Genomic DNA, 56,658 nt, shown 5'->3' on the forward strand with positions numbered 1-56,658 from the left:
CTCGCCTACCTCGACTTCTTCGGCTTCTGCAAGGAGGTGTTCCCGGGCATCCCCGACCAGGCCATCGCGAAGATGGTGCAGGGCGTCGACATGGAACTGTTCCGGCCCGACGACGAGTTGAAGAAGCTCGCCGTCAAGGCCGTGGAGATGAGGCTCCAGGCGGCGTTCGCCGACCCCGACGACGTCGAGGGCACCCTGCGGGCGGTCCGCAACGCGGGGGGCGAGGAGTGGGGCGAGGAGTGGCTCGCGGCGTACCGGGCCGCGCAGGACCCCTGGTTCAACTTCACCGTCGGTAACGGCTTCTACGGCCACGACAAGTACTGGAGGGAGCACCAGGAGATCCCGCTCGGCTACATCAAGGACTACATCCGACGCGTCGACGAGGGGCAGGACATCATGCGGCCCGTCGACGAGCTGATCGCCGAGAAGGAGCGGATCGTCGGGGAGTACCGCGACCTGCTCCAGGACGACGTACGGGAGCAGTTCGACGCCAAGCGCGGCCTCGCCGCCACCGCCTACCCCTACGTCGAGAACCACAACTTCTACATCGAGCACTGGACCATGGGCGTCTTCTGGCGCAAGGTCCGCGAACTCGCCCGGGTGTTCACCGACGCCGGCTTCTGGGACGACCCCGCCGACATGCTCTACCTCAACCGCAACGAGGTGCGCGACGCGATCTTCGACCTCGTCACCGGCTGGGCGGTCGGCGCCGAGCCGACCGGACCGCACTACTGGCCGGCCGAGATCGAGCGGCGCCGCGGCATCATCGACGCGCTCTCGGCCCGCCGTCCGCAGCCGGCGCTCAACACCCCGCCCGCCCAGATCACCGAGCCCTTCACGATGATGCTCTACGGCATCACCACCGACCAGGTCCAGCAGTGGCTGGCCGGGGACGAGGGCGGCGACGACGGTGCCATCACCGGCATGGCCGCCTCGCCGGGCGTGGTCGAGGGCGTGGCCCGCCTGATCACCTCCGCCGACCAGCTCGGCGAGGTCCAGGACGGCGAGATCCTCGTGGCCACGATCACCGCTCCGTCCTGGGGCCCGATCTTCGGCAAGATCAAGGCGACCGTCACCGACATCGGCGGCATGATGAGCCACGCAGCCATCGTCTGCCGCGAGTACGGCCTGCCCGCCGTGACCGGCACGGGCTCGGCCTCGAGCACCATCCGCACCGGCCAGCGCATCCGCGTCGACGGCACCGCCGGCCGTGTCGAGATCCTGGAGAGCTGAGCCACCATGTCGCTCCCCACCCCTCAGGCGCTCGCCCGCACCGTCCTCGTGACCGGTGCCGCGGGCGGCCTGGGCCGGGCCTTCGCCCTCGGCTTCGCCGGCCGTGGCTACCGCGTCGCCGTCGCCGACCTCGACACCGACGGCGTCAAGGAGACGGCCCGCCAGATCCAGAACGCCGGGGCCGACGCCTGGCACGGGCGCGTCGACGTCACGGACACCGACTCCACCGAGGAACTCGCCGCGCGGGTCGCGGACTTCGGAGGCGGCCGGATCGACGTCCTCGTCAACAACGCGGCCGTGTACGGCACCGTCACCCGCTCGCCACTCGAGGACATCGACCCCGCGGAATGGGACCTCGTGATGGCGGTCAACCTCAAGGGGCCGTGGCTGATGACCCGCGCCGTCAGCCCGTACCTGCCCGAAGGCGGCCGGGTCGTCAACCTCTCCTCGGCCACCGTCTACAGCGGCTCGGAGAACTGGGCGCACTACGTCGCCTCCAAGGGCGGCGTCATCGCGCTCACCCGTGTGATGGCCAAGGAACTCGGCCGCCGCTCGATCACCGTCAACGCGATCGCGCCGGGTTTCACGCTCACCGAGGCGAGCCGCGGCCTGCTCGAGGACGCCGAGTCCTACGGCGTCGACCGCGGCTCCCTGCGACGGGCCTGGCCCGAGGACATCGTCGGCGCCGCGCTCTACCTCACCGGCCCCGACAGCGACTTCGTCACCGGCCAGACCCTGGTCGTCGACGGCGGCCGTCAGTTCATCTGACCTCGATCCAGGAGGAAAGTCATGCCCCAGGTCACCTATACCGACCACACCGGCGCGTCCCGCACGGTGGCGGCCAACGTCGGCGACTCGGTCATGGAGACCGCGGTCCGCAACGGCGTCCCCGGCATCGTCGCCGAGTGCGGCGGCTCCCTGTCCTGTGCCACCTGCCACGTGTACGTCGACCAGGACGGCCTCGCCTCGCTCCCGCCGATGGAGGAGATGGAGGACGAGATGCTCTGGGGCGCCGCCGAGGACCGGCAGGACAACTCCCGTCTCTCCTGCCAGCTCAAGGTCACCGAGGGCTGCGACCTGCACGTGACCACCCCGACCACCCAGGTGTGAACGATCATGGCTGACGGACTGCTGATCATCGGCTCCTCACAGGCCGGTGTCTCGCTCGCCACCTCCCTGCGCGCGCTCGGGTACGAGGACCCGATCACCCTGCTCGGCGACGAGAACCACCGCCCCTACCAGCGGCCCGCCCTGTCGAAGGAATGGCTGCAGGGCGAGATCACCAACGAGTCGCTGATGTTCCGCACCCAGGAGTACTGGGCCGAACACCGCATCGACGTGGTGAAGAACGAGCGGATCATCCGCATCGACAAGAACGACGACGGCTCGGGGGTCGCCCACTCCATGTCGGGCGCCGACTTCCCCTTCGACCGGCTGGCGCTGGCCGTCGGCGCGCGGGCCCGGCGGCTGCTGCTCGACGGCGTCGACCTGCCCGGCGTCCTCTACCTCCGAAACGCCGACGACGCCCTCGAACTCAAGGCCCGGGTGCCCGACGTGCGTGACGCGGTCGTGATCGGCGGCGGCTTCATCGGCATCGAGGCGGCCGCGTCCCTGACCAGGATGGGCCGCTCGGTCACCCTGATCGAGGCGGCGCCCCGGCTGGTCCCGCGGGCCGTCGGCGAGGAGACCTCGGCCTACCTCCTCGACCACCACCGGGCCGCTGGCATGGACATCGTGCTCGGCGCCTCGGTCCGACGCATCGTGCCCCGCGGCGACCGGGTCGGCGGCGTCGAACTCGCCGACGGCCGGACGGTGCCCGCCGACCTGGTGCTGGTCGGCGTCGGCGTCATCCCCCACACCGAACTGGCCGAATCGATCGGCCTGGTGTGCGACAACGGTGTTCGGGTCGACGAGTCCGCCCTCGCCTCCGACGGGGTCACCGTCGCCGTCGGCGACTGCGCGAACCTGCCCAACCCCGTCCCCGGCGCCCCCGTCGGCGACCGGGTGCGCTTCGAGAGCGTCAACAACGCCATCGAGCAGGCCAAGGTGGCGGCCTACGCCATCACCGGCCGCCGCGAGGAGTACGCGGGCATCCCGTGGTTCTGGTCCAACCAGGGCGACATCAAGCTCCAGATCGCGGGGCTGTCCACCGGCCACGACCGCACGCTGGTCCGCGCCGACCCGGAGCGGGGAAGGCACTCGGTCCTCTACTACCGCGGTGATCGCATCCTGGCCGCCGACTGCGTCAACCACCCGCTGGACTTCATGGCGGTCCGGAGCGCGCTGGCCAAGGGCCTGTCCATCCCCCACGACGCCGCCACAGACCCGTCCGTCCCGCTCAAGTCCGTGACCGTCGACCCGGCCGCCCTGGTCGCGGCCGACTGAGAAGGGGAACACCATGCCCACCGCGCTGCCCACCGAGCGCCCCGTACCGGCGCCCGGGCCGGTCGACACCTCACCCATCTCGTTGACCCCGGCCCCCGGTGACGATCTCGACCCCATATGGAAGGCGGTCGTCCCCGAGACCCGCACGCGCGCCAACGACATCCACCTGCCGATCTCGCTGGCCTACGCGGAGCGGCTGTGCGATTCCTTCCCCCACGTCGACCGGCTGCTGGTCCGCGTGGCGATCCAGCTGCACGACACCGGGTGGGGGAGGGTCGACGAGGAGCGCATCCTCTCCGAGGGCTTCTCCGGTGACTGGCGCAGGGCCGAGATCCGGTTCGAGCACGAGAGGCAGGGCTGCGCGATCGCCCGTGAGGTGCTGCCCCCTCTCGGCTACGACGACACGTTCGTCCAGCAGGTCTGCGACATCATCGACGGGCACGACACCCGGAAGGAGGCGTACTCGCTGGAGGACGCGCTGGTCCGCGACGCCGACCGGCTGTGGCGCTTCGACCACGCCGGGATCGCGCTGGCGTCCGGCTGGTTCCGCATGGACCCCGCGGTCTACAGCGACCGGCTCGAAACGGAGATCATTCCCGAACTGCTCACCGCCCCGGCCGTCGCCATGGCCACCGCCACCCTCAGCCGCTCGCGTGCCCTGCTCAAGACGGCTGTGATCCGGTGAGTGCCACCTATGCCCGGCCGGCGACCGGACGGACGGCGTCCACCCGGCCGGAGCCCCGCTGGACCCATGTGGACGATCTCTACGCCGACGGCGCCTGGACCCGCTCGACCGCTGCCGCCCGGCTGCCGCTGGTCGATCCGGCCACCGGCCAGGAGTGGGGATCGGTCCCGGACTGCTCGGCCGACGACGTCGACGCCGCGCTGTCCGCCGCCGACCGGGCCTTTCGCAGCGGCCCGTGGCCGCGGACCACGCCGTCGCAGCGGGCCGCACTGCTGCTGCGGATCGCCGACGAGGTCGAGGCCCGCGCCGCCGAGACGGCGCTGACCAACACCCTCGAGAACGGCTCACCGATCAGCGAGACCCGCGGCGCCGCCGCGAACGCGGCGGGTATCCTGCGGCACGTCGCCGGGCTGGCGTCCTGGCTCGAGGACGAGGACGTACGGCCGTTCCCGGCGGGGGGCGCCGAGACCGTCGTACGCAGGGACCCGGTGGGCCCGTGCGTGCTGATCGCGCCCTGGAACTTCCCGATCAACCTCATGGTGGTCAAGCTGGCGCCGGCCCTGCTCGCCGGCTGCACGGTCGTCATGAAACCCGCACCCGGCACATCGCTGTCGATCCGGTTCGTGGTCGAGGCGTGCGAGGCCGCCGGCGTCCCGCCCGGGGTGGTCAACCTGGTCACCGGTGGCGGTGAGGTCGGCGACCGGCTGGTGCGCCACCCGCTCACGGCCAAGGTCGCCTTCACCGGGTCGACCCCGGTCGGCCGCCGGATCGCGGCCGCGTGCGGCGAACTGCTGCGACCGGTCACCCTCGAGCTCGGCGGGAAGTCCTCGGCGATCGTGCTCCCCGACGCGGACCTCGAGCAGATGTCCGCGGCGCTGATCCGCACCTGCCTGCGCAACACCGGGCAGACCTGTTACATCTCCACCCGCATCCTGGCCCCCTCGGAGCGTTACGAGGAGGTGGTCGACATGGTCACCCGCACGGTCGAGGCCGCCCCGCAGGGCGACCCCTTCGACGAGGGCACCGTGTTCGGGCCCATGGCCTCGCGGGCGCAGTACGAGGTGGTGCGCGACTACCTCGACTCGGCCCGCGAGGAAGGGGCGCGAGCGACCGTCGGCGGACGCCCCGCGGACACGGAACGGGGCTGGTTCATCGAGCCGACGGTCCTCGCCGACGTCACCCCGGACATGCGGATCGCGCGCGAGGAGATCTTCGGGCCGGTGGTGAGCGTCCTGCGCTACGACGACATCGACGAGGCGGTCGCCCTCGCCAACGACACGTCGTTCGGGCTGGGCGGCGTGGTGTTCTCCGCCGACCGCGAGGCCGCGCAGGCGGTCGCCGAACGCATGGACACCGGATCCGTCGGCGTGAACTTCTTCGGCTCCAACCACAACGCGCCCTTCGGCGGGCGGCACGACTCGGGGCTGGGCGTCGAGTACGGAATCGAGGGCCTGTCCCAGTACGTCACCTTCAAGTCGATCCACCGTCGTACCGGCTGACACATTCGCCGACACGGCCCGCGACGATCGGCAGCCGCGACGACCTCCCGCTGGAGAAGGAGGCGGTAAAGGGGCGACTGAGGCAACTGATGTTCTCCACACGCTGGTTCAGCGTTGTTTCAGTGCGGTCACAGGGGTGCTGATCAACGCTGGAACGCGGTGGAATGGAATGCCGGGAGGGGGCGCCTTGTGGAGCAGGCCTGTGGAGCAAGCGGGAGCCGGTGCGCAGCACTTCCGCCTGCCGTGCGAGCCGTGTCCCGGTCCGTACGGCGATCACCACCTGGGGGACCTCGGTGACCATTCCACCACTGCCCACTGCCCACTGCCCACCGCCCACCGGACCGGACGACGACCCGTCCACGCCACCGAAGCCGACCGAACCGCCTGCGCCGTCGATCCCGACCCGGCCGCCCGTACCCCCGCACAGCCCGCAGGATCTGCCGGACCCGCACGCCCACGATCCGCCGTTCCCGTGACCGTCGTTCCAGAATCCGGTGTGGCACGACCCGCCGGCGGTCGCCCTCGGCGACGCGTCCCTCCTGGGAGTGGGTTATCTGCTGAGGCGCCGCCACGGACTGTTCCGGACCGTCGCGGTGATCACTTTCGCGCGGGTCCGGACGGCGTTCGCGACCGCCGAGACCTGGAGCGAGATGCTCCTGCTGCTGTGGTGGGCGGCGGTCGTGGCGCACGGATGGCTGCTCGCCCGACGTCGGCAGGGCAAGCCCGCGGACGGCGCAGCGCCTGGTCACGCTCGGCCTCACCGCCGCGGTGCTGCTGAGCGTGGGGCTGCTGCGGTTCGACGCCCGGGGCATCGAGGACGACATCACCCAGGCACGCGCGGACGGTGACTGCGGGGCGGTGACGGAGGCTCAGGAACAGGTGTGGGCGGGGCACAGGGTCGCCGCGGCCCCAGTGGCCGCACGCGGTGACGCCGCGGTCGACACCTGTGAACGACTGGAGACGGCGGAAGCCCGGCTGGCCGCCGGACTGGACGGCGGTCGGGACGACCTGACCTCGGGTTTCCTCCTGTCCGCCCCGGTCCTGGAGGAGGACTCCCGCAACGACGCCACGGTCGGGGCGCCCCTGACCCGCTTCCTGACGGACTGCCCACCGCCGACGCCTGCGAGACCGCGTGGATCACGGACTGGCGGACCACCGACTCGGCTGGGGCGGCACTGGTGGTGTGGGGGTCAACAGGGCTTCGGGAGCGCCGTCCGCACCTGCCCCTACCGGAGCGGGACCAGCGTGCAGATCGCCCACGTCACGTTCCGCAAGGTATCGCTCCCGGTGAAGGTGTACGCCCTGTGGACCGGCAAGCACGTGGCCGACCGCACGGCCCAGACCAGCGGCTCCACCTGCTCGTCGCTCTTCTCCACCTCTGGCGTCATTCCCCCGGACAAGTACGTCACACCCTCGAAGTCCGACATCCGCAACGCGTTCTCCTCCGGCCTCGGACGATGACACGCGGGCGCCCTTGATGCCGGCCATCGTGCGACACCCGGCTGTCAGTGCCCGGTGCGAGACTGCGGAACATGACGAAACCGAACCCGCAGGCGGACCTGACCCGATATCTGCAGGACGCCAGGGAAGCCCTGGTGTGGAAGCTCGAAGGGCTCTCGGAGTACGACGTCCGCCGCCCGCTGACTCCCACCGGCACCAACCTGCTGGGGCTGGTCAAGCACGCCGCCGGAGTGGAACTGGGATATTTCGGCGACGTGTTCGGCCGGCCGTTCTTCCGGCAGGATCCGCCGCCCTGGTGGTACACGCAGGACGCCGAACCCAACGCGGACATGTGGGCCACCGCGGACGAGTCGCGCGAGGAGATCGTCGGGCTCTACCACCGGGCGTGGGAGCACGCGGACAGTACGTTCGCCGCACTCGCGCTCGACACCGTCGGCCATGTGCCGTGGTGGCCGGAGGAGCGGAGGGAGACCACGCTGCACCACCTCCTGGTGCGCGTGATCGCCGACACCCACCGGCACACCGGCCATGCGGACATCGTGCGGGAGCTCATCGACGGGGCCGTCGGCTGGAGGAAGGGGGCGAGAGATCTGCCGCCCGGTGACGGGGCTTGGTGGGAGGCCCACCGACGCCGGCTGGAGCACGCGGCGAGGGAGGCTGACAGCCGCTGACCGGCCGGAGCGTGAGGTCCGGTCGGCGGTGCATCGCCGGACATCGGCCTCCGTCGGTTTCCTCCGAGTTGATCCGCCGGGCAGGCCTTACCGGAGAACTCGGCCACCCGCATTCGGGACTACGAACCCCACGTCGTCCCGGGACTCCTCCAGGCCGAGGACCACGCGCGCGACGTCCTGCGGTTGAACCGCCCCCACCCGACGCCGGAGAAACCGGCTCGGCACGTGGCACTGCGGAGGGGCGTCAGGCGCTGCTCACCCGGCGGGATCCGGCGGCGCCCCGGCTGTGGGCGAACGAGGACAAGGTTGCGGTGGTGTGGGTGGGCCAAGAACGGTGTTCCTCCCTCAAGGCGTCGGACGCGTTGACGGGGAGCGCGGCGTCGGCTGAGCGGCGGGAGGCGTTGTATGTGCGGGTTTCGGGCACCGGCGGGCAGGAGTCGTCGCTGGCTGCGCAGGAGGCGAGTTGCGGGCCCCGGCTTCGGGCGTGGTGCTCCGGGACCGGCCCTCGGGGCTGCGGGAGTCGCGTCCGGGTCTTGACCGGTTGCTGAAGCGGGCCGCGGCGGGGAGTTCACCTATGTACGGGTCACTCATCGTGACTCTCTGGCCCGGTGCGGTGCGGCTTGGCTGATCGAGGTGCTGGCTCATCGCGGGGTGGCGGCGGCAGCCGTGGGAAGCCGCTTGAGGATCAGGACGGCAGGGTCCCGCCGCCGACCTCGCGCCAGAAGGCGTCGACCCGTGCGTTGAACACGTCCGGGGACTCCTGGAACGGCTGGTGGGCCTCCCCCGCCATGACCTCGAAGCGGGCGCCGGGGATGGCGTCGGCCACCACCCGCCCGAGGCGCGGCGGCGTGGCGATGTCCTGTTCGCCGGCCAGGACGAGGGTCGGTGCGGTGATGCCGGGGAGCCGGTCGAGCGTGTCGTGCCGCATGAACGGCTCCAGTTGACGCTGGAAGGCCTCGGCGGACTGCGGGTACGGGAAGGCGAGTGTTTCGTCGATGATTCGCTGCACCGTGCCGTCGGCATGGGCGCGCGGTGTGTAGATCCACAGGAGGAACGCCTCGAGCATGGCGTGCTCGTCGGGCGCATTCGTCACCAGCCAGTGCCAGAAGCGGGTCATGGCGGTGAAGTAGGCGTCCGCCCGTGCCCACGTACTCATGAGGACGAGGCTGCGAACGGCCTCCGGGTGACGGAGTGCCAGCTCCTGCGCGATCGCGCTGCCGCCCGAGAAACCGGCGACATGCGCCCTCTCGACCCCGAGCAGCCGGAGCAGGTCCGCGGCGTCGTCGGCCATCATGGCCACGGACATGGGCCCGTCGGGCAGCGGCGTCCGCCCCGCCCCTCGGTTGTCGAAGGCGATGACCCGGTACCGGTCCGACAGCCCGTCGAGCTGCGCCTGCCACGCCTCGGCGGGGTCGCTCAGCCCCGCGATCAGCAGGACATCGGGCCCTTGGCCACGGCTCTCGGCCCAGATCGTGGTTCCGTCGGCTTCGACGTGCTCACCCATGAAGACACCTCCCGCCTCATCGTCTCCTCTGCCGGTCCGTGATCGCACACCGCCCCGCCGCACGCACTCGTGAAAGACCTCGGCCCTCCGCCCCCACCTGATGGACTGCCTGGCCGGCGCGGCACCGGTGGTCTGTTTGCGGGGCCGTCGACGCTCGGAGCGGGAGGGCGGCAGTGACCGCCGCTGGAAGCCGCTTGAGGAACGAAATCCCCTCCCCATCCGTTCGCCACGCCCACCAGGCTCGTCGGATCGCACTGACGATCGCGACCTCTCTGCCAGGCCGATCACGAACAACACCGAGGGAGACTCCACTGGGTCGTCGGATGCCTGGGCGGGGTGCTGTCGTTTCTCGTGAACATCGAACACGCCGGAACTCGGGCGCCTCCCCGAGAGCTGAACAACCGCTGTCGCCACGCAACTCATACACAAAGCCAGTCGGCTCACGTGACCCGGCGACAGAGCCCTGGGCGGACGCACCGGGGGATGCGGACCCGAACCGGTTCTGGCTCAACTTCTGTGGTGCGGAGAAGGAGTGCCTCCTCCAAGAACCCGCTCCACCTGCCTGACCTGCGAGAAGCCGGGCACGGCATGGCCCTGAACCCGGCGTGATCGGAGACAGCGCTGAGTAGGCCCGGAGCGCGGTGCCGGGATTGCTCCCGGTCCGTTTCTCCGGACCTCTCGCCGAACCCGCCGTGCGCCTCTCAACGCAACGGGCTCTCCACGGTCTCTGCCGTCAGACGGGGTTCGCAGGCTGCCATGGGTTGGGGATCGCGCCGGCCCGGTATCGGTAACGGCTGACCGTAACCGACGCGATCCGGAACAGCTCGATCCCGTCCGCCGCGATGGGTCGCCACCGCCCGCTGGGGGTGGTGAACCGGCGGCGGACGTCGCCCCAACTCCACCGGTGACGCTCCCGCAGCATGCGGATCAAGCGCCACCACACGAAGGCGTCGAGCCTGTCGAAGACATGCTTGGCGACCGCGTGCTTGAAGTAGTTGGCCCAACCGCGCATGATCTGAGTGAGTCTGATCAGCACGGCGGCGAGATCCTGCTGCGATGTCCTGCCTGTCAGGGCACGAATCTTCGCCTTCAGCGACCGGATGGGCCGGTCGGCGATGAAGGTGTAGACGTGCCACTTGGTCGTGCCTCCCTTGCGTTTCCACTGGATGCGGAAGCCCAGGAAGTCGAAACCGTCGCTCATGTGCGTGATCCGGGTCTTGGCCTGCGACAGACGCAGGCCGAGGGGTTCGAGCACGTCGGCGACTTCTTCGCGCAGTGCCGCGGTGTCGGCCTCGGTGCCGTGCACCAGGACGACGAAGTCGTCCGCGTAGCGGACGACTCGCCACGTGGGTTGACCTTTGCGGCGCCGGTAGGCGCGTTTGCCCTCGGTGGCCATCGTCCCGCCTGACTCCCATGGCCCGTGCAGGTGCTCGTCGAGCGCCGACAGGGCGATGTTCGCCAGCAGCGGGGACAGGATGCCGCCCTGCGGGGTGCCGGTCAGTGTCTCCTTGTTCTCGCCGAGTTCCGTGAGGACTCCGGCCTTGAGGAAGGCTTTGACCAGCGCCAGGACACGCTTGTCCTTCACCCGGCGACGCACTCGGTCCATCAGGGCCGCGTGGTCGATCGAGTCGAAGCACGCCTCGATGTCCGCATCCAGCACCCAGCGATAACCCCGGGTGCCGAAATAGTGGATCTCGGCGATCGCGTCCTGGGCCCGCCGTCGGGGCCGAAACCCGTAGGAGACCGGCGTGAAGCCGGCCTCGAAGATCGGTTCCAGCACCAGCTTCAGCGCCGCCTGAACGACCCGGTCCCTGATCGTCGGAATCCCGAGCTTGCGGACCTTCCCCGAGCCCCCCGGCTTGGGAATGCTGCGTTCCCGCACCGGCAGCGGACGGAACGAACCGTCTTTGAGGGCGGCCCGCAGGTCGTTCAGGAACCCGGGAACACCGATCGACTCCTCGACATCGATGGCGGTCAGGCCGTCGACGCCGGGAGTCCGGGCTCCCCGGTTGCCCGCGACCCGGTCGAACGCCGCCAACAGCGTCGCCGGGTCGTGCACGAAGTTGAACAGGTCATCGAACCGGCGGCCGGGATCGGCCACCGTCCAACGGTGAAGCTTGGTCTGCATCCCCAGTACCCGGGCCCGAGGGCCCGGAGCTCCGCCATTCGGCGGGGCATCTTCCGGCATTGCAGCGTCCTTCCCTTCTCGATACCGCTGCCGCCCTTCCCCATGCGGCCGGCTCTCCCGGCCTCGGAGTACTACGGCGGCTCCGCCCCGTCCCCAACCGATCAGCGGTCGATGCGCTCAGCCCCGCCAGCCTGCTGGAGGCAGGTGGCAGGGCGAGGTTCGGGACGGTTCCCGTGTTCACTGTGGTTCGCTCGATGAAGGAGGAGCCCGGCTGTATCCCTGCGGCCTCGCCACGAGTACGCCGCAGGCTTTCCTCGTGGCCTCCCGGCCGGCTTTCGTAGACCGACCCAAGAGTTGTCAGACCACCCGAAAGAGTGACCTGCATACGCACCGCTACCGGCCCTTATCCGCCAGGTTTGAGCCGGAGGCACTTTAAGAGACGTAAACGCCGGTTCCTCGCGTACTCCTCTCCATCACGCTTGCCGGACCCGCCCCATCTGGCAGTACTGGTCACGTCCCGGCGTTGTCAGAGGGCGTTAAGTCCCATCTCTCTGGGTTCGCGATCGCTCGTTCGTGTGACTGGTTGCCGTTCGGGGCAGCGGTTGGGCATGTGCATGCTCGGATATCGGCATGGAGCGTGAGCCGTATCCGAGCGACTTATCGGACGAGCAGTGGGCGTTGATCGAGCCGATGATCACGTCCTGGAAGCAGGACCGGGTGGCGCGGTCGGCGACCAAGGATCCCGGGACCTGTGATCTCCGGGAGGTCGTGAACGCGATCTTCTACCAGAACCGGACGGGCTGCCAGTGGCGCTACCTGCCCCATGACCTGCCCGCCTGGTCGGCGGTGTTCTACTACTTCACGCTGTGGCGCAAGGACGGGCTCGACCAGCGGATCCAGGAACTCCTGCGCTGCCAGGTGCGGGAGAAGGCCCGCCGATTAGAGGACCCGTCCCTCGTGGTCATCGACACCCAGTCCGTGCGCGCGGCCGCGGGAGTCCCGAAGACCACGACGGGGCTGGACGCCAGCAAGCGGACGCCGGGGCGCAAGCGGGGCCTGGCCGTCGACGTGCTGGGACTGATCATCGGGGTCGTCGTGCTCGCCGCGTCGGCGCACGACAACGCCGCCGGGGTGGCCCTGCTCGACCAGGTGGCCGAGCGGTGCGGGATGCGCCTGGAGAAGGCCCTGGTGGACCAGGGATTCAAGGACGAGGTCATCATCCACGGCGCCCTGCTGGACATCACCGTCGAGACCGTCCGCCGCAACCCGGACGAGAAGGGCAAGGGCTTTGTCCCACAGCCGAAACGGTGGGTGGTCGAGCAGGTCAACGGCACGTTGATGCTGCACCGGCGCCTGGCCCGCGAGTACGACCACCGTCCCGACAACGCCGCCTCGCGCGTCTACTGGGCCGCCACCGCGAACATGGCCCGCCGCCTCACCACACCCACACCGGCCTGGCGCGACACCGTCCGGGCGGCCGCGTGAACATCACCGAGTTCCTGACGGATCTCCAGGCCCAGCAGGACGAGGCCACCGCCCGGGCCGGTGAACTCCGCGGCCAGATCGAGCACCTGACCGCCGTGCTCGCCGAGACCGAAGCGCGTCTCATGGACCTGGCCACCACCCGGAAGGTCATCGTCGAACTCACGCCGACCAGAGACGGAGACGAGGCCGGTCCGTCCGAGTCGACCACCGCCTACCAGGCCATCGTGAACGCCTTCAACCAGCACCCCGACCAGGCATTCCGGGTCCGCGAACTGCACGAACTCCTCGGCATGCCCACCGACGACCCATGCATGAACGTCACCCGCAGCCGCCTCGGGCGCCTCACCCGCCAAGGCTTCCTCACCCAGCCCGGACGGGGCCGCTACCAGAAACGGACTTAACGCCCTCTCAGGGCCGCTCTCGCCCTCCCCGGCATCACCCGGATCAGGCTGCCCTCAGCTTCAACCCGACTGCTGCGACAGCGAGTTGGTGCAGGCCTTCCACCTCCACTCGAACCGACAGCGCCTCACGGCGCAAGCAAAAGTTGAGCCAGAACCCCCGAAACCGCACGCACCGGCCGACCCCGCGCCCCCCGCCCGGACACGGGCCGCCGCTCCGAGCTCAGGCGCCTGCCCCGGAAGGGGTGAGGTGCAGGGGGCAGATCACCGGGGTGCCGTGGGCCGGGTCGGTGAGGATGGCGCTCTCGACGCCGTAGAGCTCTCGGACGAGGTCGGGGGAGACGATGGCGGACGGGGCGCCCTGGGCGACGACCGCGCCGTCCTTGAGGGCGATCATGTGGTCGGCGTAGCGGCACGCGGTGGTCAGGTCGTGGAGGACCAGGACCGGGGTGCGGCCCTGTGCGGCCAGGGAGCGGACCAGTTCGAGCACTTCGAGGGCGTGGCCCATGTCGAGGGCCGAGGTGGGTTCGTCGAGGAGGAGGATCTCGGTCTCCTGGGCGACGGCCATGGCGATCCAGGCACGCTGGCGCTGGCCGCCGGAGAGCGTCTCGAGCGGGCGGTCGGCGAGGCTGTGCAGGTCGGCGGCGGTGAGTGCCTCCTCAACCGCGTGGGCGTCGGCGGCGGACCACTGGCGCAGCAGGCTCTGGTGGGGCTGGCGGCCGTAGCGGACGAGGTCGCGGACGGTGAGGCCGTCGGGGGCGATCGCGGACTGGGGGAGCATGCCGATGGTGCGGGCGATCTCCCGGGTGGGGATCCTGGTGAGCTCCCTCCCGTCGAGGAGGACGGCGCCGCCACGCGGGCGCAGTGTGCGGGCCAGCCCGCTGAGGAGGGTGGACTTGCCGCACCCGTTGGGGCCGACGATGACGGTGACCCGGCGTTCCGGCAGGGCGAGGTCCAGGCCGTCGATGACGAGGTCGGAGCCGTGCCCCAGAGACAGGGCCCGGGTGCGCAGGCGGCTGTCGGCGTCGGCCGGGTTCACAGGGACCTCCTGGTACGAGTGGTGAGCAGCAGCCAGATCAGGTACGGGCCGCCGACGACGGCGGTGACGAGGCCGACGGGGACCTCCAGCGGAGCGAGCACGGTGCGGCCCACCAGGTCGGCGAGGAGGGTGAAGAGCGCGCCGGTGAGGGCGGAGAGCAGGACGGGGACGGCGCGGGGTCCGGCGATGCGGCGGGCGGCCTCGGGGGCGGCGAGCGCGATCATGCCCAGCGGCCCGGCGACGGCGACGGCGAGGCCGCCGAGGACGACCGCGACGGCGATGACGACCAGGCGCAGGGCCTTGACACGGACGCCGAGACCGGAGGCGACGGAGTCGGACAGGCGCAGCAGGAGCAACCGGCGGCCGAGGACCATGGCGAGCGGCAGGGTGAGGAGCAGGGCGAGGGCGAGCAGGGCCACGGCGTCCTGGTCGCGACCGTTGAGGGTACCGACGGTCCAGCCGTAGGCGGCGTTGGCCGCGTCGGCGGCCGAGCGGGCCAGGACGAGACTGGTGACCGCGCCGAAGACGGCGCCGACGCCGAGGCCCACGACGAGGAACCGGTAGCCCCCGCGTCCGGCGCCCCCGCTGAGGGCGAGGGTGAGAGCGGCGGCGGTGGCGGCACCGGCGAGGGCGGCCGCGCTGGGCAGCAGGCTGGTGCTGATTCCGGTGACCGAGGCGACGGCGAAGGCCGCGGCGCCGTCGTTGAGGCCGACGGTGTCGGGGGTGGCCAGCCGGTTCTGGGCGAGGGTCTGCATCAGGCAGCCGGCCGCGCCGAGGGCGGCGCCGACGGCCAGCCCCGCCTGCAGGCGCGGCAACCGCAGGCGTTCGACCACCAGGAGGTCACGGGGAGTGCCCTCGCCCACCAGAGCGCGCAGCGCGTCCAGCGGGTGGACGAAGATCTCGCCGACGGCGAGGTGCACCCCGCTCGTGGCGATCAGCACGACCAGGGCGGCGGCGGTGCCCAGCAGCGGCTTGCGCGGGATCAGGAGGGCGTGGGGCCGGCGGCCAGGCGCCAGGTGCCGGGGACGGCGAGTGGCGCGCGGCGGGCCTGCGCCACGGTCCCGGTCGCCGGTCCGGGCGGGGCGGGGAGAGTTTTCACAGCGAGGGCAACCTGTGGGATCGGACGACGGCGACCAGGACGGGCGCGCCGAGGAGCGCGGTCATGACGCCGAGGGGCATCTCGTAGGGGCGGGCGATGAGCCGGGAGACGACATCGGCGGTGAGCACGGTGGCGGGGCCGACGAAGACGGAGACGGCCAGCAGTCGGCGCAGGTCCGGACCGACCAGAGCGCGGGCGGCGAACGGCACGACGAGTCCGACGAAGGCCACGGGACCCGCCAGGGCGGTGGCACCGCCAACCAGCAGGGCCACGGCCGTCACCGCGAGGGCCCGGACCCGGCCGGGCTTGTGGCCGAGGCCGGTGGCCACGTCGTCGCCGAGACTCAGCGCGGTCAGGGAGGGGGCGACGAGGACGGCGAGGAGAAGCCCGAGGCCGACGACAGGGGCGATGGCCCACAGGTCCGCCAGTTCCCGTCCGGCGACCGACCCGATGGTCCAGAAGCGGATCTCGTCGGCGGCGCGGGCGTCGACGAGCAGCATCACCGAGGAGCCCGCGGCCATCAGCCCGCTGAAGGCCGCACCGGCGAGCACGAGGCGCACGGGATCGTCCCCGGCCCCGCGCACCCGGGCCGCGGCCAGCGCCAGCAGACACCCGGCACCCGCTCCCAGGACTGCCACATACGGGCCGAGGGTGGCTGCCGAAGCACCGAGGACCAGGGCGACGACCACTGCGAAGGATGCCCCCGCGCTCACACCGAGCAGGCCCGGTTCGGCCAGGGGGTTGCGAGCGGCCGCCTGGAGCAGGGCTCCCGCGATGCCCAGGGCCACGCCGACGGCGACCGCGACCAGGGTGCGCGGCAGCCGCAGTTCCAGCACGGTGAAACGGGCATCGCCGTCGGCCCCGCCGAGCAGGGCGGACAGGGCACGCCCCGGTCCGACATCCCCCGCTCCCAGGAGCAGGCTCGCGATCACGGCCGCCAGCAGGAGCCCGGCGCCGGGCAGCAAGCCACGCAGGATGAGTGAACGCAGCGTCACAATCGCCCCTCCTTCCACATTCAACAAAGGTGAGGTTAACCTAATTTTGCATGCGCCATACATCCGCCTTCCTTGGAGACACCCATGCCCAGAAGCCGCTCCCCGCTGCGCTCCGCCGCTCTCGCTCTGACAGCCGCTCCGCTGGTCATGACCCTCGCCGCCTGCTCGGGCTCCGACTCCGGCACCCCGGGCGACAGCACGGAGAAGGCGGCGGCCGCCGGGACCGGGCGGACCGTGGAGACGGCCTTCGGCGCAGTGAAGGTCGACGGCACACCGAAGAAGGTCGTCACCCTCAATGACGCCTCCCTCGACACCGCCCTCTCCCTCGGCATCACCCCGGTCGGCACCAGCGCCGCCAGGGGCGCCGAAGGCGCTCCCGCCTACCTGGGCGAACAGGCCGAGGGCATCCCACTGGTCGCCACGGTCAGGGAACCCAACACCGAGGCGATCCTCAAGGCCGCGCCGGACCTCATCCTCACCGGCGCCAATCTGGAGAAGTCGCAGTACGAGACGCTCTCCGCCATCGCACCGACCATCGTCCCGGCCGCCGGCGACTGGCGCTCCAGCCTCGACACCTACGGCGAGGCGCTCGGCAAGGCCGACGAACTCGACAAGAAGATCGACGCCCTGCTCGACCGCGCGCAGAAGGCGGGCGACGGCGCCGAGGGCACGGGCGTCGTGATGCGGTGGATGCCGGGCGGCCCGATCGTGATGAACGCCGCCAACATGCCCACCGCGATGCTGCGGGAGGCCGGCCTGTCGCCGATGCCCATCGCCAAGGACCTCGGCGAACAGCCGCACTCGGACCCGCTGTCCCTGGAGAACCTCACCAAGGCCGACGCCGACCACGTCTTCATCGCCACGCTCAACGCCGAAGGCGACAAGGCGCTGGCGGCCGCCCGCTCAGAGAAGGCCTTCACCCGGATGAACGCCGTCGAGGCAGGACAGGACCACGGGGTCGACGGCCAGGTCTGGAGCAGCAGCAACGGTCCGACGGCCATGGAACAGGTCATCACCGACATCGAGAAGGCACTCACCGATTGATCTGCGCCCGACCGCCTTCACCAACGCCACCCGGACCGCTCTTCACCCGGCCCGTCGTACGGTGTCAGCTCGCCCGCCACGTTGGCGGCACCCACCGCTGGGCAACGGAGAGGGTACGCACTCGGGCCACCGGGCCGGTCGCCCACGACCTGGTCGACAACGTCTCCTCACCGGGCCCCGAGACCCCGGCCGCCCTGGAGACCTGGATCGCCGACGGCGCCCTGCGCACCGGGGCACCCGCCAATCCGGTCCGGGGCAAGTGCCTGATGTACACGGGCGGCGCCATCGGCTACACCGACCACCCCACCCTCCACGGGCAGAACTGACCGGAGCACGTCACCGGGTCAGTCGGTGAGACGTCGGCCCGACGTGATCGCCGGGCCGACGGACGAGCCCGGCCGTTCAGGCTTCCTCCCCGTACTGGGCGTAGCGCTCCGAGCCCCACCAGTGGCTGTACGTCGGCGCCTGCGGCCAGCCGGCGGGGACGTCCTGCCACTCCTCCTGGCGGCCGTAGGGAAGCAGGTCGAGCAGCGGGAACGTATGGCTCAGCTGCTCGGTGCCGCGGCCCTCGGTGTGCCAGGTGCGGTAGACCGTGTCACCGTCCCGCAGGAACACGTTGACCCCGAAGCCGCCTCCGGGTGGCGCGCCCATGTCGCCTCCGAAGGGACGGCCGGCAGTGGAGTACCAGTCCATGGCGTTGCCGACCCGCCGCTTGTACGCCAGTGCCTCCTCGATCGGCCCCTGGGTGACGATGACAAACGGGCGTCGTAGTCGTCGAGGAACTCCAGCTTCCAGAACTGGGCCGTGAAGCCGGTGCAGCCCGGACACTGCCAGGTCTGTCCGGGCTGCCACATGTGGTGGTAGACGATCAGCTGGGACTTCCCGTCGAAGACGTCGGCGAGTCGGACCGGCCCGTCCGGTCCGTCCAGGACGTAATCCGGCAGCCGGACCATGGGCAGCCGCCGCCGCTGAGCGGCGATCGCGTCCAGCTCCTTGGTCGCGGCCTTCTCCCGGGCGCGCAGCTCGTCGATCCGGCGCCGCCATGTCTGAGCGTCGACGACCGGTGGAAGCGGTTTGGTGGTCATGTCGGCATCCCTCCTCGGAACGTGCCGGCCGTTCGCCGGCACGGCAACCCTCCACTCATGCAGACGGGGCGGACGCCCAGAACTCATCGCCGGTCCTCCGCCGGATCAGGTCGGCCCGGCCGTCCGGGTCACCGCTTGCGCGCCACGCCGCCGTACATGGCGACCTCCTCGCCGAGGGCCACGTCGCCGGGTGCGGGGTGCCAGTGGTTGCAGGACACCACTCCGGGTCCGAGGAGCTGGAGCCCGTCGAAGAACCCGGCGACCGCTTCGGGGGCCCGCTGGGTCAGCTTCGGAGTGCCGTGTTCGTTCCAGAAGGCGACGGCCGTGTCGACATCGGGCATGTCCGGCCGCGTGATGGTGTGTGACAGAACCAGGTGGCTGCCCGCCGGCAGGGCGTCCATGAGACGTCGCACGATGTGGTGGGCCTCCTCGTCGTCCTCGATGAAGATGACGACTCCCAGCAGGATCAGAGCCACGGGCTGGTCGAAGTCCAGCAGCTGCCGGGCTCGCGCCAGGATGGTGTCGGTGTCGCGCAGGTCCTCGTCGAGGTAGGACGTGCGGCCCTCGGGCGTACTGGTCAGCAGGGCCGCGGCATGGGCCAGAACGATCGGATCGTTGTCGACGTAGACGACGCGGGACTCGGGGGCGATCCGCTGGGCGACCTCGTGTGTGTTGTCGGCGGTGGGCAGTCCGGTGCCGATGTCGAGGAACTGCCGCATGCCGCACTCGGCCACCAGGTACCGCACCGCCCGCTGGAGGAACTGCCGGTCCGCGCGGGCGTATTCGCCGATGCCGGGGTGGAGCCCGCGGATCTGCTCGCCCACCTCCTGATCGACCGCGTAGTTGTCCTTGCCGCCCAGCCAGTAGTTCCAGATCCGTGCCGTGTGCGGCTGATCAGTCCTGATCCTGTTGCCCAGCTCACCAGCGGCGGGGGTCTCGGACATGCGTACGCTCCAGTTCCAACGGCGGGCTAGGAAGTAGCAACCTATACACAGAAGTTGGCTCGAGCGAGAGGGGGTTGACGCAGTATCAGGAGATTCGCCGAGACGACAGCCGTGCCCAGCCCGTCCCGTTGAATGCCCAACTGCGCACACCTTCCCGGACGTTCCCGGATGTCGTCCGCCCGGCCACGCGGCTGTTCCTGTCACATGCGGTCCCAGCTTCTGCTCTGATACGGGCCTGACCCCTACTCAGTTCGGAGAAGGCATGAAGCACAGCTCCCGACGCCCCGCCCGCGGTGCCCGTACGGCCGCCCTGCTGACCGCCGTCGTCCTCGCCACGGCGACACCGGCGACAGCCGCGGAGGACGGTCCCTCCGGGGTGCAGGCCCCGGCCGTACCGCTGCGGGTGGCGACCTACAACATCCACGCCGGAGCCGGTCAGGACGGGGTCTTCGACCTCGACCGCACCGCGGAGGCCGTACGTGATCTGGACGCCGACGTGATCGGTCTCCAGGAGGTCGACGTGCACTGGGGCGCCCGGAGCGACTTCGTCGACGAGGCCCGCGCGCTCGCCGACACGCTGGACATGCGGGTGTTCTTCGCACCGATCTACGATCTGGACCCGGCCCCGAGCACCGGGGAACGCCGGCAGTACGGTGTCGCCGTGCTGAGCCGCTACCCGATGCTCGGGGCCGAGAACCACGAGATCACCCGGCTCTCCACCCAGACGTCCGATCCGGTGCCCGCCCCGGCGCCCGGCTTCGCCGAGGTGACGGTCAACGTCAAGGGCGCGTTCGTACACGTCTACAGCACGCACCTGGACTACCGGGCCGACCCGTCGATCCGTGCGGCCCAGGTGGCGGACATGCTCGAGGTGCTGGCCGCCGACCGCGGACCGAAGATCCTGGTCGGCGACTTCAACGCCGAGGTGACGGCTCCGGAGTTGGCGCCGCTGTGGCAGCGGTTGCGGGACGCCGCCCCGGACGGCGGTGGGACGTACCCGGCGGTCGACCCCGTCAAGCGCATCGACCTGGTGACGGTTTCCCCCGACATCACCGTGACCGGTGCCCACGAGGTCGCGACGGACGCGTCGGACCACCGCCCCGTGGTCACGGACCTGAAGCTGCACCGGCGCGGCCGCTGAATCGGCCAGGACCAGGGACGGCACCCCACGGGAGTCGTCCCTGAACACCTGCCTCGAAGCGGTGACGGTGTGTCAGTCCTGCCCGGAGACGCTCATCTCGCCCAGCAGCGACCAGTCGTCCTGCGGCACCGTAGCGTTCACGATCCGCGGCGTCTCGGCGAGGTGCGGCGGCAGGGTCCGCTGCGCGGCCCTGAAGTGCTCGGACTGCACATGGGCCGCCCCCGCCTCGTCGTCACGGAAGGCCTCGACCAGGACGTACTCCGTCGGGTCCTCGATGCTGCGGGACCAGTCGAACCACAGGCAGCCCGGCTCACCGCGGGTCGCCGCGGTGAAGTCGGCGGCGATGTCCGGCCACTGGTCTGCGTACTCGGGGCGGATACGGAATTTGGCGGTGATGAAGATCATCGGTCGGTCTCCCTCATCGGTTCTCTGCGTGCCGCCGCACCGTCTGAAGTGCCGTCCGACGGGCGAACACCGGCCCAGGGAGCGTCGCTCCGCCAGTGGGATGGGCACCGGCTCGATGGATCCGGCAGTGCACGGTCGTGGCCGTGACACAGGTCGCACACGGCTGGCTGCGAAGATCGTAGCCGACACGGGGCGGGCCTGCCGCGGCGGTGACCTCCCGGCGCAGGGACGTCAGGCCGGTACCGTGCGCAGGCGCAGGGGGGTGGTCGAGGCGGGTTCCGGCAGGCGCAGCCCCCGGCTGCCGGGTGTGATCGAGCCCAGGATGCCGGGGTGGCGGGCGCCGGTGCAGGCCGGGACCGTGCCGGCCAGTCCGTGCGCGGTCAGGTATCCGAGGACGGCGAAGGCGTAGGCCTCCTTGGCCGCGGACGGCAGTCCGAGGTCGTCGGAGGTCCGCAGCGGGATGCCGTGCAGTGCGGTGCGCAGCATGGACATCAGGGTGGGGTTGCGGGTCCCGCCACCCGAGGCGATGACCTCGCTCGCCCCGGCCGCGCGGACCGCGTCGGTGACCGTGCGGGCGGTGAGGTGGGTGACGGTGGCGATCACGTCCTCGGTCGGGAGCCGGTCATGGCCGGTCAGGGCGGCCCGCAGGTAGGGCCAGTGGAACAGTTCCTTGCCGGTCGTCTTGGGTGGCGGTTTCGCGTAGTACGGCTCGTCGAGGAGGCGCTGCAGCAGAGCGGTGTCGATCCCGCCCCGGGCGGCCAGCATCCCGTCCCGGTCGTATCCCAGCCGGCCGTCGGTGAGGGCGTACACCGCCGCGTCGACGAGGGCGTTGGCGGGGCCGGTGTCGAAGGCGATCGGGTCACCGGCCGCGTCGGCCACCGTGAGGTTGGCGATCCCCCCGAGGTTCAGGGCGGCGGGCACACCGGGCCGCCCGCGCAGCCACATCACGTCGACGATGCTCACCAGGGGTGCGCCCTGGCCGCCGGCGGCGACGTCGCGCGTGCGCAGGTCGGAGACCACCGGGCAGCCGGTGGCCTCGGCGATCCAGGCGGGTGAGCCGATCTGCAGTGTGCCGAGCACCCGGCCCTGCTCGACCCAGTGATAGACGGTCTGGCCATGGGAGACGACGAGGTCGGCGCGTCCGTCGCACAGTTCCCGGTCGGCCCGGGCGGCCACGGCGGCGAATGCCTGGCCGATTCGGGTGTCGAGCCGGCACACGTCCTTCATCGTGGTCGACGCCGGCGGCAGCGCGGCGGTCAGGGCGGCCCGCAATTCCTCCGGGTAGGGGTCGCTCACCATGCCCAGGGGTGTCAGCAGCAGACTGTCCCCTTCAAGGGCCAGGTCGGCCGCGGCGGCGTCGACCGCGTCGTGGGACGTCCCCGACATCAGCCCGATGACCCGCATCCTCATCCTCACACCTCTTTCCCGGCTTGTACGGCGGTCAGTCGCGCAACGCGCGACGGTGGTCGTCGCCGCGCAGGGTGAGCAGGGCGAGCGTGCTGACGGCACAGGTCACGACCACGTAGTGGGCGGGGATGTCGATGTTGCCGGTCCGTTTGATCGCTTCGGTGATGATCAGGCCGGCGCATCCGGAGAAGACGGCGTTGGACAGTGAGTACGCCAGACCGAGGCCGGTGTAGCGGACGCTGGTGGGGAACATCTCCGCGAGCATCGCGGGCCCGGGTCCCGCCATCAGTCCGACGGCGGCACCGGCAACGAACACCGCGAGGCTCTTGGCGGCCGTGGAGGCGCCGGAGTCCTGCAACAGATGCATCAGGGGGAACGCGAGGACGGCCACGAGCACCGCCCCGGTCACCATCACCGCGCGTCGGCCGATCCGGTCGCTCAGCGCGCCCGCCGGGATGATGGAGGCCGCGAAGCCCAGGTTGGCGAGGACCGTGGCGACCAGGGCCTGTTGGAACGAGGCGTTGAGCGTGCTCTGGAGGTAGGACGGCATGACGACGAGGAAGGTGTAGCCGGCCGCCGACCATCCCATGAGCCGCCCGGCACCGAGCGCGATGGCCTTGGCCACGTCACGTGCGGGGGCAGATGCCGGCGTCACCGCCTGTGGGCGGCCTTCCGCGTCCGGGGTCCGGGTCCGCGTCCGCGTGCGCTGGAAGGAAGGGGTCTCCTCCAGCTTCAGCCGCAGCCAGAGGGCGGCGAGCCCAAGGGGCAGTGTCAGCAGGAACGGCAGCCGCCAGCCCCACCCGTTGAGTTCCGGCTCGGTCAGCACGGTGGCCAGCAGCGCGGCCATGCCCGCTCCGGCGAGCAGGCCGAGGGCCACCGTGAAGGACTGCCAGGCCCCGTACAGCCCGCGCCGGCCCGGCGGGGCGAACTCCGTCATGATCGAGACGGCACCGCCGAACTCCCCTCCCGCGGACAGGCCCTGGACGATGCGCAGCAGCGTGAGCAGCCAGGGGGCCGCGGCGCCCAGCGTGGCGTACGTCGGAAGCAGGCCGATCAAGGTGGTGGCACCCGTCATCAGCAGGATGACGAGGATCAGCGTGGGGCGGCGCCCCATCCGGTCGCCCAGGCGGCCGAAGACGGCCGCGCCGACCGGGCGGAAGAAGAAGGCGAGCGCGAAGGACGCGTACGTCTTGACCAGCGCCTCGACATCGCTTCCGCCGTCGGGTGTGAAGAAGTTGGCGGCGATGATGGTGGCGAAATATCCGTAGACGCCGAACTCGTACCATTCGATGAAATTGCCCACCGACCCCGCCACCAGCGCCCTGCGCGAGCGCGGCGGTTTGGCGGTTCCCTCGACCGGGTCGTGCACGGGGGTGGTCATACGGCGCCCTCTCGACGTCATGGATGCCAAGCGGACGGAAGCTTTCCCTGATGGAAAGTTATTTTCAATAGTCCGTCCATGACCTGCCAATAACTTTCACCAGTGGGCAGGCCGGGCGAAGTTCCCCGGCGGCAGGCGAGGTTCTGGACGGCGGCACCGGCGCACCGGAGGGGCGTCACGGCCGAGCCCACGGCGGGTCGCCGCAGAACCGCATCCGGCTCGGCGAGCGCTGCAGCCACGGCGGAGCCGACCCGGTCCGGAGTGCCGGCGGTCTGCAGACGGCGACCGACAGGCACGACCCTGACCCCGCGCCCCGCCGCACCCTGCGCCGCGGCGCCGCAGGCGGCTGGTGTTCCCTGTGAGGTGCGGGCCTCTCCGGCCGTGCGGGTGCGACCGTCTGCGTGTACTCGGTCGTGCCGCACTCGAGGGGGTCCAGGTGCTGCGGGAATCCCGCGGCCTGAGGGGAGGCGGACTGCCCGCACGGCACACCTGCCTGGGGTGAGGGCAGGGATTCGACGTCGTCCTGATGGGTTACCTGCTCGGCTTCCGCGTGGCCGTCGTCCGAGGCTTCATCGGCTGGTGCTTACTCAGCCGCGGAAGACGGCTTGGCCCGTGCCCCTCGAGAAAGCACTCGTACCTCTCCCGAACTTCGCCGTTCGGCTCCCGTCCAGACTCCCAGCCGCCGACCGTCGACGGGCTGACGTTCAACGCCCGCGCGAGCTGGGCGCACGAAACACTCAGTCCCTCGCGCAGAGCGCGCCGTTCGTCGGCGGGTGGCAGCGGGACCTCCTGCCTGGCCCCGGCGAGCAGAGCGCCGATCGCGTCGAAGTCCGTCATGGTGCGCTCTTCTCCTGCACGGCCTCAAGGCGTGTGGTGTGGGTATGGCGGCCGGTCACGCGGCAGCGTTCTGCGGGCAGCGACTCGGTGGCCCGGGTGGGGCCGTCCAGGAGGTCGAGGCCGTCGATGCCGCAATGAGCGGCGACCGCGTCACGAGCGGCCAGACTCCATGAGACTTAGCCGGTCTGACGACGGCTCACCTGAGTCCGTCCCCCCAGAGCAGCGGCGAGATGGGCCTGCGGCTCGCCGGTCGCGTGCGGGAGCGCGGCCACGGCGGACCGCACCCACCCGGCCAAACTCAACCCCATACCGGAGGCACTGCCACTCAATACTCACCACCTGTGCGTATCACGCATGTCCGCGTTCCCGGTCGCCTCAACGTCGATCGGCCCGAGACGAAGCCCTCGCCGCCCCGGGCAGGCCGGGACCGGGGTGTCGTCAGTCCTTGATCTCGCAGATCACGGCGCCGGAGGTGACCGAGGCGCCGACCTCGGCACCCAGCCCCTTGACGGTGCCGGAACGGTGGGCGTTGAGGGGCTGCTCCATCTTCATCGCCTCCAGCACCACCACCAGGTCGCCCTCGGTGACCTGCTGGCCCTCCTCCACCGCCACCTTGACGATGGTGCCCTGCATCGGCGAGGCCAGGGCGTCGCCGGAGGCGGCCGGCCCGGACCGCCTGGCCGCCCGGCGCTTGGGCTTGGCGCCCGCCGCCAGCCCGGTACGGGCCAGCGACATGCCCAGCGAGGCGGGCAGCGAGACCTCCAGCCGCTTGCCGCCCACCTCGACGACGACCGTCTCCCGGTCCGCCTCGGCGTCCGCGGCGGCGTCCGCGGCGGCGCCGAAGGGGGGATCTCGTTGACGAACTCGGTCTCGATCCAGCGGGTGTGCACCGTGAACGGGGCCGCCGAGCCGGCCAGCTCCGGGGCGAAGGCGGGATCCCTGACCACCGCGCGGTGGAACGGCAGGGCGGTGGCCATGCCCTCCACGGTGAACTCCCCCAGCGCCCGGGCGGCCCGGCGCAGCGCCTCCTCGCGGGTGCGGCCGGTGACGATCAGCTTGGCCAGCAGCGAGTCCCAGGCCGGGCCGATCACACTGCCCGCCTCCACCCCCGCGTCCAGCCGCACCCCGGGGCCGGACGGCGGGGCGAAGGCGGTGACGGTGCCGGGGGCGGGCAGAAAGCCGCGGCCGGGGTCCTCGCCGTTGATGCGGAACTCCAGCGAGTGGCCGCGCAGCACCGGGTCGGGGTAGCCCAGCTCCTCGCCGTCGGCGATGCGGAACATCTCGCGCACCAGGTCCAGGCCGGCGACCTCCTCGGTGACCGGGTGCTCCACCTGCAGCCGGGTGTTGACCTCCAGGAAGGAGATGGTGCCGTCGGTGCCGACCAGGAACTCCACGGTGCCCGCGCCGACGTCGCCGGCCTCCCTGAGGATGGCCTTGGAGGCGGCGTACAGCTCGGCGTTCTGCGCCGGCGACAGGAAGGGGGCGGGGGCCTCCTCGACCAGTTTCTGGTGGCGGCGCTGCAGCGAGCAGTCCCGGGTGGAGACGACCACCACGTTGCCGTGGGTGTCGGCCAGGCACTGGGTCTCCACGTGCCGGGGCCGGTCCAGGTAGCGTTCCACGAAGCACTCGCCGCGGCCGAAGGCGGCCACCGCCTCGCGCACCGCGGACTCGTACAGCTCGGGGATCTCCTGCAGGGTGCGGGCCACCTTCAGGCCGCGGCCGCCGCCGCCGAAGGCGGCCTTGATGGCGATCGGCAGGCCGTGCTGCTCGGCGAAGGCGAGGACCTCGTTTGCCCCGGCGACCGGGTCGGGGGTGCCGGCCACCAGCGGGGCGCCGGCGCGCTGGGCGATGTGCCGGGCGGCGACCTTGTCGCCCAGGGCGCGGATGGCGGCCGGCGGCGGGCCGATCCAGATCAGTCCGGCGTCCAGGACCGCCTGGGCGAAGTCGGCGTTCTCCGAGAGGAAGCCGTAGCCGGGGTGGACGGCGTCCGCGCCGGAGTCGGTGGCGGCCCGCAGGACCCTGGCGATGTCCAGGTAGCTGGTGGCCGGGGTGTCACCGCCCAGGGCGAACGCCTCATCCGCGGCGCGGACATGCAGAGCGTCCCGGTCCGGGTCGGCGTAGACGGCAACGCTCGCGATTCCGGCATCCCGGCAGGCCCGGGCCACGCGGACAGCGATTTCGCCACGGTTGGCGATGAGCACCTTGGTCAGCATGCCGTCTCCTTTGCGTCCGTCCGGTCGGTGCTGAGCGCATCGACGGCCTCGACGATGCGTCGGGTGTTCGCACCGGGAGTGAACACCGCGGCGACGCCCATGGCTTCGAGCGCGCGGACATCGGCGTCCGGGATGATGCCGCCGACCAGGATGCGGACGTCGCTCGCGTCTTCCCGTGCCAGCAGTTCGATCACGCGCTCCACGATCGTCAGATGGGCGCCCGAGAGGACGGAAAGGCCCAGGACGGGCGCGTCCTCGGCGATGACGGTGGCGACGATCTGCTCCGGGGTCTGGTGCAGTCCGGTGTAGATCACCTCATGCCCGGCGTCGCGCAGCGCGCGGGCGATCACCTTGGCGCCGCGGTCGTGACCGTCGAGTCCGGGCTTGGCGATCACCACACGCAGTCGAGGCGGCGCCACACCACCGAGGTCTGCGCGCTGTCGCAGGACGTTCATGATCTCTCCGTTCGGAAATTCACTGGGGCAGGGCTGAGGCGGACCAGCCGACAGGGCCGTATCCCTGCGGGGTGCGCAAGAGCAGGCGAGGGGAGGCCCAGGCACCGGCACGGCGGGGAGCAGGTCCGGGACCTGGTGCACGGACGGCGGAGAGCAGCGCGACCACGGCGGCGAGCTCCTCCGGGGTGGGGTTGCCCCGTACGACCTTGATCACAGCGGCTCCTGGGGTCAGAGGGGGATGTTGCCGTGCTTCTTGGGCGGCAGCGAGGCGCGTTTGGTGCGCAGCTGGCGCAGGCCGCGGACCAGGTGCCGGCGGGTCTCGGACGGCATGATCACCGCGTCCACGTAGCCGCGCTCGGCCGCGACATAGGGATTGAGCAGGGCGTCCTCGTACTCCCGCAGCAGCCGCGCCCGGACGGCCTCGGGCTCGTCCGCGCCGGCCAGGGTGCGCCGGTGCAGGATGTTGACGGCGCCCTGGGCGCCCATCACCGCGATCTGGGCGGTGGGCCAGGCCAGGTTGAGGTCGGCCCCCAGGTGCTTGGAGCCCATCACGTCGTAGGCGCCGCCGAACGCCTTGCGGGTGATGACCGTGATCAGCGGGACGGTGGCCTCCGCATAGGCGAAGATCAGCTTGGCGCCGCGCCGGATGATGCCGTCGTGCTCCTGGTCCACGCCGGGCAGGAAGCCGGGCACGTCCACGAAGGTGAGCACCGGCACGTTGAAGGCGTCGCAGGTGCGCACGAAGCGGGCCGCCTTCTCGCTCGCCCGGATGTCCAGGCAGCCGGCGAACTGCATCGGCTGGTTGGCGACGACGCCGACCGGGCGGCCCTCCACCCGCCCGTAGCCGGTGACGATGTTCGGCGCGAACAGCGGCTGGGTCTCCAGGAACTCGCCGTCGTCCAGCACCTGCTCGAGCACCGTGTGCATGTCGTAGGGCTGGTTGGCGGAGTCCGGCACCAGGGTGTCCAGCGCGCGGTCCTGGTCGGTGACCGCCAGGTCGGCCTCCTCCGGGTACGCCGGCGGCTCGGCGAGGTTGTTGGACGGCAGGTAGGACAGCAGCTGCCGGACGTACTCGAGGGCGTCCTTCTCGTCGCCGGCCAGGTGGTGGGCCACGCCGGAGGCGGTGTTGTGGGTGCGGGCGCCGCCCAGCTCCTCGAAGCCGACGTCCTCGCCGGTGACCGTCTTGATGACGTCCGGGCCGGTGATGAACATGTGCGAGGTCTGGTCGACCATCACCGTGAAGTCGGTGAGGGCGGGGGAGTAGACCGCGCCGCCCGCGCACGGGCCGACCACCAGGCTGATCTGCGGGATCACCCCCGAGGCGTGGGTGTTGCGGCGGAAGATCTCGCCGTAGGCGCCCAGCGAGGCCACGCCCTCCTGGATGCGGGCGCCGCCGGAGTCGTTGATGCCGATGACGGGGCAGCCGGTCTTCAGCGCGAAGTCCATCACCTTGACGATCTTCTGTCCGTAGACCTCGCCCAGGGCGCCGCCGAAGACGGTGAAGTCCTGGGAGAAGACGGCGACGGGGCGGCCGTCGACGGTGCCGTAGCCGGTGACGACGCCGTCGCCGTAGGGGCGGTTCTCGTCCAGGCCGAAGTGGGTGGAGCGGTGCCGGGCGAACTCGTCCAGTTCGACGAAGGAGTCCTCGTCGAGCAGCAGGGCGATCCGTTCGCGGGCCGTCAGCTTGCCCTTGGCGTGCTGCTTCTCGACGGCGCGGGCCGAGCTGGCGTGCGTCGCCTCGTGGATGCGGCGCTGGAGGTCCGCGAGCTTGCCCGCGGTCGTGCGAATGTCGATGTCGTTCACTGGTTGTACCACCCCGGGGCTCATCGGTTCAGAAGGTGTCGTGGGGGACATGCACGCCCCAGACGTTGCGCAGCGCGTGGGAGACCTCACCGACCGTGGCGTGCCCCCGCAGGGCCTCGCGCATCGCGGGGAGCACGTTCTCGGTGCCCTGGGCGGCGGTGCGCAGGGTACCGAGGGCGCGTTCGACGGCGTCGTTGTCGCGGTCCCTGCGCAGGGCGGTGAGGCGTTCACACTGGTCGAATTCGATCTGGGGGTCCACGCGCAGCGGCTCGTACGGTTCTTCCTCGTCCAGGACGAACGTGTTGACGCCGACCACGGTGCGTTCCTTGTGGTCGATCTCCTGAGCGATCAGGTAGGCGGAGCGTTCGATCTCGGACTTCTGGAAACCCTGCTCGATGGCCGCGACGGCGCCGCCGCGGTCTTCGACGGCCTGCATCAACTCCAGCGCTGCCGACTCGAGTTCGTCGGTCATCGATTCCATGAAGTAGGAACCGGCGAAGGGGTCGACGGTCTTGGTCACATCGGTTTCGTAAGCGATGACCTGCTGGGTGCGCAGGGCCAGTCGCGCTGCCTTCTGGGTGGGCAGGGCGATGGCCTCGTCGTAGGAGTTGGTGTGCAGGGACTGAGTCCCGCCCAGGACCGCTCCCAGACCCTGCAGCGCGACCCGGACGAGATTGACTTCCGGCTGTTGGGCCGTCAGCTGCACACCCGCGGTCTGCGTGTGGAAGCGCAGCATCTGCGACTTCGGATTCCGGGCGCCGAACTCCTCACGCATGACGCGTGCCCAGATACGGCGGGCGGCGCGGAACTTCGCGATCTCCTCCAGCAGCGTGGTGCGGGCGACGAAGAAGAAGGACAGGCGCGGAGCGAAGTCGTCGACGTCCAGGCCTGCGGCGATCGCGGCGCGCACGTACTCCTTGGCGTTGGCGAGGGTGAACGCGACCTCCTGCGCGGGTGTGGCCCCGGCCTCGGCCATGTGGTAGCCGGAGATGGAGATCGTGTTCCAGCGCGGCAGCTCACGATGGCAGTAGGCGAAGATGTCACTGATCAGCCGCAGTGACTGCTTCGGCGGGAAGATGTAGGTGCCGCGGGCGATGTACTCCTTGAGCACGTCGTTCTGGATCGTCCCGGTCAGCAGGTTGCCCGGGACCCCCTGCTCGGCGGCGACCAGCTGGTACAGCAGGAGAAGCGTCGAGGCGGGTGCGTTGATCGTCATCGACGTCGAGACCTTGTCGAGCGGCAGGCCCTGGAACAGCGTGCGCATGTCCTGGATCGAGTCGATCGCCACACCGACCTTGCCGACCTCGCCCCGGGCGAGGGGCTCGTCGGAGTCGTAGCCCATCTGGGTCGGCAGGTCGAAGGCCACGCTCAGGCCCCCGGTGCCGGCGCCGACCAGCTCGTGGTAGCGCTCGTTGGACTCCTTCGCGGTGCCGAAGCCGGCGTACTGCCGCATCGTCCACGGCCTGCCGGTGTACATCGACGGGTACACGCCCCGGGTGAACGGGAACCGCCCCGGCGCGCCCAGCTTGGCGTCCGCGTCGAAGTCCGTCGGCGTCCTGCCGTCGTAGACCGGCTGAATCGGCAGCCCGGACTCGCTGCGTGCGAGAGAACCCACGGTGACCTCCTGCGGTACTCCATCTCTTTTGAACGGTACGCAGTACCATTCCATTGGGCAAGTGGCCACCGGAGGGCGAGACAAGGAAAGATGGGTGATCATGAGTAAGCCAGCCGCGCGAACCCGGCTCTCGGACGCCGCCTTCACCCTGTTCGACGAGCGCGGATACGAGCAGACAACCGTCGACGACATCGCCGAACGCGCCGGTGTGGGCCGCACCACCTTCTTCCGGTACTACCCGGCGAAGGAAGACGTCATCTTCCCCGACCACGACCGGATGCTCGATCAGATCAAGGACCGTCTGGCCACCTCCAGTCACGAGACCGCCCTGGCCGCCGTCTCCGACGCGGTCCGCCTGGTGCTGCTGCACTACCTCGACGAAGGCGACCTCGCCCGCCTGCGGTACCGGCTCACCAGCAAGGTCGCCGCGCTCCGCGACCGCGAGATCGCCAGCGTGGCCCGCTATCAGCGCCTGTTCCGCGAGTTCATCTCGAACTGGCTGGGAGACTCCAGCGAGTCGGCCTCACTCAGGTCCGAGCTCATGGCCGCGTCCGTGGTCGCGGCCCACAACCACGTGCTGCGCCGATGGCTCCGGGGCGAGTCCCCCGACCCTGTCGGAGAGGTCGACGCCGCGATGCGCGAGGTGCTCGCCCTGTTCCCGGGCCCGCAGTCCCGCTCGGAGACGGACGACGGCGGCACCACGGTCGTCGCCTTCCGGAGCGGACAGGACATCGACGCGTTGCTCCCCTCACTGCGACGCCTCATCGAGGGCCACCCCGAGCAGTGAACACGTCCGTCATGCCCCTTGCCCCTCGATGAGGGACCTGTCCTGCCCCAGCCGCTGCCGCCCCACGACGTCGGCGGTGAGCCGGCGGCGAGCAGCGGCCGGTTCGGCGGCGGAACCCACGGAATCGGCAGGCGCGTGCTCATCGGCAAGCCTCTCGACCCCTGGGCCCCGCGCGTGCCCGTCAGGGGCACCGGCGGGTGTTGAGGCGGGCCGCCTGGCGGTTCAGGTGGTCGCGCTCGGCGAGGTTGGGTGCCTTTCGGGCCGCCTCGGCGTACAGCCGGGCCGCCGTCGCGAGGTCGCCGTCGCGCTCGTGGAGGTACGCAGCCACGGCGGTGTGGCGGGGCATGGGGCATCCCCTGCTCGAAGAGCTTGGGGAGGAGTCGTCCAGCGCCGCGAGCGCCGCCAGGCCGGCGCGCGGCCCGTCGGCCTCGCCGATGGCCACCGCGCGGTTGAGCCGGACGACCGGGCTGTCGGTCAGGCGCGCGAGTTCGTCGTACCACTCGACGATCTGCACCCAGTCGGTCTCCTCGGCGGTGGGCGCGTCCGCGTGGAGGGCCGCGATGGCGGCCTGGGCCTGGAACTCGCCCAGCCGGTCGCGGGCGAGGGCCGCCTGGAGGATCCCGACGCCCTCGGCGATCAACTCCGTGTCCCACCGGCCGCGGTCCTGCTCGGCGAGCGGCACCAGGCTGCCGTCGGGCGCGGTCCGGGCGGCGTGCCGGGCGTGGTGGAGCAGCATGAGGGCGAGCAGCCCCGCCACCTCGGGGTGCTCGATGGCGGCCGCGAGCTGCCGGGTGAGCCGGATGGCCTCGGCGGCGAGGTCGACGTCGCCGGAGTAGCCCTCGTTGAAGACCAGGTAGAGGACGCGCAGCACGGTGGCGACGTCGCCGGGCTGGTCGAACCGTACGCCGGAGACGGTGCGCTTGGCCCGGCTGATGCGCTGCGCCATGGTCGCCTCGGGCACCAGGTAGGCCTGGGCGATCTGGCGGGTGGTCAGCCCGCCGACGGCGCGCAGCGTGAGCGCGACCGCGGACGACGGAGTCAGCGACGGGTGGGCGCACAGGAAGTAGAGCTGAAGTGTGTCGTCCACCGCGGACGCGGGCCCGGGCGCCGGCTCCTCGTCGACGAGGCCCTCACGCCGGCGGCGGGCGGCGTCCGCCCGGGTCGAGTCGAGGAACCGGCGCCAGGCCACGCTGACCAGCCAGCCTTTCGGGTCCCGCGGAGGGTCTGCCGGCCAGACGCGGACCGCCTCGACGAGCGCGTCTTGCACGGCGTCCTCGGCCGCCGCGAAGTCGGCTCCGCGGCGGACGAGGATTCCGAGCACGCGCGGCGTGATGCTCCGGAGCAGGACCTCGTTCATGGACGAGGTCACTCCGTGATGGTGGGCGGCGCGGCCAGGAAGGGGCGCACCTCGAGCCACTCGTGGATCGGCTTCCCGCCCGCCCCGGGGCGGCCGACAGTTCCCCGGCCAGCTCGACGGCACGTTCGTGGTTGTCGACGTCGATGACCATCCAGCCGGCGATGAGGTCCTTGGTCTCGGCGAACGGGCCGTCGGTGACCGGCGGGCGCCCCTCGCCGTCGTACCGGACGAACGTCCCCTCGGGGGCGAGCGCCTGGCTGTCGACGAACTCGCCGGTCTTCTCGAGCCGGGCCGCGAAGTCGTTCATGTACTGGACGTGGGCCGAGATCTCCTCCGGCGTCCACTGGTCCATGGGTACGTCGTTGACCGATGCCGGAGCACCGCGGTAGTGCTTGAGCAGCAAATACTTGGCCATCGTGTTCTCCTCGGTACTGGTGCGACCCATTGTGGTCGCGTTCACGGGGGAGACGTAGCCAGCCACAGGTTCTCGACATCGGCGTCCGATTCTTCTGGCTCTCGTGGGAGAGGTGGGTCGCGCCGGACACCACGTGGATGTCGCGCTCCGCGGTCAGCCTGCCGGCGGCCCGCAGGTTCAGGTCGAGCACCGTCTCGTTGCCGCCGGCAGTGAGCAGGTGCGGCCACCGGAGGGAGCGCGTCGCCGGCCAGGTCCGGGCGTCCGCCCCGCGACACGACCGCCGCGCTCGGCTCGCTGGACCCTTGTGGAGCCCGGCCCCTCTCGGCAGGGGCGCGTTTACCGTTGTGGTATGCGCAGCGACGTGGTGACGCTGTTCGTGTGCGGCGATGTGATGCTCGGCCGCGGGGTGGACCAGATCCTGGCCCACCCCGGCGATCCGGCGCTGCGGGAGACCTGCGTCGCGGATGCCCGCGCCTACGTCCGTATGGTCGAGTCGGTCAATGGACCGATCCCGGCCCCCGTGCCCCCGTCCTGGCCGTGGGGTGAGGCACTCCGACTGCTGGACGTGGCCGCCCCGGACGTACGGATTGTCAACCTCGAGACCTCCCTCACGCGCAGTGACGCGTTCGTCCCCGGCAAGGCGGTTCACTACCGTATGCATCCAGCCAACGTGCCCGCCCTTACGGTGGCCCGGCCCGACGTCTGCGTCCTGGCCAACAACCATGTGCTGGACTTCGGCCGAGCGGGCCTGGCGGAGACGCTGGAGACGCTCGACCGCTCGAGCCTGCGGGTGGCGGGCGCCGGGCGGAATGCCGACGAGGCGTACCGGCCGGCGGCAGCCCCCGTCGGAACCGGCGGCCGTGTCCTCGTCTTCGCCCTGGGGGCGAGCTCCAGCGGTATCCCGTCCGGCTGGGCGGCGACCGCGGCCCGCTCCGGCGTCGCCCATGTCCCCGACCTGTCGGCCACCACGGCCGCCGCGGTGGTGGAGCGCATACAGCGGATGAAACGTGCGGGCGACATCGTGGTCGTGTCCGTGCACTGGGGCTCCAACTGGGGCTACCACGTCCCACGTGAGCAGATCCGTTTCGCGCACGCCCTGGTGGACGGCGGCGCCGACCTCGTCCACGGGCACTCCTCGCACCACCCCCGCCCCATCGAGGTGTACCGGCAGAGGCTGGTGCTGCACGGCTGCGGCGACTTCATCGACGACTACGAGGGCATCAGCGGTTACGAAAAGTACCGCGACGACCTCCGGCTCGCCTACTTCGTCACGGTGGCGGCGGACACCGGCCGGTTTCTCGGCCTGCGCATGAGGACCTTGTGTTCCCGGCGTATGCGGCTGGAACCCGCCTCGCACCAGGACGCCACCTGGATGCACGCAACCCTCGGCCGTGTCAGCGCTCCCGTGCACCCGGTCCTCGAACCGGACGGCACGCTCTCACTGGAACCGAGCCGTCAACGCCCGGGGTGCTGACGTCCCGCCCCCCGTTCCCCATCGCCGCACCGGTCGCGCAGGCTGGGCCGGCGGGCGGGGGAGGAGTGCGGTGCTCACCCGCTGCGGACGGGGCGGAGCCGGCCGTGAAACGGCCGGCCCCGCCGGTCGGGCCTCGATGCAGTCGGCGATCACCTCGAGTGTGAACTCGACCGAGCTGAACGGGTGTTCAGGTGCTTGATCCACCGGTCCTTCGGTTGGAGGGCCGCATGCGGGACGACGACCCCGGCGATGAACCGGTGGATGCCGGTGAGCTTCTCCCGGATCACCGCGACCTCATATGCCTGGAGTTCGCCCGGGTCCGAGCAGAACTTGTAACGGTCCTCCCCGTTGTACGAACTCCCCGCGTGAGGAATTCTCACACGGTCAGGCTACGAGCGTCTGGAAGACCGAATAAACGCCGGGCGATCTCAGACGCAAAATCGTGTGTATCCGATCGCGGCATTAGCCGACTGATGGAAGTACTGGTTTCCCTCCGGATCGGAAATGCGCGCTCCGAACAACACGCAGTCCTGGCCGTCGTACTCCCACGCCGTCTCACGGGACGGGCCGATCGCGTACAGGCTCGGGCCGGACAGTGAATTGCTCTTGTCGGCCGTGCCGGACGCCCCCACCGTGGCGACATGCATGTCCGTCGCCACGCCCACCCACCGGGATTTCACTGCGAAACCGCAGAATGAGCGTGTGTACGGATTGTATTCCAGATACACGGTCCCCGCCGGCAGGATGCTGCCGGAACGTACAACGGGCTCCGCGTGGACGTATGCGTAGCCCGCGCCGCACACATCACCCACCGTGCTCGGTGCCAGTGGTGACGCCGCCGCCGGTGCCGCTGCGGCACCGAGTGCGAGTGCTCCCAGAGCGACACAACTCCATAACCGTCGGATACTCATTCTTCTCCCCCTCCTCGGACAACATGTGAGCAGAGCCTGTGGCTCCGGTGAGGAGTTTACCGGGGGTCGGCACACGTAATAGGAGCCCATGGGATGGGCTGCATCACATTCCATTCTCGCGAACTGTTCTCGAACTGCACCGCCCCGGATAATTCAATGGGTTCCGTCACCACAATCCGACTTTTCTGTATGTGGGTATACGGGATATGCCGCGGCGAGCGATGGGCGGCAGGCGGCGTGATGGGCCCGGGTCCGTCCGGCGAACCGGTGGCTTGCCCACCAGGGCGACGACCGAGCCGGGGCCTTCTCCTGCTGCTTCGCCGGCTGCGTCGGAACTGGTCGCCGGCAGCCGCGATGGCGGGCTCATTCCCACTGCGTGCCGAGCCGCTCGGCCAGGAAAGTGATGATCTCGTTCCGAGCCTGCAGGGTGGGATGACCGTCCTGGTCGACGAGGTGAGCCGTGACGACGCTGTGGGCGCAACCGACGACGTCACGGAAGAAGGGCGGAGGGTTCGTGTTCGCCGTATCGGCTTTGAGTACGCGGCCGTCGAACGCGTCCCCGAGCAGTGCTCGGTAGGCCGCGAACCGCTGGCCAGGGCACCACCTGTCGTTGTCGAAGCGGTAGGCGAGAACCTTCAGTCCGTCTCGTGCCACGCGTTCAGCCACGGCAGCAGCGTCTGCGTCGCTGATCTCCAGACCGCCGGGGTCGTCGAGCGGAAGCGACGGATGGTTGACCACTGGTGCGATGACAGCGGGTTCCAGCGCCATGGTCAGGGCGAAGTTGCCGGTAAAACACAGACCGACGGCGCCGACGCCGGGCCCGCCCCGCTCGGTGTGCGCCAGGCGGGCGAGGCCGCGCAGCCATGTGACGACGGGGCTGGTACCACCACCGCCAAACGCTCGGAACTCGGCGCTGACGCACGCGCGGCGAACGATGGTCTCGCCTGCCTCGGCGAGCGGATAGGCGCCGTCGACGCCGAAAAGGGAGGGCAGGTACACGGAGAAGCCGGCATCTCGCACCCAACGCGCGAACCGTGCGATGTCGGGACTGATACCCGGCATCTCGGGCATGAGGATGACTGCTGGTCCTGACCCGGCGGCAACGTACACGGTTTTGTCGACACCATCGACGCTGATGGTTCTCCGCGAGAAGTCGTCCAAGGGGTCGTTCTGTCCTCGCATGATTGTCATGACCTAGATGATGAGGAGTGGCCGCCCTCCTGAGAAGCGGCGGCATCGCCACGTATCCCGGTAATATCGCCATCCGTTCGAAAGCGCCGGAGGGGCCGTATGAGTCCGCTGCGAGTCGGTGTGCTGGCCTACCCTGGCTGCTTCGCGTCGGAGGTGTTCGGAGTCCCCGACCTCCTGGTAATGGCAACTCACGTCGCCGCGGCGCAAGGGTCGGTTCAGCCGGCCTACGAGGTGTCGGTCATCTCGCCCCGGCGGCGTGTGATCGCGTCCGGCGGCTCGGCCCTCGACGCCTCGGCGATTCGCCCGGTAGACGTCCTGATCGTGCCGGGCTTCGAGCTTTCGCCCACGGTCGATCTCGGCGCGACACTGGCAAACCTGGGACCGGAAGTAGCGTCGATCCGATCGCAGGCGGCCTCCGGGACCGCTGTCGTATCGATCTGCGTGGGCGCCTTCCTGGTTGCTGAAGCCGGGCTGCTCGGCGGGCGCGAAGCGACCACGTCCTGGTTGTTCGCGGATCGGTTCGCCGAACGGTACGCCGACGTGCGCCTCCGCCCGGAGAGCTTGGTCGTGACTGACCGGGGGGTGACGACCACAGCGGCCTTCAGCGCCATGTACGACTTCGCGCTGCAGTTCATTCGCGAGCACGACGGCCCCCGCGTCGCCCGTAGCACCGCCCGTATCGCCCTTGTCGATGATGCACGTTCCACGCAGGCTTCCTATGTCGACTCGGGGCTCCTCCCCACTGTGGGCAGGGAGTTCTCGCTCAGCGTCAAGCGATGGCTCGACCAGAACCTCAGTGCCCGTTATGACCTGGCCACCCTCGCCCAGGAGTTCCACGTCAGCACAAGAACCATGCTCCGGCGCTTCGGCGAGGAAGCCGGCGAGACGCCACTCGCGTACCTGCAGACGGTCCGGGTGCGCCGAGCCGCACACCTGCTGGAGACGACCGACAGGACCGTCGCCCGCATCGCCGCCGACGTCGGGTACCGCGACCCCGGGGCGTTCAGCGGCATCTTTGCCAGACACACGGGCCGGCGTCCGAGGGAGTACCGCGCGATATTCCATCGTCGCCGCGACCCTCACGCGTCAACCTGACGAACGGAGAGGTGAGACCTTCCTGACGTGGTGCTCTTCCGGCTTTACGCGCATGAGGGCAGGGCCTCTCCAAGCCCGCCGCCGCGGGGTAGGCAGGAATCTCCCGGCTGAAGCCGGGAGAGCACTTCGACTTCAGCCAGTGTCACCGGGCGTGAGCTACAAGGAAGCGGCCCGGATCGTGGGTGTCGACCCCGAACGGGCGGGCAGGAAACCAGGGCGCCGAGGTCATCGCCGGCCGCATCCGGCGGGGCCGTCTGGTGGTGCAGGCCAAGCACACCACCGTCGCCGCCAAGGCCGGTTCCCCTATGGTGTGCCGGGTCAAGGAACAGCAGGCCCCGTCCACCGCGCCCACACGGCCGTGGTCGTCACCGACGGGCGTGTCACCCGCGACGCCAAGAGCTGGGGCGATCCGCGGGCAGCTCACTGTCTCTGAGTCCGTCCGAAGGCGGTTGACGAGATCCCGGCGATCATGATGATCGGCCGGGATCTCTGTCGTTTCCGGGGTCTGTTGCCGCGCTACCTGGGCTTCAGCACACAGAACTCGTTGCCGTCGGGATCGGCCATCGCCACCCGGCCGACCTCGCCCTGGCCGGTGTCGATACGAGTCGCCCCGAGGGAGAGCAAACGCTCGGCCTCTGCCTGCCGATCACCGTGGACAGGTGGCGCGAGGTCGAAATGCAGCCGGTTCTTGCCCGTCTTCGGCATCAGCGGCGGACCACCCCAGGTGATCTTCGGACCACCGTGCGGCGAGCGGATCGCGGTCTCCTGATCCTGATCCCAGACCAGCGGCCACTCCAGCGCTTCGCTCCAGAAGTACCCGACTTCCTGCGAACCGTCGCAGGCCAGCGCTCCGATGAAGCCGCAGTCGGCAAGGAAGCTGTTGCCCGGCTCGATGACGCAGAACTCGTTGCCCTCGGGGTCGGCGAGCACCACATGACCGTCTTCCGGGCGTTGGCCGACATCGATGTGCCGTGCGCCGAGCCCCAGCGCCCTGGCCACCGTCTGCCGCTGATCCTTTAGGGAGGTACTCGTCAGATCGAAGTGCATCCGGTTCTGGCCGATCTTCTGTTCCCGGCTCGGAGGGAAACGGATGCGGAACCCGGTGTCATCGCTGGGCAGGAGCGCGACGCCGTCGGGTGGGTCGTCGGCCAGCTCCCAGCCCAGGACCCCGGACCAGAACTGCGCGAGACGCAGGGGTCGGCTCGCATCGAAGCAGACCGCGAACAGTTGAGAAGTCATTCTCCTGTGCATCTCCGATCCGCTGACTGCCCACTGTCGACAGGGCGCCCCGTCAGCCCCGTGAACGGGAAGCCTAAGCCTGAATCCACCGACCTGATGGCTGTGGATGACTCTTCGAGAAACGAGGAAGTGCCTTGTGACCTGCGATGATGGGAGTTCTTGAGGCTTCCAGTACGCACGATCGGCAAGGCACTTCCGAGATGCAAGTTTCCCATACCCCAGCGGCGGTCTCCGCTGCGTTCGATGACCCGAACCTGGTCGCGCAGGCCGGGCTGGTTCCGGTGCTGCGGCTGGCCGAGCGGTGCGGGCTGTCGCGGCTGGTGGCGGAGAGGGTGAAGCTGACCGGGGCGAAGAACGGGGCGGGTGCCGCGGCGGACGCCAAGGTCAGCAGCATCGTGGCCGGCATGGCCGCCGGTGCGAACAGCATTGACGACCTCCACACCCTGCGGCACGGCGCGCTGCCGGCCCTGTTCCAAGGGGTCCGTGCGCCGTCCACGCTGGGCACGTTCCTGCGCGCGTTCACCCACGGTCACGCCCTCCAACTCCACGCCGTGCACCGCAGGTTCCTCGGTCAACTGGCCGCGCACACCCCGCTGCTTCCCGGCTCCGGCGAGAAGGCGTTCATCGACGTCGACTCCACCCACAAGCGGGTCTACGGCCGGGCCAAGCAGGGCGCCGAGTACGGCCGGTTCAGGGGCATCCGCACCCTGCACCCCCTGCTCGCCACGGTCTGCACCCCGCATTCCCGGCCGGTGATCGCCGGAGTGCGGATGCGCCGGGGCAAGGCGGCCGATTCCCGTGGGGCCCCGAAGTTCGTCAGTGAGGCCCTGGCCACCGCCGTCGAGGCGGGCTGCACCGGCACCCGGATCCTGCGCGCGGACTCGCAGTTCTACAACGCCGGGGTGATCGCCGCCTGCCGCCGGGCCGGCGCCCACTTCTCGATCACCACCGGCATGAACCCCTCCGTCAAGCGGGCCGTCCTCGGCATCCCCGACCAGGCCTGGCAGCCGATCACGTACCCGACCGCGGTGCCCGATCCCGAGACCGGTGACCTCATCTCGGACGCCGAGGTCGCCGAGATACCCGCCTACACCGCGTTCGCCGGCCGCAGGAAAGCGGAGCGGGTCACCGCGCGGCTGATCGTGCGTCGGGTCCGTGACCTGGCCAAACCCGCCGTCGTGGGTGCGCAGGGCGAGTTGTTTCCCGTATGGCGCTACCACCCCTTCTTCACCGACCAGCCCGCACAAACCCTCCAGGCCGAGCGGGAACACCGCCACCACGCGGTCATCGAGCAGGTCATCGCGGACAGCAAGGCCGGGGCACTGGCCCACCTGCCGTCCGGGCACTTCCATGCCAACGCCGCCTGGCTCACCCTGTGGGCGATGACCTACAACCTGCTGCGGGCCACCGGTTCCTTGGCCTCCGCGTTCCACGCCAGGGCCACCACCGCCACGATCCGTACCCACCTGGTCCACGTTCCGGCCCGGATCGCCCGCTCCGCCCGCCGCATCACCCTGCACCTGCCGCACAACTGGCCCTGGCAGCCCGCCTGGACACACCTGTTCTCCACCGCCCACGGGCCTGGCTGATACGAACAGTCCCTGTCCGCCCCGTCCGCAAGGGCCCGACCGGAACCGAACCGTGGAAATGCTGGGCAGACCAGCGGATACCACCTGCCCGCACCCAGCCACCGGCCCGGAGACCCACCAGAAGATCAACTTCAGACTACGTCGGTGGATCGAGGCTAAGGGCGAGCCGGTGTCATCCGCAGCCGAGTTTCGACGCAGCCAGAGCGATCAGCGACGCGCGCGATCGTCCTCGATGGCTATGACTTGGTCGTCCAGGGAACCGGCCTGCGCGGAGCCGCCCGGCGCGCTTGCCCGGGGAGAGGCGCCGTCGGCGAACAGGACGAACAGGCCGGGCAGCACAGCCAGCACTGCAACGGTGTCTGTGAGGCCGAGGACTCCGCCTGTACCGCTACCGAGTGCCAGGCCGATCGCCAGGTTGCCGAAGGCGGACATCCCGAGCACGAGCCCGATGACGACGCCGATCGTCAACGAGAACATGCCAGGACTCGCTCCTCGGGGCGCTGCTTCCGCCGGGCTGTCGTGACAAGGGCTGCAGAACTGACAACACGGCAACCGCGCGCCCCGTACCGGCGCCGGCGTCTCCTCCTCGCCGGTCAGCGGCCCGGCCCGGGATCCGGCTGTACCGCGCCGTCGATACCGGCACGCGCCGCCTCCAACTGGGCCGCGAACGCGATGCCGAGGAAGAGGGCGACAGCGGTGAGGTTGGCCCACAGCAGCAGGGCGACGAAGGCGGTGAGCGGCCCGTACAGGGCGCCGAACGCGCCGCTCCCCTCGACGTAGAGCGCGAGCAGCCGCGTCGCCGCGACCCACAGCAGGAGATGGACGGCCGAGCCGAAAGCCAGCCACGTGTAGCCGGGTTGGACCCGTCGCGGCGACCAGCGGAAGATCACCGCGGAGGCGACCCACGCCAGCGCCAGCCCCACCGGCAGGTCGAACGCGTCCCACCATCCTGTGCCGCTGCCCGGCCCCCCGACCACGCGGGCCACCGCGTCGCCGACGGCGTCGCCGGCGACGAGCACGACGAAACCGAGCACCAGCGGCAGGCCGGCCGTGAGCGCGAGGAGGACGGCCCTGCCGTACTTACGAGGGAAGGGACGGTCGCGTTCGATGCCGTAGATGCGGTTGGCGCCCCGCTCGATCTGGCCCATGGCCGAGGCGAGGTTCAGCAGGGCGAAGCCCAGACCGAGCCACAGGGCCAGCGTGGCCCCGATGTCGCCGTGGGCACTGCGCCGCGTCCCGTCGAAGGCGTCCTGGACGAGGTCGGCGCTGGCACCGGGCACGATGCGGCCGAGGGTGAGTTCGATGACCCGTCCCACGCTCTCGGTGTGCACCGAGGTCGCCAGGCCTACCAGCGCCACGGTGAACGGCACCAGGCCGAGAACAACTTGGAAGGCGAGCGCCCGGGCGTTGGTGAACCCGTCCGCGTAGCGGAAGCGGGCGAAGGAGTCGGTGAGCAGCCGCAGGCTTCCGTAGTGCCGCAGCGCGGCGAACGCCTCGTCGCCGGAAAGTTCGTCCCCGAGCATGTCCCGGGTCTGCGGGACGTGGACGACGGTTCCCATACGCGCACACTCCTCGCCTCGAGTGGGTCTGCTCCACTTATTGATCGCCCTTTTCCCTGTCGTCACACCTCTTGTAGCGCCTCACATCGGGTCCATAAGATCGCCGGGGACAGCGGGTGAATCATCCCAAGCGTGCGCATACCCAGCGGAATCGGTTATTCCGGACGCGGTGTTCGGGAGTCAGGGACGAACAAGGGACGCGCATCATGACCGAAGGACGGAAGCACAGAGTCTTTCCGCAGGGAACCGTGGCCGTGGGACCCGGCCTTGGCGCATTCACCTCGGCGGCGCAGGCGGTGACCGTCCCAGGCGTTGTCAACTTGGTTGACACGCGGAGCTCTTGGGACGGTTCCTGAGTCCTTGGCCGTCGGGAGGGGCGTCGTGTCGCCGTCGTGCACAGGGGCCCCGGTTCCCGGCGGAGGTCATCGCCCACGGCGTGTGGCTCCACCACCGCTTCCCGCTGAGCTACCGCGAGGTCGAGGAGTTGCTGCTCACCCGGGGCGTGACCGTCTCGTACGAGACGATCCGGCGGTGGAGCGTGAAGTTCGGTCCGGCCTGTCCACGCGCGCTGCGGCAGCGTCGCACCACCTCGGCGAAGTCGGCCGGCACGGGTTCCATCCGCGCGGAGTGGAAGGCGTGGCCGACCCGCGGTGGCGTCGTGGACCGGCCCCGATCCCGGAAGTACGCGGCGGCCTCCCGCACCGCGGCCTTGTCCCCGGAGACGACCACCGAAGTGGGGCTGTTGACGGCGGCGCTCTCCGCCGCACGCCCCGTTTCGGCGAGGTGGGCGGCCATCTCGTCCGCTCCGATGGCCACGGCGGCCGTCGCACCGCCCGGAGGCAGCGCGTCCGTCAACCGGCCCCGGGCCGCCACCAGGGTGCAGGCGTCCGCGAGGGACAGCACCCCCCGGCGGCATGCGCCGCGGCCACCTCGCCCACCGAGTGCCCGGCCACCAGGTCCGGGTGCACACCCAAGGCCTCGAGCAGCCGGAAGAGGGCCGTCTCCAGGGCGAAGAGCGCGGGCTGCGCGAACCGGGTCGTGTGCAGGAGCGCGCCCGTCTCCGTGCCGGGCTCGGCGAACACGACGTCCAGCAGAGGCACCGGCAGCAGGGGGTCGAGCAGGGAGCAGCACTCGTCGAAGGACCCGGCGAAGCTGGGATGCAGCTCCTGGGACTCGTACAACTCACGCCCCAGGCGCACGTGTTGACTGCCCTGGTCGGTGAAGAGGAAGGCCAGCGGGCCTCGGCGGCGGGACGTGCCCGTCCGCACCCGGGGCCTGCTTCCGCCCTCCGCCACCACCCGCAGGGAGGTGAGCAGTTCCGCACGGTCCCGGGCCACCACCACGGCCCGGTGCTCGAAGGTCTCGCGGGTGGTGGCGAGCGAGTACCCGATGTCCACCGGGGCCGCGTCCGGGTCGGCGGCCACCCGTTGGTACAGCCGCCGCGCCTGGGCCCGCAGCCCGGCCCGCTCCTCGCCGACACCGCAGCAGTCACGGACGCCGGCACCGCCCCGCCATCGACGCGCCCCCTCCCGGTCCCGTCGTCCGCCACGGAAACCGGCGGCGGGGTGCTCCGGTCCGCCGGGGCCACATGGACGTTGGTGCCGCTGATGCCGAAGGAGGACACCTCCGCCCGGCGCGGGCGGCCCGCCCTCGGCCACTCCACCGCCCGGTTCAGCAGCGCCACCCGCCCCGACGACCCGGCGACTGGGTTCATCGGCGTGCAGCATACGCGGCGACACGTCGTGCGCCAGGGCCTGCACCGTCTTGATCACGCCCGCCACCCCGGCGGCGGCCTGGGTGTGACCGATGTTCGACTTCACCGACCCCAGCCGGAGCGGACGCTCCCGCGCCTCCCGCCCGTACATCGCCAGAAACGCCTCCGCCTCGATGACATCGCCCAGCCGGGTGCCGGTGCCGTGTGCCTCCACCGCGTCGATGTCCCCGGGGGGCGGTCCGGCGTCCGTGAGGGCCTGCCGGATCACCCGCTGCTGTGCCGGGCCGTGCGGTGCCGTCAGACCGTTGCTCGTCCCGTTCTGGTCCACCGCCGAGCCGCGCACCACGGCCGGCACCGGAAGCCCGGCGCGGCGCGCCTCGGACAACCGGCTCAGCAGCATCCCGGCGCCCTCGGCCCACCCCGTGCCGTCGGCGGACGCGCCGAACGCCTTGCAGCGGCTGTCCGGGGCCGGCGCCTGCCGGCGGCTGAACTCCACGAACGACGCGGGCCCCGACATCACCGTGGCCCCGCCGACCAGCGCGAAGGAGCACTCGCCCCGGCGCAGCGTGCAGGGCCACCAGGGACGAGGAGCACGCCGTGTCCACCGTGATGGCCGGGCCTTCCAGGCCGAAGGTGTAGGCGATACGGCCCGAGGCGACGCTTCCGGCGCTGCCGAGGCCGAGGTAGCCCGCGACGTGCGGGGGCACCTCCGTGAGGCGGCCGGCGTAGTCGCTGGACATCGGCCCGACGTACATCCCGGTCGACGAGCCGCGCAGGGCGTGGGGAACAAGGCCGGCGCGTTCGAAGGCCTCCCACGCCACTTCGAGAGCAGCCGGTGCTGCGGGTCCATGGCCTGGGCCTCGTGGGGGGAGATGCCGAAGACGCCGGGGTCGAAGCGGTCCACGCCGGTGAGGAAGCCGCCCTCACGCACATATGTCCGGCCGGACCGACCCGGGTCCGGGTCGTACAGCGCCTCCGTGTCCCAGCCCCGGTCCGTGGGGAACGGGCCGATGGCGTCGCTCCCGTCGGCCACCAGCCGCCACAACTCCTCGGGGGAGGTCACGCCTCCGGGATAGCGGCAGGCCATCCCCACGATCACCACGGGGTCGTCGTCCGGCCGGCCCACGCCGCGCGATCCCGGCGCCGGACGGTGTGGCGGCGCTCCGCGGGCGCAGGTGGGCGGCGAGCGCGGCGGCCGTGGGGAAGTCGAAGGCGACGGCCTCGGAGAGAGGGAGGCCGGTCGCCGCCGACAACCGCTCCCGCAGCACTGTCGCCGCCAGTGAGTCCATGCCCAGGTCCCGGAGCGCCGTTCCGGGCTCCACCGCCTCCGTCGTACAGCCGAGCACGGCCGCCGTCTCGCTCCGCACCAGGGCCAGCAGGTCCTCCGTCGGCTTCCCGGCCGCCCCCGTGCCGAGCGTTCGCGTGGACCCGTCGGCGAGGGCATGCCGCAGGACCTTCCCGGAGGCGGTACGGGGGATGCGCTCCACCTCGTACAACTCGGCGGGCACCTTGAAAGCGGACAGTTCCGCACGACAGGCGGCGAGGAGCGGCCCCCTGTCCAGCACATCGTCGCCCGGCTCGGGGACCAGATATCCGACCGACACCTCGCCGAAGGCGGGATGCGGAGTGTTTGCTTGCAGAAGCCGACTGCGTGCCGTCAGGTGGCGGCTGTGAGGACGAGGGAAGGGGACCGGTACAGATGGTGGTGACTGCTTCGAAGAGCCTCTCCTACTGGCGGCGTCGGCCGATCCGGCTGGAACGCTGCCACTTTGTGTCTTCCGGAGCAATGGTGTCTTCCGGGTGCCCTAGGCTGTAATGTCCCCGCCCCGGCAACCGTTCAGCAGCCTGCCTCCGAGTCCCGAACCACCCGCGGATGCATCGAGGCCCCACTGCCGCCGGCAGTGGGCCCGGCGGCTCCTCCGGGCATGGCGCGTCGTCGCGGGGGTTCCTGCCTGCCGTGATCCGGGCGGGACAGGGGGCCTGGTGAGCAGGAACAAGGGGCGACGGCATGCGAAGTGTGGGTGTGGAAGAGGAACTGCTGCTGGTGGACCCGAACAGTGGTGCGCCGGTCGCCGTCTCCGGCGCGGCGCTCGCGGCTGCCGACCGCCGGGCCTGGCAGCACGGCCGGGCCGGCGCGAAGGACCACCAGTTCGAGGAGGAGCTTCAACAGGAGCAGGTGGAGTTCGCGACCGAGCCGGTGACGGAGATGGGCCGGCTCCAGGAGGAGATCACCCGCTGCCGTAGGGAGGCGGCGCGGCATGCGGACACTGCCGGGGCGGTGGTGGTGGCTGTGGCGACTTCGCCGTTGGTTGTCGAGCCGTCGTTGAGTACCGGTACCCGTTATCAGTGGCTGGGTGAGCAGTTTGGGTTGACGGCTCAGGAGCAGTTGACCTGTGGCTGCCATGTGCACGTGTCGGTGGACTCCGACGAGGAGGGCGTGGCTGTCCTGGACCGTATACGCCCGTGGCTGGCGGTTCTGACGGCGATGAGCGCGAACTCGCCTTTCTGGCAGGGGCAGGACACCGGCTACGGCAGCTATCGCAGCCGGGTGTGGAACCGCTGGCCGTCCGCCGGTCCGGTCGAGATCTTCGGGTCCGCCGCCCGTTACCACGAGCAGGTAACCGCCATGCTCGAGACGGGGGTTCTCCGTGATGAGGGCATGGTCTACTTCGATGCCCGGCTCTCCGCCTCGTATCCCACCGTGGAGATCCGTGTGGCGGACGTGTGCCTGGACGCGTCTGTGCCCGTGCTGGTGGCCGCGCTCGTGCGTGCCCTGGTGGAGACGTCCGCCCGGGCTTGGCAGGACGGCGTACCGCCGGACAGGGTCGGGACGGGTCTGCTGCGCCTCGCCTCGTGGCGAGCGGGACGCTCGGGTCTCGACGGTCCCCTCCTGCACCCCGAGACCATGCGCGAGACCTCCGCTGCCAGGGCGGTGCGGGCTATGTACCGGCACGTTCGTGAGGCGCTGGTGGACCACGGCGACGACGATCTCGTTCGCGAGGGCATTGCCCGCCTCTTCGAACAGGGCAACGGGGCGCGTACGCAACGTCGGCTGCTGGCCGAGGAGGGCAGCCTCGCCCGGGTCGTGATCCGCTGCGCCGACTTGACCACGAGCAGTTGACGTCCTTCCGCTGCGCGGGTTCGTTGTCGTCAGGCTGATCGCGGCGGAGAGGACACGCGGGGTCTTGCGCCTGGTGAGCCGGCCTTGAGGTGTCGTTTCCCCACGTGAGTCGTGTGTCGTTTCAGATCATGGCTTTGCCGGTGACACCGCTGCTGCCCATGATCCCGGGCATTCCTGAGCGGCGCAGCCTCGACTACGTCCGGCACGGCACCGTTGATCTGTTCGCCGCGCTGAACACCGCCACCGGCAAGGTGATCGGGAAGCTGTCCGCACAGCACCGGACGGTGGACTTCCGGGACTCCCCGGCGAAGATCGACCGCCAGACCGAGCGGCGCGGCCGGACTGGCGGACGACTGTGCCGGCCGGCGGCGAAATGATCGGGCCGCCCCACACGCCCAAGAATGCCGGTGCTGACCAGATGCGGCGCCAACGGTCGATACCGATGCACGCTCGGGGGTCCTGCTGGCGGCGACGAGTCGCCCCTGGCTCAGCGCGTGAACCCGGATCCGAAGTGGAAGGTGGACAGCACCGGGGAAACCCCCAGATCGTCACGCCGCGGGAGTGGGGGCAGCACGCGAGCAACTGCTCGTGAGGGAGAAGGAATCGACCCACGTCCAGGACACGCTGGCCGCGATGCGCCGGCGAATGTCATGGACGGCGGTGGAGAAAGACCATGAATTCGACGAACCTGAAGGCAAGGCGAGCCTGCTTGACCTGTTCGAGGGCCGTCGTCAGCTGATCGTCTACTGCGCATTCTTCGAGCCCGGGGTTTCCGGCTGGCCCGACCATGCGTGCGTCGGTTGCTCCATGGTGGCCGATCACGTAGCCCGCCTCGCGCATCTGAACGCCCGCGACACCACTCTCGTCTTCGCTTCGCGCGCGCCGCAGCCGGACGTCGAGCGTGTGAAGGCGCGCATGGGCTGGACGATGCCCTGGTACACAATGACCGACGACTCCGACTTCGGCGTGGAAGACCGTGCACGGATCTGATGAACCAGTTCGGGCTGTAGCCAAAACGGGGGCCGTCACCCGTATTGCTCGGCACCGCCTTGCCGGCCTTCCCGCGCTCGATCGCTGAGTGTGCCCGGGCGTTGTCACCCAGTCGGGTGCCGGGCACCCGCTGCTCAGGCGCGCGTGGACAAAGCGCACGGTCGGGCCCCACCGCTCCCGCGCCCGGGCCAGGCACCACTGGCACGGCGGGCAGCCGTCGCTGCCGTACTTGTGCGCCTTGCGCAGGCATTCGGAACGCGGGCCGGTCTTGTCACCGGGGCAGGCCGGTGCGGACGGACCGGGCTCTGTGAGCGGAGGCGGGCTTGGCGTTGCGGCTCTGCAATGACACGGAGGGACGGCGCGGTGCACCCCGGTGACGTCCCACCACCGTCACGACCTCACCCAGAGGCCGTCGCCCGGCCGTCGACGGGGATGTTCGGCCAGGCCACGGTGATGAGGGCCGTTCCCAGGGGAAGCGCGACCCGGGTGAGAGCGTGCCGGTCGCCCCGGGTCGGGTCCCGGTTGACGATCAGCACCGGCTTCCCGGCCTGGGCCGCCTGGCGGACGAACCGGAGCCCGGACATCACCGTCAGTGAGGAGCCCAGGACCAGCAGCGAGGCTGCCTCACGGACCATGTGGCGGCAGTGCTCGACCCGCCGCGGCGGAACGGTCTCGCCGAAGAACACCACGTCCGGTTTGAGGATGCCGCCACAGACCGTGCAGGGCACCACGCGGAAGTCTCCGACCTGTTCGTCGGTGAGGTCCGCGTCACCGTCCGGGTTGATTCCGGCGGCCACCGGCTCGAAGCCCACGTTGGCCTCCTCCAGCCGCCGGGCGAGTTCACGGCGCGGGCTGAAGGTGCCGCAGGAAAGGCAGACGACCCGCTCCAGGCTTCCGTGGAGTTCCACCACGCCCGTGCTGCCGGCGGCCTGGTGCAGGCCGTCGACGTTCTGGGTGATCACACCCGAGAGCAGGCCGTGCCGCCCGAACGCGGCCACGGTCCGGTGCCCGGCGTTGGGGCGGGCGCGGCCGAAGGTGCGCCAGCCGAGGTGGCTGCGCGCCCAGTACCGGCGCCGGGCCTGGGCGCCGGCGGTGAAGTCCTGGTAGGTCATCGGGGTGTGTCGGCTCAGGCTCCCGCCTTCGCCCCGGTAGTCGGGGATGCCCGACTCCGTGGAGATGCCCGCCCCGCTGAGCACCAGCACATCGCCGGTGTTCAGCACATCGGCGACCGGCCCCAGATCTGTGGTGCCCGGCGGCAGGTCCTCGGCAGGGGTCCAGCTCATAGTGGGGCGCATGCGCATGTCGCCAGGGTACGGAACAGGCCACCACTGAGGCTGATCCCTCGGAGTGGACACCCTGACAATGGATCTTGAAGGTCCAGGAAGGGACGTCCAGGTGGGACACCAGTCTCCGTACCCGGAGGAGTTCCGGAAGGACGCCGTCGCCTTGTATCGGGCGGCCGGCGGCAAACGTACCTACGCGGCGGTGGCTGCTGACCTCGGGATCACCGGGGAGACGCTGCGCACGTGGGTCGGCAAGGGCAACACCGATCAGCAGGTGCTGGCCGCGCGAGACGGCAACGGGCCAGAGAGCCCGGCCGAAGAGCTTGCCCGGCTGTTCAGGGCCGAGAAGGAGTGGCGGCTGGAGCGCGAGATCCTGCGCCGGGCAGCCGCCTGTTTCGCTCGGGAGGTGAAGTGAAGGCCCCTCCCCAAGCTCTGCGAGCCGGGGATATCCCATGCCGGGACTCCCTCTCCGGCAACCGCGCCGACTTCGGCGTGAAGCCGGCTGGGCCGGGTGCTCGGCGTGCCCGCTCCGGCTATTACCGGCAGCGGGCCACCGCCCAGGCCCGCGTCGAGCGCCAGACCGAGGAGGCTCAGGTGGTTGCCGAGATCCGCGAGGTCCACGCCAAGCACCATGGCGCCTACGGCGCGCCGCGCATCCATGCAGAGCTGCGGGCGCGGGGCCGGAAGATCAACCGCTGGGGGTGCTCCCGCTTGCGGGGGAGTGTGACCCGGCTGATGCGCATCAACCACATCGTCGGCCGTCACTTGCGCCGCGCCGAACGGACCACGATTGCGGACCGGACAGCGTCGCCCGGCGCGGACCTCCTGAACAGGGGCTTCACCGCCGACGGTCAGGTGCGCGCGTCATTTTTCACACGGACAGGGGCGCGCAACACGCTGCGGCCGTCTTCACTGCGGTCTGCCGCCGACACGGCATCCGCCGCAGCACGGGCAGCGTCGGCTCGAGCTGCAACTCGTCGCACAGAACCCGGTGTCCACTCCTGGGGAGCAACTCCAACCGGCGAGCTGGCCCAGTCCGGCGGACATGGGCGATGCTGACGCAGCAGGCACGGTCTCCCGTTGTGGTGATCAGCGAACTCGACACTCCAGGATCACCGGGAGGCCGTGCCTGCGCGTGTATCCGTCGGTCCGTCACGAATCACCGTCACGACCGAGTTCGGGCGTCAGGCCCATACGGACCACGTCGGGCCAACCGCGACAGCGACTCCGACGCCGCCACTCCCGGCTCGGGCAGCGCAACCCGATCGCCTACGAGGCAGCCCTCCACACGACATCAACTACGCTGGCGCCAGCCGCATAAGCGTGTCCAGATCCGGGGTCAAGGCCCGTTCACGCCTCGCCACGTACTTTCATCACCATCTTGTTGAGCGCCCACAGCCCGATTCCGAGGGCCAGCAGCACGCCCGCCCTGATGTACACGTCGGCGGACCGATCGGACAGCGGGCTGGCCAGGATCAGGGCAGTGATCGCGCCGAGCACCGGCAGGGCCGTCGGCGTGCGGAAGTGCTTGTGCTCGACGCGGTCGCGGCGCAGGACGAGGACAGCGATGTTGACGACGGCGAAGACACACAGGAGCAGGAAGGCCGTGGTGTCGCCGAGACCCGCGATCTCCCCGGTGGAGACCAGGCCGATGGCGAGGAACGAGACGAAGACGATGCCGACGACCGGGGTGCGGCGCCTGGGAAGGACACGGCCCATGCCGCGGGGCAGGACGCGTTCGTTGGCCATGCCGTAGCAGAGGCGGGACGCCATCATGATGTTGATCAGAGCCGAGTTGGTGACGGCGAACAGGGCGATCAGCGCGAACAGCTTGGGCGGGAAGTCGATGCCTCCGGCCTTGACGACCTCCAGCAGCGGGCCGCTTGAGTCCTCCAGCACGCGGTAGTCGACGAGCAGGGAGGCGACCAGGGCGACCAGGACATAGATGGTGCCGGTGACGGCGACGCCGGTGAAGATGGCGCGCGGGAACGTACGCACCGGGTCCTTGGTCTCCTCGGCCATGTTGACGGAGTCCTCGAAGCCGACGAAGGCGAAGAAGCCGAGGGCCGTCGCCCCCAGCACGCTGGTGATCAGCGCGTAACCGGTGCCCTCCGCCTGGAACTCGCCGAGCCGGGAGGGTTCGCCGTCACCGGTCAGAATCGCCCAGGCGCCGATCATGAGGATGATGAGCAGGCCGGTCAGCTCGACCAGGGTGAGGACCACATTGGTCTTCACGGACTCCGACACGCCCCGCAGGTTCAGGGCCGCCAGGGCGAGGATGAACAGGATCGCGACGAGGGTGGACGGGAGGAAGCCCGTGAACTCGGCGAGGTAGTCGCCGCTGAAGGCGCGGGCCGCCGCACTGGCCGAGGAAAGTCCCGAGCACATGACCATGAAGCCGATGATGAAGGTGAGGAACGGGACCTTGAACGCCTTCTGGGTGTAGAGCGCGGCGCCGGCCGCCTTCGGGTACTTGGTGACGAGCTCGACGTACGAGGCCGCGGTCAGGATGGCCACCACGAACCCGATGACGAACGGCAGCCACAGCGCCCCGCCGACCTTGCCGGCGACCTGACCGGTGGTGGCATAGATGCCGGTGCCGAGGATGTCGCCGATCACGAACAGGACCAGCAGTCGGGGGCCGATGGCACGCCGCAGCGGGGTGTCGTCCCCCTCCCCGGTGAAACCGCGGCATCGCTTCCGGCTGTGGACACAAGGACTCCCCTCTGAGGCGTTCCGCTCTGAGGCGTCCCGCAGTGAACAACGTTCTGCCTGCCCGGCAGACCGATCAGTGATGCCTCGGCGTACTGCAATCGGAGGCACGACCGTGTCGATGGCTTCGGGCTGGCTTCGTCGATGTCTAGCGGTTCTGGTACCACTTCTGTTTGCGCCGTGAGACGCAAACAGAAGTGGTACCAGAACCTGAGTTTGGATTCACGCTGCCTTCCTCGCTCACCGGGCTGAGTGGTCAGGCGGACCTCGAGCGCGACCGCACCGCGGCCAACCGCAAGTACGACCGGGCCGGGCTGGTGGAGGTCGACCGGCTGTTCTCCTTCACCCTGCGGGGAGCTGCGCCTGAGAGGTGATCGGCAGGACCGCGCTGCCCTGCTCAGTGAAATGGGATCCTGGGGGACGGCCCGGGAGCGGACCACCCTCGTCCGGTCACCCGTGAGCTGTGTCGTCGGCCAGGGTGTCGAAGAACAGGCTGAGGCCCTTACCCATGGTGGGGTGGGTGATAACGACGTCGCGGACCTGCTGGTATGGCAGCCGGCCGAGCATGGCCATCCGCACGGCGGAAAGGACCTCCCCGGCGTTGTGGCCCAGCAGAGCGACGCCGAGGATCTGGTCCGTCCCGGCGTCGACGACGGCCTTCCAGGTGCCGGCCTTGTCGTGCAGGTCTTGGCGCGCGGGATGGCGGCGACCGGGAGCCGGGCCACCTTCACGTCGCGCCCCTGCGCACGGGCCTCGGTCTCTGTGAGCCCGAGGCGGGCGAGCGCGGGGGTGAAGAAGACGGTGCAGAGTACGGCCCGGCCGCTGGTGACGGCGTCGCCGCCGGCGAGGTCGGCCCGCAGGATGCGGAAGTCGTTCCAGGAGGCGTGGGCCAGGAGGCGTGGGCCAGGAGGCGTGGGCCAGGAGGCGTGGGTGAACGAACTGGGCAGGACGCGCCGCTAGATCATTCGCTGCCTCAAGCGGTACGTCGCACGAGAGATCCACCGGTTCATCGTCCCTGCACACCCTGCGGCAGACCGCACGGGACCAGCCCGAAGCGCCGCTCGACATCCAGGGGCATCAACGCCGCCGCTGAGAGCTTCCGGGCCGTGCTCAAGGAGGAGAGCGGCACCCGGGTATGGCCGGACCGGGCCACTGCCCGCGCCGAGGTTTTCACGTTCATCGAAACGTTCTGCAATAGGCCGGCAGCTTCACCCAATCGGGCAACAGGGTCATCGACGGCTTCTGCAACCCTCGCCGCACCCAGAAGCGGCTCGGCCACCAGCCCGATCGAGTTCGAGGAGAAGCACTACACCGACCAGACGGCGGCCGAACCAGTGAACCTGAAACCACGTCAACCCGCCCTGACCAGCTAGTCAGCCTCCCCCGCGCAGTGGGTAGACCTCGGATCAACAGCGACGATAAATCCGATATTCCGGATATTTCGGGTGTGGTGTCCCATGCTGGGGCGTGCTGTGTCCAGCCCCATCCGAGGCCGCCCGGCCAGGGGTGGGTGAGTGTGCGACCGACCGGAGAGCCATGTTCAGCCAGGAACGCGACCGTCAGACCTCTCAACCCCGCCGCGCCGTACTCGGTGCCGGGATCGCCGCTGCGGAGCCGGCCTGCTCGCCGCCTGCTCGGACGGCGCACCGGACCGGAGCCGCCGCGAGGGTGCCCCGGGCGCCGCGCCCGCGCGATCTGCCCCTCCGCAGGACAGCACACAGGCACCGCCCGCAGGGACTCCGAGCCCCGAAAGGCCGACACGAGGACTGACCCTCACGGCTACTCCCAGCACGGTCAACCTGGGGGGCGGACACACCGTCAGGACGTGGACGTACAACGACGAGCTGCCAGGCCGCGAGGTCCGTGTCACCGCAGGGGAGACCCTCGAACTGACCCTGAACAACCATTTGCCGGAAGCCACCACGGTTCACTGGCACGGCATCGCCCTGCGCAACGACATGGACGGCGTGCCGAACGTGACGCAGCGGCCGATCACAGCGGGCAAATCGTTCACGTACCGCTTCCACGTCCCGCACCCCGGCACATACTGGTTCCACCCGCACCTGGGCCTGCAACTCGACACCGGTCTCTACGCACCGCTGATCGTGGACGATCCCAACGAGCCCCTCTCCTACGACCAGGAGTGGGTCATCGTCCTCGACGACTGGATCGACGGGGTGAACGGCTCGACTCCACAGGACGTGTTCGCGCAGCTCCGTATGGGCAAACCCGCAATGGGGCACGGCTCGGGTCCCGACGACGACCACCATGACGCGCGCGGTGAGCAAGAGCGTGAGAACCCGCCTTCCCGCCCCCGAGGAGGGATCGACGCCGGGTACGGGCCGCCCCGGGCGCAGGTGCCGGGTCGCCGGGACGACGACCCTTCGGCGCCGCCGTACGGCGGTAAGGGCACCTACCGGCTGATGAGGAGTGCCGTCAGCGGACTACTCGGCGGACACGCGGGCAGTGTCGACTACCCGCACTACCTGATCAACGGGCGCACCTCGGTCGACCCCACGCAGTTCAGGGCCAGGCCCGGCGAACGCATCCGGCTGCGCATCATCAACGCGGCCGCTGAGACGCCGTTCCGGGTGGCGCTCGGGGACCACCAGCTCACCGTCACCCACAGCGACGGCTTCCCCGTACAGCATCACAAGGTCGACTCGCTGCTCCTGGGCATGGCCGAGCGGTACGACGCGCTCATCACCGTGAAGAGCGGGGTCTTCCCGTTCACCGCGCTTGCCGAGGGTAAAGGCGGGGTGGCGATGGCCGTTCTGCGCGCGGGCAGCGGCGCTACGCCGGAGCCATCCGCGCGTCCGGCGGAGCTGAACCGGAACGTGCTGGTTTCGGCCCGGCGGCTACAGCCGCACGAATCCGTGGCCCTGGACCGGCGCAGACCCGACCGTCAAATCAAACTCGCCCTGACCGGCAGTATGAAGAAATTCGACTGGGGTATCGACCACAGGCCTTATTCGCCGGACCGGATTCACAAGATCGAACGTGGTGAGCGGGTGCGGTTGGTCGTCATCAATGCCACGGACATGTGGCATCCCGTCCATCTGCACGGCCACACCTACGGCCTGGCCGACATCGATTCCCCCGGCGCCCGCAAGGACACCGCCGTGGTGCTGCCGCACCACAAGCTGGTAGTCGACTTCGACGCGGATAACCCAGGACTGTGGATGCTGCACTGTCACAACGTCTATCACTCGGAGTCCGGAATGATGACGACGCTCGGCTACTGACAGCCACGCGGCTGCCCCGTCAGGGGAAGCCGCGTCACCGGGCGAGGTGGGCGCCAGCCCCCTGACACCTCCACTCGGCTACGGAGGCTGGACGGGCACGGCTTCCGCCACGTGCGTCGGCTTCGGCTGCTCGGACGCGGGGCGGGCATGCCCAGGGGTGTGCTGCCGGTGTCGTCGCGGCGCTGGCGCCCCCAGTTGCCGCTTCAACTCGCGTCGGCATGTGGCGGGGTTGAGGCGCTGCCTTGGGTGCGGCAGGGCCTGGAGAAGGCACAGCGTCCGCACTCGTCAGAAGACGTACTGAGCCGTGCGGACACGTAAGTCCACGTCAACGGCCATCTCAGGCGCTCGATCCTGGTGAGACTCATCCAACTTACCGAGGAGAAAGAGATGTTCGATACGGCCTTCGCCTGTCATGTGCGCTATCAACGCGAAGCAGCCAGCACGGCGGGAGCGTCACTTGCGACCAGGGAGTCTCGACCCGCTGCCAGCTCCGGCACGTACGTGTGGAGCGTCGTCCGGGAGACACCCAGGAGCTCGGCGATCGACGTGATCGTGTCCTCCGGATCCGTCAGCAAAGCGCGAACGTCCCACACTTGTTGCTCCGTTATGGCGAGCGGCCGGCCGATGTGCTCTTCGCGGGCCCGGGCCGCTGCCGGGCCCTCGTGGGTGCCCTGCACGATCAGTTCCCGGATGAACCCCGCGAGCGCGGCGAACACGTGGAACACCAAGAGCCCGCCCGGGGGCGTGGTGTCCAGCGGCTCGTGCAGCGACTGGAGCCGATCCCGCGCTTGCACAGGGCGGAGAAGATGAAGATCAGGTCTTGGATCGAGCGACCCAACCGGTCGAGGGAGGGCGCCAGGAGGGTGTCGCCGGGACGGAGGTGGCCGAGGCACTTCCGCAGCTCCTCGCGTCCCGCTTTCTTGCCGGACTTCTTGTCGGCGGAGACCCGCACGCGGTCGGCCTCGTTCAGGGCTGCGACCTGCCGATCGAGCAGCTGCCCCTTCGTGGACACGCGCGCGTACCCGACCCGGGCCCCGAATGGCGGAGTCGCGTATCCAACTGTC

49 protein-coding genes and 11 pseudogenes (2 of these 60 cut by a window edge) are annotated in these 56,658 nt (G+C 70.3%); 26 read left to right on the forward strand and 34 right to left on the reverse strand.

Features of this window, described 5'->3' with window-relative positions; genetic code table 11:
- The 10 genes and pseudogenes from WJ438_RS36750 to WJ438_RS36795 all read left to right on the forward strand — a co-directional run.
- Positions 1–1,233 carry the 3' portion of a PEP-utilizing enzyme gene (locus WJ438_RS36750; RefSeq protein WP_406729017.1) on the forward strand. It extends 600 nt beyond the left edge of the window, so only the last 1,233 of its 1,833 coding nucleotides appear in the window; its start codon lies beyond the left edge, outside the window; it ends in the stop codon at positions 1,231–1,233.
- A gap of 6 nt (positions 1,234–1,239) precedes the next feature.
- Entirely contained in the window at positions 1,240–2,001 is a 762-nt protein-coding gene (locus WJ438_RS36755) for an SDR family NAD(P)-dependent oxidoreductase (protein WP_406729018.1), read from the forward strand.
- A gap of 21 nt (positions 2,002–2,022) precedes the next feature.
- A complete protein-coding gene (locus WJ438_RS36760) occupies positions 2,023–2,343 on the forward strand; it encodes a 2Fe-2S iron-sulfur cluster-binding protein (protein WP_406729019.1) in 321 nt (106 codons plus the stop codon).
- A 6-nt stretch (positions 2,344–2,349) separates the two neighbouring features.
- A complete protein-coding gene (locus tag WJ438_RS36765) occupies positions 2,350–3,618 on the forward strand; it encodes an NAD(P)/FAD-dependent oxidoreductase (RefSeq protein WP_406729020.1) in 1,269 nt (422 codons plus the stop codon).
- A gap of 13 nt (positions 3,619–3,631) precedes the next feature.
- A complete protein-coding gene (locus WJ438_RS36770; RefSeq protein ID WP_406729021.1) occupies positions 3,632–4,303 on the forward strand; it encodes an HD domain-containing protein in 672 nt (223 codons plus the stop codon).
- Positions 4,300–5,802 carry an aldehyde dehydrogenase family protein gene (locus WJ438_RS36775; protein WP_406729022.1) on the forward strand — a complete coding sequence of 501 codons (1,503 nt, stop codon included), beginning with the start codon at positions 4,300–4,302 and terminating at the stop codon, positions 5,800–5,802. Before WJ438_RS36770 ends, WJ438_RS36775 begins: the two co-directional genes overlap by 4 nt.
- A 221-nt stretch (positions 5,803–6,023) precedes the next feature.
- On the forward strand, positions 6,024–6,278 hold the full coding sequence (locus WJ438_RS36780) for a hypothetical protein (RefSeq protein WP_406729023.1): 255 nt from the start codon (positions 6,024–6,026) through the stop codon (positions 6,276–6,278).
- A 292-nt stretch (positions 6,279–6,570) separates the two neighbouring features.
- The gene (locus WJ438_RS36785) at positions 6,571–7,263 is read left to right on the forward strand and encodes a hypothetical protein (protein WP_406729024.1); all 693 of its coding nucleotides are present in this window, start codon (positions 6,571–6,573) and stop codon (positions 7,261–7,263) included.
- Positions 7,264–7,334: 71 nt separating this feature from the next.
- Positions 7,335–7,934, forward strand: a complete 600-nt coding sequence (locus WJ438_RS36790) for a DinB family protein (RefSeq protein ID WP_406729025.1) — start codon at positions 7,335–7,337, stop codon at positions 7,932–7,934.
- A gap of 105 nt (positions 7,935–8,039) precedes the next feature.
- Positions 8,040–8,300 (forward strand): annotated as a pseudogene (locus tag WJ438_RS36795) (Scr1 family TA system antitoxin-like transcriptional regulator); the annotation flags it as partial.
- 319 nt (positions 8,301–8,619) lie between these two features.
- On the opposite strand, the gene WJ438_RS36800 reads toward WJ438_RS36795, so the two are convergent.
- Entirely contained in the window at positions 8,620–9,438 is an 819-nt protein-coding gene (locus tag WJ438_RS36800; RefSeq protein WP_406729026.1) for an alpha/beta fold hydrolase, read from the reverse strand.
- Between the two features lie 733 nt (positions 9,439–10,171).
- A complete protein-coding gene (gene ltrA / locus WJ438_RS36805; RefSeq protein WP_406723898.1) occupies positions 10,172–11,566 on the reverse strand; it encodes a group II intron reverse transcriptase/maturase in 1,395 nt (464 codons plus the stop codon).
- Between the two features lie 630 nt (positions 11,567–12,196).
- Between ltrA and WJ438_RS36810 the strand changes: the two genes are divergently transcribed.
- Entirely contained in the window at positions 12,197–13,051 is an 855-nt protein-coding gene (locus tag WJ438_RS36810; protein ID WP_406723466.1) for an IS5 family transposase, read from the forward strand.
- Entirely contained in the window at positions 13,048–13,452 is a 405-nt protein-coding gene (locus WJ438_RS36815; protein ID WP_406723465.1) for a hypothetical protein, read from the forward strand. The genes WJ438_RS36810 and WJ438_RS36815 overlap by 4 nt, the downstream gene beginning before the upstream one ends.
- 220 nt (positions 13,453–13,672) lie before the next feature.
- Here the strand turns inward: WJ438_RS36815 and WJ438_RS36820 are convergent, their stop codons facing one another.
- The 3 genes from WJ438_RS36820 to WJ438_RS36830 all read right to left on the reverse strand — a co-directional run bounded on the left by WJ438_RS36820 (position 13,673) and on the right by WJ438_RS36830 (position 16,582).
- Positions 13,673–14,488 carry an ABC transporter ATP-binding protein gene (locus WJ438_RS36820; protein WP_406729027.1) on the reverse strand — a complete coding sequence of 272 codons (816 nt, stop codon included), beginning with the start codon at positions 14,486–14,488 and terminating at the stop codon, positions 13,673–13,675.
- A complete protein-coding gene (locus WJ438_RS36825) occupies positions 14,485–15,429 on the reverse strand; it encodes a FecCD family ABC transporter permease (protein WP_406729028.1) in 945 nt (314 codons plus the stop codon). The genes WJ438_RS36820 and WJ438_RS36825 overlap by 4 nt, the downstream gene beginning before the upstream one ends.
- Positions 15,430–15,583: 154 nt before the next feature.
- The gene (locus tag WJ438_RS36830; protein WP_406729029.1) at positions 15,584–16,582 is read right to left on the reverse strand and encodes a FecCD family ABC transporter permease; all 999 of its coding nucleotides are present in this window, start codon (positions 16,580–16,582) and stop codon (positions 15,584–15,586) included.
- An 84-nt stretch (positions 16,583–16,666) separates the two neighbouring features.
- On the opposite strand from WJ438_RS36830, the gene WJ438_RS36835 reads away from it, so the two are divergent.
- Together WJ438_RS36835 and WJ438_RS36840 are read left to right on the forward strand one after the other, a co-directional pair.
- Positions 16,667–17,626 (forward strand): ABC transporter substrate-binding protein, encoded by a 960-nt coding sequence (locus WJ438_RS36835; RefSeq protein WP_406729030.1) that lies wholly within the window; start codon positions 16,667–16,669, stop codon positions 17,624–17,626.
- A complete protein-coding gene (locus WJ438_RS36840) occupies positions 17,623–17,952 on the forward strand; it encodes a hypothetical protein (protein ID WP_406729031.1) in 330 nt (109 codons plus the stop codon). The genes WJ438_RS36835 and WJ438_RS36840 overlap by 4 nt, the downstream gene beginning before the upstream one ends.
- A gap of 76 nt (positions 17,953–18,028) precedes the next feature.
- On the opposite strand, the pseudogene WJ438_RS36845 reads toward WJ438_RS36840, so the two are convergent.
- Positions 18,029–18,711 (reverse strand): annotated as a pseudogene (locus WJ438_RS36845) (DUF899 domain-containing protein).
- Positions 18,712–18,839: 128 nt separating this feature from the next.
- Positions 18,840–19,655, reverse strand: coding sequence for an SAM-dependent methyltransferase (locus WJ438_RS36850; protein ID WP_406729032.1), 816 nt, complete (start codon positions 19,653–19,655; stop codon positions 18,840–18,842).
- A 262-nt stretch (positions 19,656–19,917) separates the two neighbouring features.
- Here WJ438_RS36850 and WJ438_RS36855 point away from each other — a divergent pair, with 262 nt between their 5' ends.
- Positions 19,918–20,796, forward strand: a complete 879-nt coding sequence (locus WJ438_RS36855; protein WP_406729033.1) for an endonuclease/exonuclease/phosphatase family protein — start codon at positions 19,918–19,920, stop codon at positions 20,794–20,796.
- A gap of 72 nt (positions 20,797–20,868) precedes the next feature.
- On the opposite strand, the gene WJ438_RS36860 is transcribed toward WJ438_RS36855, so the two are convergent.
- The 9 genes and pseudogenes from WJ438_RS36860 to WJ438_RS36900 all read right to left on the reverse strand — a co-directional run bounded on the left by WJ438_RS36860 (position 20,869) and on the right by WJ438_RS36900 (position 30,912).
- Entirely contained in the window at positions 20,869–21,201 is a 333-nt protein-coding gene (locus WJ438_RS36860) for a putative quinol monooxygenase (protein ID WP_406729034.1), read from the reverse strand.
- A 231-nt stretch (positions 21,202–21,432) separates the two neighbouring features.
- Complete coding sequence (locus WJ438_RS36865) at positions 21,433–22,605, reverse strand: anhydro-N-acetylmuramic acid kinase (protein ID WP_406729921.1); 1,173 nt, start codon at positions 22,603–22,605, stop codon at positions 21,433–21,435.
- Positions 22,606–22,642: 37 nt separating this feature from the next.
- Positions 22,643–23,989: an MFS transporter gene (locus WJ438_RS36870; protein ID WP_406729035.1), complete on the reverse strand. Its 1,347-nt coding sequence runs from the start codon at positions 23,987–23,989 to the stop codon at positions 22,643–22,645.
- Between the two features lie 531 nt (positions 23,990–24,520).
- Positions 24,521–24,826, reverse strand: a complete 306-nt coding sequence (locus WJ438_RS36875; protein ID WP_406729036.1) for a helix-turn-helix domain-containing protein — start codon at positions 24,824–24,826, stop codon at positions 24,521–24,523.
- A gap of 438 nt (positions 24,827–25,264) precedes the next feature.
- A pseudogene (locus WJ438_RS36880) lies at positions 25,265–27,036 on the reverse strand (acetyl/propionyl/methylcrotonyl-CoA carboxylase subunit alpha).
- Complete coding sequence (locus WJ438_RS36885; RefSeq protein ID WP_406729037.1) at positions 27,033–27,494, reverse strand: cobalamin B12-binding domain-containing protein; 462 nt, start codon at positions 27,492–27,494, stop codon at positions 27,033–27,035. Before WJ438_RS36885 ends, WJ438_RS36880 begins: the two are co-directional and overlap by 4 nt.
- Before the next feature lie 19 nt (positions 27,495–27,513).
- Positions 27,514–27,708 carry an acyl-CoA carboxylase subunit epsilon gene (locus tag WJ438_RS36890; RefSeq protein WP_406729038.1) on the reverse strand — a complete coding sequence of 65 codons (195 nt, stop codon included), beginning with the start codon at positions 27,706–27,708 and terminating at the stop codon, positions 27,514–27,516.
- 14 nt (positions 27,709–27,722) lie between these two features.
- Positions 27,723–29,321, reverse strand: a complete 1,599-nt coding sequence (locus WJ438_RS36895; RefSeq protein WP_406729039.1) for an acyl-CoA carboxylase subunit beta — start codon at positions 29,319–29,321, stop codon at positions 27,723–27,725.
- A gap of 4 nt (positions 29,322–29,325) precedes the next feature.
- Positions 29,326–30,912 carry a methylmalonyl-CoA mutase gene (locus WJ438_RS36900; protein WP_406729040.1) on the reverse strand — a complete coding sequence of 529 codons (1,587 nt, stop codon included), beginning with the start codon at positions 30,910–30,912 and terminating at the stop codon, positions 29,326–29,328.
- A gap of 100 nt (positions 30,913–31,012) precedes the next feature.
- Between WJ438_RS36900 and WJ438_RS36905 the strand changes: the two genes are divergently transcribed.
- Positions 31,013–31,699 carry a TetR family transcriptional regulator gene (locus WJ438_RS36905; protein WP_406729041.1) on the forward strand — a complete coding sequence of 229 codons (687 nt, stop codon included), beginning with the start codon at positions 31,013–31,015 and terminating at the stop codon, positions 31,697–31,699.
- 181 nt (positions 31,700–31,880) lie between these two features.
- Here WJ438_RS36905 and WJ438_RS36910 read toward each other — a convergent pair whose 3' ends face one another.
- Complete coding sequence (locus tag WJ438_RS36910) at positions 31,881–33,056, reverse strand: RNA polymerase sigma factor (RefSeq protein ID WP_406729922.1); 1,176 nt, start codon at positions 33,054–33,056, stop codon at positions 31,881–31,883.
- Between the two features lie 8 nt (positions 33,057–33,064).
- Positions 33,065–33,471, reverse strand: a pseudogene (locus tag WJ438_RS36915) (YciI family protein).
- 349 nt (positions 33,472–33,820) lie between these two features.
- Here WJ438_RS36915 and WJ438_RS36920 point away from each other — a divergent pair.
- Positions 33,821–34,945, forward strand: coding sequence for a CapA family protein (locus tag WJ438_RS36920; protein WP_406729042.1), 1,125 nt, complete (start codon positions 33,821–33,823; stop codon positions 34,943–34,945).
- A 149-nt stretch (positions 34,946–35,094) separates the two neighbouring features.
- On the opposite strand, the gene WJ438_RS36925 is transcribed toward WJ438_RS36920, so the two are convergent.
- The 3 genes from WJ438_RS36925 to WJ438_RS36935 form a co-directional block, all read right to left on the reverse strand.
- Positions 35,095–35,325 (reverse strand): hypothetical protein, encoded by a 231-nt coding sequence (locus WJ438_RS36925; protein WP_406729043.1) that lies wholly within the window; start codon positions 35,323–35,325, stop codon positions 35,095–35,097.
- A 48-nt stretch (positions 35,326–35,373) separates the two neighbouring features.
- Positions 35,374–35,673, reverse strand: a complete 300-nt coding sequence (locus WJ438_RS36930) for a hypothetical protein (protein WP_406729044.1) — start codon at positions 35,671–35,673, stop codon at positions 35,374–35,376.
- Between the two features lie 546 nt (positions 35,674–36,219).
- Positions 36,220–37,017, reverse strand: coding sequence for a dienelactone hydrolase family protein (locus WJ438_RS36935; RefSeq protein WP_406729045.1), 798 nt, complete (start codon positions 37,015–37,017; stop codon positions 36,220–36,222).
- Between the two features lie 129 nt (positions 37,018–37,146).
- Between WJ438_RS36935 and WJ438_RS36940 the strand changes: the two genes are divergently transcribed.
- Entirely contained in the window at positions 37,147–38,142 is a 996-nt protein-coding gene (locus WJ438_RS36940) for a GlxA family transcriptional regulator (protein WP_406729046.1), read from the forward strand.
- 516 nt (positions 38,143–38,658) lie between these two features.
- On the opposite strand, the gene WJ438_RS36945 is transcribed toward WJ438_RS36940, so the two are convergent.
- Entirely contained in the window at positions 38,659–39,381 is a 723-nt protein-coding gene (locus tag WJ438_RS36945) for a VOC family protein (protein ID WP_406729047.1), read from the reverse strand.
- A gap of 200 nt (positions 39,382–39,581) precedes the next feature.
- Here WJ438_RS36945 and WJ438_RS36950 point away from each other — a divergent pair, with 200 nt between their 5' ends.
- The gene (locus tag WJ438_RS36950; protein ID WP_406724285.1) at positions 39,582–40,970 is read left to right on the forward strand and encodes an IS1380 family transposase; all 1,389 of its coding nucleotides are present in this window, start codon (positions 39,582–39,584) and stop codon (positions 40,968–40,970) included.
- Between the two features lie 207 nt (positions 40,971–41,177).
- Here WJ438_RS36950 and WJ438_RS36955 read toward each other — a convergent pair whose 3' ends face one another.
- Both WJ438_RS36955 and WJ438_RS36960 read right to left on the reverse strand, forming a co-directional pair.
- Positions 41,178–41,447, reverse strand: coding sequence for a hypothetical protein (locus tag WJ438_RS36955; protein WP_406729048.1), 270 nt, complete (start codon positions 41,445–41,447; stop codon positions 41,178–41,180).
- Between the two features lie 116 nt (positions 41,448–41,563).
- On the reverse strand, positions 41,564–42,529 hold the full coding sequence (locus WJ438_RS36960; RefSeq protein ID WP_406729049.1) for a YihY/virulence factor BrkB family protein: 966 nt from the start codon (positions 42,527–42,529) through the stop codon (positions 41,564–41,566).
- 352 nt (positions 42,530–42,881) lie between these two features.
- On the opposite strand from WJ438_RS36960, the pseudogene WJ438_RS36965 reads away from it, so the two are divergent.
- A pseudogene (locus tag WJ438_RS36965) lies at positions 42,882–43,109 on the forward strand (hypothetical protein); the annotation flags it as partial.
- Between the two features lie 62 nt (positions 43,110–43,171).
- Here the strand turns inward: WJ438_RS36965 and WJ438_RS36970 are convergent.
- The 3 pseudogenes from WJ438_RS36970 to WJ438_RS36980 form a co-directional block, all read right to left on the reverse strand.
- Positions 43,172–43,432 (reverse strand): annotated as a pseudogene (locus WJ438_RS36970) (hypothetical protein); the annotation flags it as partial.
- A gap of 26 nt (positions 43,433–43,458) precedes the next feature.
- Positions 43,459–45,628 (reverse strand): annotated as a pseudogene (locus tag WJ438_RS36975) (type I polyketide synthase); the annotation flags it as partial.
- A gap of 129 nt (positions 45,629–45,757) precedes the next feature.
- Positions 45,758–45,847, reverse strand: a pseudogene (locus WJ438_RS36980) (hypothetical protein); the annotation flags it as partial.
- 404 nt (positions 45,848–46,251) lie between these two features.
- Here WJ438_RS36980 and WJ438_RS36985 point away from each other — a divergent pair.
- The 3 genes from WJ438_RS36985 (at position 46,252) to WJ438_RS36995 (ending at position 48,354) form a co-directional block, all read left to right on the forward strand.
- Positions 46,252–47,364: a glutamate--cysteine ligase gene (locus WJ438_RS36985; RefSeq protein ID WP_406729050.1), complete on the forward strand. Its 1,113-nt coding sequence runs from the start codon at positions 46,252–46,254 to the stop codon at positions 47,362–47,364.
- A gap of 128 nt (positions 47,365–47,492) precedes the next feature.
- A complete protein-coding gene (locus WJ438_RS36990; RefSeq protein ID WP_406729051.1) occupies positions 47,493–47,741 on the forward strand; it encodes a hypothetical protein in 249 nt (82 codons plus the stop codon).
- A gap of 211 nt (positions 47,742–47,952) precedes the next feature.
- Positions 47,953–48,354, forward strand: coding sequence for a DUF899 family protein (locus tag WJ438_RS36995; RefSeq protein WP_406729052.1), 402 nt, complete (start codon positions 47,953–47,955; stop codon positions 48,352–48,354).
- Between the two features lie 398 nt (positions 48,355–48,752).
- Here the strand turns inward: WJ438_RS36995 and WJ438_RS37000 are convergent, their stop codons facing one another.
- Positions 48,753–49,655, reverse strand: coding sequence for an NAD-dependent protein deacetylase (locus WJ438_RS37000; protein ID WP_406729053.1), 903 nt, complete (start codon positions 49,653–49,655; stop codon positions 48,753–48,755).
- A gap of 94 nt (positions 49,656–49,749) precedes the next feature.
- On the opposite strand from WJ438_RS37000, the pseudogene WJ438_RS37005 reads away from it, so the two are divergent.
- Positions 49,750–50,617, forward strand: a pseudogene (locus WJ438_RS37005) (IS3 family transposase); the annotation flags it as partial.
- Positions 50,618–50,987: 370 nt separating this feature from the next.
- Here the strand turns inward: WJ438_RS37005 and WJ438_RS37010 are convergent.
- Complete coding sequence (locus tag WJ438_RS37010; RefSeq protein WP_406729923.1) at positions 50,988–52,295, reverse strand: APC family permease; 1,308 nt, start codon at positions 52,293–52,295, stop codon at positions 50,988–50,990.
- A 251-nt stretch (positions 52,296–52,546) separates the two neighbouring features.
- Here WJ438_RS37010 and WJ438_RS37015 point away from each other — a divergent pair, with 251 nt between their 5' ends.
- Positions 52,547–52,723 carry a hypothetical protein gene (locus WJ438_RS37015; protein ID WP_406729054.1) on the forward strand — a complete coding sequence of 59 codons (177 nt, stop codon included), beginning with the start codon at positions 52,547–52,549 and terminating at the stop codon, positions 52,721–52,723.
- Positions 52,724–52,799: 76 nt separating this feature from the next.
- On the opposite strand, the gene WJ438_RS37020 is transcribed toward WJ438_RS37015, so the two are convergent.
- From WJ438_RS37020 to WJ438_RS37030, 3 genes and pseudogenes are all read right to left on the reverse strand, one after another.
- Positions 52,800–53,156 (reverse strand): hypothetical protein, encoded by a 357-nt coding sequence (locus WJ438_RS37020; protein WP_406729924.1) that lies wholly within the window; start codon positions 53,154–53,156, stop codon positions 52,800–52,802.
- A pseudogene (locus tag WJ438_RS37025) lies at positions 53,090–53,296 on the reverse strand (hypothetical protein); the annotation flags it as partial. The gene WJ438_RS37020 and the pseudogene WJ438_RS37025, both read right to left, overlap by 67 nt.
- 59 nt (positions 53,297–53,355) lie before the next feature.
- Positions 53,356–53,628: a hypothetical protein gene (locus tag WJ438_RS37030; protein WP_406729055.1), complete on the reverse strand. Its 273-nt coding sequence runs from the start codon at positions 53,626–53,628 to the stop codon at positions 53,356–53,358.
- 257 nt (positions 53,629–53,885) lie between these two features.
- On the opposite strand from WJ438_RS37030, the pseudogene WJ438_RS37035 reads away from it, so the two are divergent.
- Positions 53,886–55,594: pseudogene (locus WJ438_RS37035) on the forward strand (multicopper oxidase family protein).
- Positions 55,595–56,016: 422 nt separating this feature from the next.
- Here WJ438_RS37035 and WJ438_RS37040 read toward each other — a convergent pair.
- Positions 56,017–56,388 (reverse strand): helix-turn-helix domain-containing protein, encoded by a 372-nt coding sequence (locus WJ438_RS37040; protein ID WP_406729056.1) that lies wholly within the window; start codon positions 56,386–56,388, stop codon positions 56,017–56,019.
- Positions 56,274–56,658: the 3' portion of a recombinase family protein gene (locus WJ438_RS37045; protein ID WP_406729057.1), read on the reverse strand. It continues 47 nt past the right edge of the window; only the last 385 of its 432 coding nucleotides appear in the window; its start codon lies off the right edge, out of view; its stop codon occupies positions 56,274–56,276. Before WJ438_RS37045 ends, WJ438_RS37040 begins: the two co-directional genes overlap by 115 nt.

This window comes from Streptomyces sp. GD-15H (genome assembly GCF_045291515.1).
In the GTDB taxonomy this organism is placed as follows: Bacteria; Actinomycetota; Actinomycetes; order Streptomycetales; family Streptomycetaceae; genus Streptomyces.

What these genes read in the sequence shown, in the direction of transcription:
- WJ438_RS36885 (WP_406729037.1), bottom strand. Translation starts at nt 27,494, where the DNA reads ATGAACGTCCTGCGACAGCGCGCAGACCTCGGTGGTGTGGCGCCGCCT.
- WJ438_RS36810 (WP_406723466.1), top strand. Translation starts at nt 12,197, where the DNA reads ATGGAGCGTGAGCCGTATCCGAGCGACTTATCGGACGAGCAGTGGGCG.
- WJ438_RS36865 (WP_406729921.1), bottom strand. Translation starts at nt 22,605, where the DNA reads ATGCGGGTCATCGGGCTGATGTCGGGGACGTCCCACGACGCGGTCGAC.
- WJ438_RS37000 (WP_406729053.1), bottom strand. Translation starts at nt 49,655, where the DNA reads ATGCGCATGCGCCCCACTATGAGCTGGACCCCTGCCGAGGACCTGCCG.
- WJ438_RS36790 (WP_406729025.1), top strand. Translation starts at nt 7,335, where the DNA reads ATGACGAAACCGAACCCGCAGGCGGACCTGACCCGATATCTGCAGGAC.
- WJ438_RS36985 (WP_406729050.1), top strand. Translation starts at nt 46,252, where the DNA reads ATGCGAAGTGTGGGTGTGGAAGAGGAACTGCTGCTGGTGGACCCGAAC.
- WJ438_RS36945 (WP_406729047.1), bottom strand. Translation starts at nt 39,381, where the DNA reads ATGACTTCTCAACTGTTCGCGGTCTGCTTCGATGCGAGCCGACCCCTG.
- WJ438_RS36910 (WP_406729922.1), bottom strand. Translation starts at nt 33,056, where the DNA reads ATGAACGAGGTCCTGCTCCGGAGCATCACGCCGCGCGTGCTCGGAATC.
- WJ438_RS36850 (WP_406729032.1), bottom strand. Translation starts at nt 19,655, where the DNA reads ATGTCCGAGACCCCCGCCGCTGGTGAGCTGGGCAACAGGATCAGGACT.
- WJ438_RS36875 (WP_406729036.1), bottom strand. Translation starts at nt 24,826, where the DNA reads ATGACGGACTTCGACGCGATCGGCGCTCTGCTCGCCGGGGCCAGGCAG.
- WJ438_RS36870 (WP_406729035.1), bottom strand. Translation starts at nt 23,989, where the DNA reads ATGACCACCCCCGTGCACGACCCGGTCGAGGGAACCGCCAAACCGCCG.
- WJ438_RS36905 (WP_406729041.1), top strand. Translation starts at nt 31,013, where the DNA reads ATGAGTAAGCCAGCCGCGCGAACCCGGCTCTCGGACGCCGCCTTCACC.
- WJ438_RS36835 (WP_406729030.1), top strand. Translation starts at nt 16,667, where the DNA reads ATGCCCAGAAGCCGCTCCCCGCTGCGCTCCGCCGCTCTCGCTCTGACA.
- WJ438_RS36800 (WP_406729026.1), bottom strand. Translation starts at nt 9,438, where the DNA reads ATGGGTGAGCACGTCGAAGCCGACGGAACCACGATCTGGGCCGAGAGC.
- WJ438_RS36960 (WP_406729049.1), bottom strand. Translation starts at nt 42,529, where the DNA reads ATGGGAACCGTCGTCCACGTCCCGCAGACCCGGGACATGCTCGGGGAC.
- WJ438_RS36755 (WP_406729018.1), top strand. Translation starts at nt 1,240, where the DNA reads ATGTCGCTCCCCACCCCTCAGGCGCTCGCCCGCACCGTCCTCGTGACC.
- WJ438_RS36940 (WP_406729046.1), top strand. Translation starts at nt 37,147, where the DNA reads ATGAGTCCGCTGCGAGTCGGTGTGCTGGCCTACCCTGGCTGCTTCGCG.
- WJ438_RS36760 (WP_406729019.1), top strand. Translation starts at nt 2,023, where the DNA reads ATGCCCCAGGTCACCTATACCGACCACACCGGCGCGTCCCGCACGGTG.
- WJ438_RS36765 (WP_406729020.1), top strand. Translation starts at nt 2,350, where the DNA reads ATGGCTGACGGACTGCTGATCATCGGCTCCTCACAGGCCGGTGTCTCG.
- ltrA (WP_406723898.1), bottom strand. Translation starts at nt 11,566, where the DNA reads ATGCAGACCAAGCTTCACCGTTGGACGGTGGCCGATCCCGGCCGCCGG.
- WJ438_RS36860 (WP_406729034.1), bottom strand. Translation starts at nt 21,201, where the DNA reads ATGATCTTCATCACCGCCAAATTCCGTATCCGCCCCGAGTACGCAGAC.
- WJ438_RS36855 (WP_406729033.1), top strand. Translation starts at nt 19,918, where the DNA reads ATGAAGCACAGCTCCCGACGCCCCGCCCGCGGTGCCCGTACGGCCGCC.
- WJ438_RS36990 (WP_406729051.1), top strand. Translation starts at nt 47,493, where the DNA reads ATGGCTTTGCCGGTGACACCGCTGCTGCCCATGATCCCGGGCATTCCT.
- WJ438_RS36920 (WP_406729042.1), top strand. Translation starts at nt 33,821, where the DNA reads ATGCGCAGCGACGTGGTGACGCTGTTCGTGTGCGGCGATGTGATGCTC.
- WJ438_RS36895 (WP_406729039.1), bottom strand. Translation starts at nt 29,321, where the DNA reads ATGAGCCCCGGGGTGGTACAACCAGTGAACGACATCGACATTCGCACG.
- WJ438_RS36770 (WP_406729021.1), top strand. Translation starts at nt 3,632, where the DNA reads ATGCCCACCGCGCTGCCCACCGAGCGCCCCGTACCGGCGCCCGGGCCG.
- WJ438_RS36955 (WP_406729048.1), bottom strand. Translation starts at nt 41,447, where the DNA reads ATGTTCTCGTTGACGATCGGCGTCGTCATCGGGCTCGTGCTCGGGATG.
- WJ438_RS36950 (WP_406724285.1), top strand. Translation starts at nt 39,582, where the DNA reads ATGCAAGTTTCCCATACCCCAGCGGCGGTCTCCGCTGCGTTCGATGAC.